Origin of the sequence: Neorhizobium sp. S3-V5DH, from assembly GCF_004343065.1 — a bacterium.
GTDB lineage: Bacteria > Pseudomonadota > Alphaproteobacteria > Rhizobiales > Rhizobiaceae > Neorhizobium > Neorhizobium huautlense.
On the sequence record NZ_SMCL01000031.1, the window covers coordinates 1 to 50299 of the forward strand.

49 protein-coding genes are annotated in these 50299 nt (G+C 58.6%); 17 read left to right on the forward strand and 32 right to left on the reverse strand.

Annotation, left to right across the window (positions count from 1 at the left end; genetic code table 11):
• Positions 1–235: 235 nt before the first annotated feature.
• Together EDE09_RS25940 and EDE09_RS25945 are read right to left on the reverse strand one after the other, a co-directional pair.
• Positions 236–499 carry a hypothetical protein gene (locus EDE09_RS25940; protein ID WP_105370927.1) on the reverse strand — a complete coding sequence of 88 codons (264 nt, stop codon included), beginning with the start codon at positions 497–499 and terminating at the stop codon, positions 236–238.
• 82 nt (positions 500–581) lie between these two features.
• Positions 582–818: a hypothetical protein gene (locus EDE09_RS25945; RefSeq protein ID WP_105370926.1), complete on the reverse strand. Its 237-nt coding sequence runs from the start codon at positions 816–818 to the stop codon at positions 582–584.
• Between the two features lie 816 nt (positions 819–1634).
• Here EDE09_RS25945 and EDE09_RS25950 point away from each other — a divergent pair.
• Positions 1635–1859 carry a hypothetical protein gene (locus EDE09_RS25950; RefSeq protein ID WP_105370925.1) on the forward strand — a complete coding sequence of 75 codons (225 nt, stop codon included), beginning with the start codon at positions 1635–1637 and terminating at the stop codon, positions 1857–1859.
• Between the two features lie 698 nt (positions 1860–2557).
• On the opposite strand, the gene EDE09_RS25955 is transcribed toward EDE09_RS25950, so the two are convergent.
• The 6 genes from EDE09_RS25955 to EDE09_RS25980 form a co-directional block, all read right to left on the reverse strand.
• Positions 2558–3274: a ThiF family adenylyltransferase gene (locus tag EDE09_RS25955; protein ID WP_157948993.1), complete on the reverse strand. Its 717-nt coding sequence runs from the start codon at positions 3272–3274 to the stop codon at positions 2558–2560.
• A gap of 64 nt (positions 3275–3338) precedes the next feature.
• Positions 3339–4784 (reverse strand): hypothetical protein, encoded by a 1446-nt coding sequence (locus EDE09_RS25960; RefSeq protein ID WP_132413312.1) that lies wholly within the window; start codon positions 4782–4784, stop codon positions 3339–3341.
• A 267-nt stretch (positions 4785–5051) separates the two neighbouring features.
• Entirely contained in the window at positions 5052–6746 is a 1695-nt protein-coding gene (locus EDE09_RS25965) for a S8 family serine peptidase (protein WP_105371050.1), read from the reverse strand.
• A gap of 34 nt (positions 6747–6780) precedes the next feature.
• Positions 6781–7806: a phosphatase PAP2 family protein gene (locus EDE09_RS25970; RefSeq protein ID WP_105370921.1), complete on the reverse strand. Its 1026-nt coding sequence runs from the start codon at positions 7804–7806 to the stop codon at positions 6781–6783.
• A gap of 43 nt (positions 7807–7849) precedes the next feature.
• A complete protein-coding gene (locus tag EDE09_RS25975; RefSeq protein WP_165924270.1) occupies positions 7850–9631 on the reverse strand; it encodes an SARP family transcriptional regulator in 1782 nt (593 codons plus the stop codon).
• 254 nt (positions 9632–9885) lie between these two features.
• Positions 9886–10536, reverse strand: a complete 651-nt coding sequence (locus EDE09_RS25980; protein ID WP_105370920.1) for a GntR family transcriptional regulator — start codon at positions 10534–10536, stop codon at positions 9886–9888.
• Between the two features lie 158 nt (positions 10537–10694).
• Here EDE09_RS25980 and EDE09_RS25985 point away from each other — a divergent pair, with 158 nt between their 5' ends.
• The 3 genes from EDE09_RS25985 (at position 10695) to EDE09_RS25995 (ending at position 15074) form a co-directional block, all read left to right on the forward strand.
• Complete coding sequence (locus EDE09_RS25985; RefSeq protein WP_105370919.1) at positions 10695–12119, forward strand: malonyl-CoA decarboxylase; 1425 nt, start codon at positions 10695–10697, stop codon at positions 12117–12119.
• Positions 12116–13630 (forward strand): malonyl-CoA synthase, encoded by a 1515-nt coding sequence (locus EDE09_RS25990; protein WP_132413314.1) that lies wholly within the window; start codon positions 12116–12118, stop codon positions 13628–13630. The genes EDE09_RS25985 and EDE09_RS25990 overlap by 4 nt, the downstream gene beginning before the upstream one ends.
• A 97-nt stretch (positions 13631–13727) precedes the next feature.
• Positions 13728–15074 carry an SLC13 family permease gene (locus EDE09_RS25995; RefSeq protein WP_105370917.1) on the forward strand — a complete coding sequence of 449 codons (1347 nt, stop codon included), beginning with the start codon at positions 13728–13730 and terminating at the stop codon, positions 15072–15074.
• A gap of 213 nt (positions 15075–15287) precedes the next feature.
• On the opposite strand, the gene EDE09_RS26000 is transcribed toward EDE09_RS25995, so the two are convergent.
• From EDE09_RS26000 to EDE09_RS26025, 6 genes are all read right to left on the reverse strand, one after another.
• Positions 15288–16118, reverse strand: a complete 831-nt coding sequence (locus EDE09_RS26000; RefSeq protein ID WP_105370916.1) for a carbohydrate ABC transporter permease — start codon at positions 16116–16118, stop codon at positions 15288–15290.
• Positions 16115–16993, reverse strand: coding sequence for a sugar ABC transporter permease (locus EDE09_RS26005; RefSeq protein WP_112797025.1), 879 nt, complete (start codon positions 16991–16993; stop codon positions 16115–16117). The genes EDE09_RS26000 and EDE09_RS26005 overlap by 4 nt, the downstream gene beginning before the upstream one ends.
• 67 nt (positions 16994–17060) lie before the next feature.
• Positions 17061–18329: an extracellular solute-binding protein gene (locus tag EDE09_RS26010; RefSeq protein ID WP_105370914.1), complete on the reverse strand. Its 1269-nt coding sequence runs from the start codon at positions 18327–18329 to the stop codon at positions 17061–17063.
• A 74-nt stretch (positions 18330–18403) separates the two neighbouring features.
• Complete coding sequence (locus EDE09_RS26015) at positions 18404–19474, reverse strand: ABC transporter ATP-binding protein (protein WP_105370913.1); 1071 nt, start codon at positions 19472–19474, stop codon at positions 18404–18406.
• 10 nt (positions 19475–19484) lie between these two features.
• A complete protein-coding gene (locus tag EDE09_RS26020) occupies positions 19485–20996 on the reverse strand; it encodes an alpha-N-arabinofuranosidase (protein WP_132413316.1) in 1512 nt (503 codons plus the stop codon).
• A gap of 129 nt (positions 20997–21125) precedes the next feature.
• Complete coding sequence (locus tag EDE09_RS26025; protein WP_132413318.1) at positions 21126–22055, reverse strand: winged helix-turn-helix transcriptional regulator; 930 nt, start codon at positions 22053–22055, stop codon at positions 21126–21128.
• A gap of 302 nt (positions 22056–22357) precedes the next feature.
• Here EDE09_RS26025 and EDE09_RS26030 point away from each other — a divergent pair, with 302 nt between their 5' ends.
• Together EDE09_RS26030 and EDE09_RS26035 are read left to right on the forward strand one after the other, a co-directional pair.
• Positions 22358–24628: a methyl-accepting chemotaxis protein gene (locus EDE09_RS26030; RefSeq protein WP_105370910.1), complete on the forward strand. Its 2271-nt coding sequence runs from the start codon at positions 22358–22360 to the stop codon at positions 24626–24628.
• 319 nt (positions 24629–24947) lie between these two features.
• The gene (locus tag EDE09_RS26035; RefSeq protein ID WP_132413342.1) at positions 24948–26033 is read left to right on the forward strand and encodes a PHB depolymerase family esterase; all 1086 of its coding nucleotides are present in this window, start codon (positions 24948–24950) and stop codon (positions 26031–26033) included.
• A gap of 63 nt (positions 26034–26096) precedes the next feature.
• Here the strand turns inward: EDE09_RS26035 and EDE09_RS26040 are convergent, their stop codons facing one another.
• From EDE09_RS26040 to EDE09_RS26095, 12 genes are all read right to left on the reverse strand, one after another.
• Positions 26097–26825, reverse strand: a complete 729-nt coding sequence (locus EDE09_RS26040) for an SDR family oxidoreductase (RefSeq protein WP_105370908.1) — start codon at positions 26823–26825, stop codon at positions 26097–26099.
• 49 nt (positions 26826–26874) lie between these two features.
• Complete coding sequence (locus tag EDE09_RS26045; protein ID WP_105370907.1) at positions 26875–27891, reverse strand: carbohydrate kinase family protein; 1017 nt, start codon at positions 27889–27891, stop codon at positions 26875–26877.
• 21 nt (positions 27892–27912) lie between these two features.
• Entirely contained in the window at positions 27913–28896 is a 984-nt protein-coding gene (locus tag EDE09_RS26050) for a hypothetical protein (protein WP_105371048.1), read from the reverse strand.
• A gap of 63 nt (positions 28897–28959) precedes the next feature.
• On the reverse strand, positions 28960–29685 hold the full coding sequence (locus EDE09_RS26055; protein WP_105370906.1) for an SDR family oxidoreductase: 726 nt from the start codon (positions 29683–29685) through the stop codon (positions 28960–28962).
• A gap of 14 nt (positions 29686–29699) precedes the next feature.
• Positions 29700–30470 carry an SDR family oxidoreductase gene (locus EDE09_RS26060; RefSeq protein WP_105370905.1) on the reverse strand — a complete coding sequence of 257 codons (771 nt, stop codon included), beginning with the start codon at positions 30468–30470 and terminating at the stop codon, positions 29700–29702.
• Positions 30471–30494: 24 nt separating this feature from the next.
• A complete protein-coding gene (gene ugpC / locus EDE09_RS26065) occupies positions 30495–31556 on the reverse strand; it encodes a sn-glycerol-3-phosphate ABC transporter ATP-binding protein UgpC (protein ID WP_105370904.1) in 1062 nt (353 codons plus the stop codon).
• A 10-nt stretch (positions 31557–31566) separates the two neighbouring features.
• On the reverse strand, positions 31567–32610 hold the full coding sequence (locus tag EDE09_RS26070) for an NAD(P)-dependent alcohol dehydrogenase (RefSeq protein WP_132413320.1): 1044 nt from the start codon (positions 32608–32610) through the stop codon (positions 31567–31569).
• Between the two features lie 27 nt (positions 32611–32637).
• On the reverse strand, positions 32638–32871 hold the full coding sequence (locus EDE09_RS26075; protein ID WP_105370902.1) for a DUF2160 family membrane protein: 234 nt from the start codon (positions 32869–32871) through the stop codon (positions 32638–32640).
• A 4-nt stretch (positions 32872–32875) separates the two neighbouring features.
• A complete protein-coding gene (locus EDE09_RS26080) occupies positions 32876–33712 on the reverse strand; it encodes a carbohydrate ABC transporter permease (RefSeq protein ID WP_105370901.1) in 837 nt (278 codons plus the stop codon).
• Entirely contained in the window at positions 33712–34593 is an 882-nt protein-coding gene (locus EDE09_RS26085; RefSeq protein WP_105370900.1) for a sugar ABC transporter permease, read from the reverse strand. Before EDE09_RS26085 ends, EDE09_RS26080 begins: the two co-directional genes overlap by 1 nt.
• Positions 34594–34703: 110 nt before the next feature.
• Positions 34704–36077, reverse strand: coding sequence for an extracellular solute-binding protein (locus EDE09_RS26090; protein ID WP_245505246.1), 1374 nt, complete (start codon positions 36075–36077; stop codon positions 34704–34706).
• Between the two features lie 296 nt (positions 36078–36373).
• Positions 36374–37327: an AraC family transcriptional regulator gene (locus tag EDE09_RS26095; RefSeq protein ID WP_112796991.1), complete on the reverse strand. Its 954-nt coding sequence runs from the start codon at positions 37325–37327 to the stop codon at positions 36374–36376.
• Positions 37328–37720: 393 nt separating this feature from the next.
• Between EDE09_RS26095 and EDE09_RS26100 the strand changes: the two genes are divergently transcribed.
• Genes EDE09_RS26100 through EDE09_RS26115 form a run of 4 tightly spaced genes read left to right on the forward strand, consistent with a single transcriptional unit; the run spans position 37721 to position 42078 of the window.
• The gene (locus EDE09_RS26100) at positions 37721–38605 is read left to right on the forward strand and encodes a sugar phosphate isomerase/epimerase (protein ID WP_132413324.1); all 885 of its coding nucleotides are present in this window, start codon (positions 37721–37723) and stop codon (positions 38603–38605) included.
• Between the two features lie 28 nt (positions 38606–38633).
• Positions 38634–39827: an ROK family transcriptional regulator gene (locus tag EDE09_RS26105; protein ID WP_245505244.1), complete on the forward strand. Its 1194-nt coding sequence runs from the start codon at positions 38634–38636 to the stop codon at positions 39825–39827.
• Positions 39824–40807, forward strand: a complete 984-nt coding sequence (locus EDE09_RS26110) for a sugar kinase (protein WP_132413326.1) — start codon at positions 39824–39826, stop codon at positions 40805–40807. Before EDE09_RS26105 ends, EDE09_RS26110 begins: the two co-directional genes overlap by 4 nt.
• Positions 40804–42078, forward strand: coding sequence for a D-tagatose-bisphosphate aldolase, class II, non-catalytic subunit (locus tag EDE09_RS26115; RefSeq protein ID WP_132413328.1), 1275 nt, complete (start codon positions 40804–40806; stop codon positions 42076–42078). Before EDE09_RS26110 ends, EDE09_RS26115 begins: the two co-directional genes overlap by 4 nt.
• Positions 42079–42333: 255 nt before the next feature.
• On the opposite strand, the gene EDE09_RS26120 is transcribed toward EDE09_RS26115, so the two are convergent.
• A complete protein-coding gene (locus tag EDE09_RS26120) occupies positions 42334–43932 on the reverse strand; it encodes a Fic family protein (protein WP_132413330.1) in 1599 nt (532 codons plus the stop codon).
• 318 nt (positions 43933–44250) lie between these two features.
• Between EDE09_RS26120 and EDE09_RS26125 the strand changes: the two genes are divergently transcribed.
• Positions 44251–44460 (forward strand): hypothetical protein, encoded by a 210-nt coding sequence (locus tag EDE09_RS26125; protein ID WP_132413332.1) that lies wholly within the window; start codon positions 44251–44253, stop codon positions 44458–44460.
• Between the two features lie 74 nt (positions 44461–44534).
• Here the strand turns inward: EDE09_RS26125 and EDE09_RS28980 are convergent, their stop codons facing one another.
• A complete protein-coding gene (locus tag EDE09_RS28980; protein WP_112803668.1) occupies positions 44535–44981 on the reverse strand; it encodes a BA14K family protein in 447 nt (148 codons plus the stop codon).
• A 178-nt stretch (positions 44982–45159) separates the two neighbouring features.
• Complete coding sequence (locus EDE09_RS28770; RefSeq protein ID WP_245505245.1) at positions 45160–45615, reverse strand: hypothetical protein; 456 nt, start codon at positions 45613–45615, stop codon at positions 45160–45162.
• Between the two features lie 104 nt (positions 45616–45719).
• Between EDE09_RS28770 and EDE09_RS26140 the strand changes: the two genes are divergently transcribed.
• Positions 45720–45959 (forward strand): DUF378 domain-containing protein, encoded by a 240-nt coding sequence (locus EDE09_RS26140; RefSeq protein WP_112803666.1) that lies wholly within the window; start codon positions 45720–45722, stop codon positions 45957–45959.
• A 62-nt stretch (positions 45960–46021) separates the two neighbouring features.
• Here EDE09_RS26140 and EDE09_RS26145 read toward each other — a convergent pair whose 3' ends face one another.
• Positions 46022–46333, reverse strand: a complete 312-nt coding sequence (locus tag EDE09_RS26145; RefSeq protein ID WP_112803664.1) for a hypothetical protein — start codon at positions 46331–46333, stop codon at positions 46022–46024.
• Positions 46334–46428: 95 nt separating this feature from the next.
• Here EDE09_RS26145 and EDE09_RS26150 point away from each other — a divergent pair, with 95 nt between their 5' ends.
• Together EDE09_RS26150 and EDE09_RS26155 are read left to right on the forward strand one after the other, a co-directional pair.
• Complete coding sequence (locus tag EDE09_RS26150) at positions 46429–46653, forward strand: DUF982 domain-containing protein (RefSeq protein WP_132413334.1); 225 nt, start codon at positions 46429–46431, stop codon at positions 46651–46653.
• A 424-nt stretch (positions 46654–47077) separates the two neighbouring features.
• Positions 47078–47344, forward strand: coding sequence for a DUF982 domain-containing protein (locus tag EDE09_RS26155; RefSeq protein ID WP_132413336.1), 267 nt, complete (start codon positions 47078–47080; stop codon positions 47342–47344).
• Positions 47345–47387: 43 nt separating this feature from the next.
• On the opposite strand, the gene EDE09_RS28385 is transcribed toward EDE09_RS26155, so the two are convergent.
• Both EDE09_RS28385 and EDE09_RS26160 read right to left on the reverse strand, forming a co-directional pair.
• Positions 47388–47537 (reverse strand): hypothetical protein, encoded by a 150-nt coding sequence (locus tag EDE09_RS28385; protein WP_165924271.1) that lies wholly within the window; start codon positions 47535–47537, stop codon positions 47388–47390.
• Complete coding sequence (locus tag EDE09_RS26160) at positions 47534–48592, reverse strand: DnaB-like helicase C-terminal domain-containing protein (protein ID WP_165924272.1); 1059 nt, start codon at positions 48590–48592, stop codon at positions 47534–47536. Before EDE09_RS26160 ends, EDE09_RS28385 begins: the two co-directional genes overlap by 4 nt.
• Before the next feature lie 299 nt (positions 48593–48891).
• Between EDE09_RS26160 and EDE09_RS26165 the strand changes: the two genes are divergently transcribed.
• The 3 genes from EDE09_RS26165 to EDE09_RS26175 all read left to right on the forward strand — a co-directional run bounded on the left by EDE09_RS26165 (position 48892) and on the right by EDE09_RS26175 (position 50152).
• Positions 48892–49137, forward strand: a complete 246-nt coding sequence (locus EDE09_RS26165) for a hypothetical protein (protein WP_207914889.1) — start codon at positions 48892–48894, stop codon at positions 49135–49137.
• 117 nt (positions 49138–49254) lie between these two features.
• A complete protein-coding gene (locus tag EDE09_RS26170) occupies positions 49255–49461 on the forward strand; it encodes a hypothetical protein (RefSeq protein ID WP_105370890.1) in 207 nt (68 codons plus the stop codon).
• Positions 49462–49660: 199 nt separating this feature from the next.
• The gene (locus tag EDE09_RS26175) at positions 49661–50152 is read left to right on the forward strand and encodes a cupin domain-containing protein (protein WP_132413340.1); all 492 of its coding nucleotides are present in this window, start codon (positions 49661–49663) and stop codon (positions 50150–50152) included.
• The last annotated feature ends 147 nt before the right edge of the window (positions 50153–50299 follow it).

A 50299-nucleotide genomic window follows, 5' to 3' on the forward strand; every position in this document is an offset into this window, starting at 1 on the left:
TTCGTTGCCCGCTCGCCCTGGTCGGCATCGCCTCATATCCGGTTCTTGTTCATCGACCCGCAGTTTCGATCCACGCTTCCTCCCCACGCTCGGTCGCCCTCACGCAGTTGCGCTTCTCTTCGCTTGCTGTGACCAGCTCACGGTGGGACTTGCACCCACAAGAATGCGCCCATGCTGGGCGCACAACGGAAAGAGCGCCGGGAGGTCCCGGCGCTCGATTTCAATCTCTTTGCGATTAATGGGGACGAGCTGCGCCGTCGTAATAGTCACCGCTGTCGATCATCGGAGATGCCGGCTGATCGAGACCCGGAGCCTTCTTCAACGGCGGATAGCCGTAACGGGTAACGGAGGGGATGCCCAGCGAATCCGTCGTGACAGTCAGATAGTCGCGGTCGCGAGAGGCGCCCTCATAATACTCGCCCTCCTGCGCAAAGGCACCGCCTGCAACGGTGGATGCCAAGAGAGTGGCGAAGATGGTGGAGATGACAGAGTTTTTCATGATAGTCGTTCCTTTTTCTGATCGGTTCCTGGTGCGACCCAACCGATCGATGTCTTGAATGAACTGTTTGAATTTTCGGGGTTTAGTTCTGTTCGTCGCCGGCAAACCGGTTGTCACGACGAGTCGGGGTGCGGACCCGCGTCACCTCCCGTGTGACATCCGCTTTTGTCTCGGCTCCGGCGACACTCACCTGGGCGGCGAACGAAACCTCGTCTGCAGTCGTCAACCGGTGGCCATCATAGGCAAGTACATGTCCGGCAAACGAGGCCATGCAGGCCGCGGCGACGAGGAAGGCGATCTTTTCTATAGGCACAGTCATTTTTCACTCCATTGTTTGGCGAAACCCGCTTCTGCGGACGTCGTGTTTGATTTTGAGTCGGGCGAACAACAGTCGCCGTCATCAATTTCCCGAATGACTGGAGGATCTCCTCTCGGCCCGTTGAACGGTCTTGCCGAAGCTCTCTGTGAGCTCTTCATCGTTCGGAGACGAAAGTAGGCATGAGGACCCGCCTCACCGGCATCAAGCTCTTACGGAGCACTGATACCCCCGCCGATGGAGCGGTTGCCACCGGGGCGGCCAAAGCCAGCCAACCGGACTATGTTCTCTCACCGTCTTTCGTGAGGGGAATTTCTCTCAAATCCGTCATCGCCCCGCCAAAACGGCGTTAAACTTCCGTAAAAAATGGAGGTAATAAGAAAAAACCCTGGAAAGAATGTGATAGAGTATAATTTTGAGCGTCACTGAACCAGAAGCGTCATTCCTGCAACCGATAACAACGCAACGGAATTTTGCCGCACGAATTGCTTTTCCACGAGATCCACAATACTAAGCAAAAGTATAAATGCTAATCATCTTTTCTTCAAATCGTTCAGCTGAGTTTTCGGTGCTTGAGGCCTGACGAATTCGAAACAAATCAGCCGCTTGATACCAAGTCGGACGACGCCTCAACGCCAACTGAAAGCTCAGCCCTGAGTCGAAAGGGGCTGCCGGACGCGGTTCCAAACGCTGACGGGTAGGCCGATGTCCCTGCGAACCGGTCAGATTCCTTCCCGGCAGGCATGCTTCACGAACCTGCCCCATCGACCTGAAGCAAGATCCTAGGCGGGATTGGCTTACAAGCGAGGCATTGATCCTATGGAATGGTTCATCTTCGATAGATCCGAGCCGAAAATTCCACAACCCGGCTTGCCGTTAAATGTCGTAGGGAACCGCACGATCGATGCGATGTTCTTCATCTGGAGGATGATGAACATGAACCGCCTACGGCACAATCGTCACGACTGGCTTTTATACATTGGCCTAAACGTCGCCCTCGCCTCGCTGATCGCGATGGCCATGTGGTATTCGCCAAGTTTCTAATAAGGTAGCCACAATGGCCAAGAACGCAATCATTGGCGTGCTCGTGGTGCTCATAGTGGCCTTGATTGCCGCCTTTCTTATGAGAGGACCAAGCACGCCCTCCGATGAGACGCCGCCGCCGGCGACCGCACCTAACACAGGGTAACACTCCCTAACCAGTCCCCGTGCTGGCGCGGATGTTTCGAGAAAGGAGCTTGACTTCCGCGTCCTGTGCAAAACGGAGACATGTTAACCCATCGTTAAACTTGAAATGGCGATTGTCCACGCGTCAATTAGTGTGGAGTTTGACATGCGCGGGCAAAACGCTGGATTGCTCTTCCTTATTCCGATTATCGCGTTGCTCTTCTTTGGCATCTCTGTGGCGCTGGACCGTCTTGAAACGGTTGATCCGACGATAACGGGGGCAATAAAACTGATTCCTTCACCGATCACACCCAGTCCGTAGATTGGATTTCATTACAATTGTCGGCTTACTCCGTTTCCGGCTGTCGAACGACGCTTTCGCCTGAACGCTGCGCCTGCTCCTTCGCATCGCTTCCCGATCTCATGCCGGCCATGAAATATGTGCATGGAGGGACGAGTGATATCTGCGCGAAACTGCGTTTGGCATACATCGTCTATAGAACCGGGTTGAGTAACGTCAGCGTCACTGGACTACGCAGAGCGCGATTTCGGGTAGTCCTAAGGAGAGAGGGGCTTCATGGGTGACACACCTTGCAATCAGGGCTCTTGGCAACGGCATGAAGCGAAGCGCTACCCACAGCGGGATTAAAGAGCCAGCGATGGCCGCGCAATGAACTGCGGTGGGTAAGACGCTCGATGGCGATCTGGGAAACCGCAAAACAGGCAATCAGAGCATTATCGGCCGGCGACGGCCGGCCTACGACGCCCGTGTCGATCGGTGCCTGCAGCGTCGCACAACAGAAAGGGCAGGCATCATCCGGCTGCGCCACCAGCGGGCCGGCGACACAAATAGAACCGTTCTGGCCGACATGCAGGTAAGGTGGAGGCACCGGGGCCGCCGCGTGATATTCGGCAAGAAATCGGGGGGCCAGAGAAACACTATCCTCTGCAAGTATCAGAAATGGTTTACGCGTACGGGCCAGAATGAGCCGGGCGGCCTCCGCCCCGTCGGCGAACCGGGTCATGATTGCAACTACCGCAGAAAAGCGGGAGGCGAGATAAGTCGCCAACCTGTCGCTCTTCAATTGACCGATATCTCGTGTCGTTGCCCAGCTCAGTCGTTGCAGATTGCTCTCTTCGATGCGGTCCCCGTCCACCAGGAAAAAATGGCGAGCCCCGAGCGCCGCAAGCTGGGAAGCGATCTGGGAACCGAGGCTTCCGCATCCGACAATGACGAAATCCGTGTCGTGAACGGCATCAAAGAGATCCGCATGATACTCAAAGGCTTTCATCATCATTCACCTTGCTTGATCCAGTCACAGATTGCTGAAAATTCACAGGAACCGCGCTTGCCCATCACGCGTGCTCCATCGGGATCGGACTTGGCGTCTCCGCCGGCGGGGCAACTCGAATGTCGTGCCAATCGGGAGGCCGACTGGCGGCCTTGCGGATCATGTGGAGGCGGCCATCGTACCAGAGACTGAGCCCTTCGCCGGTGCTCTGCAGCATTGGACGGCCCATTCTCGGATCGATGGGCTGCTCGCCCCGCAGAAGCGCCTGCCCAAGGTCCCAGGCCTGACGATCCACGACACACAGACGCTGGGCATAATAGGCCTGGCGCCGAGCCGCCGGCTCGCATTCGAGGAGCCGGTCGACAAGCGCCAAGACCCCGGCGCCCCAGGAAGGAATGACGGCGATGTCCCGGAGGTCGAGAAGGACATCGCCGCCCAGACGCTCGATCCCCTCACGGGCGATATCGATGAGCGGAATTAGACGGGCAGCATACGCAATAACAAATGCAGCTTCCCGTGCACGGTGCTCAGGCGGTGCTCTGAAAGGCAAGCATGCGATGCGAACGGCGCACTCCCAGGGAACGGCGTAGGCCATGTGCAGGATGCTTTCGAGCGTCTGTAGGCTGTGGGTGTATGGCGATACGTACCGGAGTTCGGCGGGCAGCGATGACACCGCCGCGCTCGTGTATAACTGCAGCAGGACATGGCCCACTTCGCGCAGAAGTTCTGCTGCAGTTGCCGGATAATCTTCGGCGTCCAACCTTTCCTGTGACAGAACTACGACGGCACTTGCCGGCAGATCCTCCGAGCTGGAGAACGAGTTGGTAGCGCCATGCCTGGTTCCGATGTAGAGCGTATGAAGACCCGCAGTCAGCCGTTGATAGCCTGCGGGATCGACGGCCGATATAAAGGCGATTGCCTTCTCGAGATGATCGGCGATCCGCTCCCGGTCACGGTCGCTCATCCGGGCATATTCGAGGTCGGGGCCGATTGGCAGACCAGCGATGCGCTTTTGCATCATTCGGCTTGCTGCCAGACTAGCGGCCGGAACAAGACCGATACCGCAGGTCAGCCGCCGAACCGGATGGCGTTCGAGCGCAAGGTCCTCGGCCAATAGATGAGGCTGCAGGTTATGATCCACGACCTCGGAACTGGCACCGTCGACATACCTTTCCAGCCCCCGCTGAAGCTCATCCATCCAGGCAGTCAGAGCGGGAGATCGGTAGGGGTCGCTTCGCACGGGCAGGAACGCTGAAAAGGGCAGGAACGTTTCGGCATCACGGTATCCGCCATCCGCCAGGCCAGGGAAATAACCGGCCAACGCCTCCACCCTCTCGCCGCAATCTGGCAGTTCGGATGCGGCAGCAAGAATTCGGGCATAACGAGGCAACAGCTTCAGCATATTGCCAGCTGCGGCGGCGTTCACGGAACTGGACTTTGCAAAGAGCGGATTGCGCCGGAGCAAGGCCCTGGCCTGATCCGCCAACTGCTCGATCTGATAAGCAGACATCTTAGTTCTCCTCATCCCTCAGGCTTCAAGTCTCATCATGAGACCCGTCATTTCGGGAAGAATGGTTGCTCCGGAACGGCCGTACCTGCGGCCAATCCGGTTCAAAAACCACCGATCTCGTCTTGTCTTTCGTTGAGAGGAGCTTCTTGTGGACCCGTCATCGGCACGCCAGTACCGCGTGAAACTTCCGTTAAAAGAGGGCCGCGACTAAAAAAAGACCCCCTTTTTTAGGGGGCCTCAACTTCGTGAAACTCATCGAGAACTACGTCACGGCGTCAACACGGCGGCGACAGCCGCCCGAACATCGGGCAGGCCGAACCCGAAGAAATAGCTCATATCGAGAGCATCTTCGCCGTCGGCATTCATGCAGTCGGCAGTCAACACGCGTACTCCCGGTGCTACTGCCGCATCCAGCCGGGACGTAGTTTGAAGGATGGACTTTACTGCTGGGCCAGAGAGCCGCGCCTCGCTGTCATTTTGGCTCTTATATGCCCTTTGGATCAATGCGCAGATGCCTCCCACCTCCGCAGAGGCTCCGGACGTGCCGCCGAACGTGGTATAGTAACCTCCACCGATGCCGGGATTGGCCCCGAACGGCACGATGGAGGACCATGGGTCAGCACCCCGGTTGTAACCGAATGCGCCGGGCAGATCGGTCGTCAGCAGGGAGAAATGGGAATAGTGATATTCCCGAAGCCCAAATGCTTCGTAATCATGTTGCGCAGCGAAAGGAGACAATCGATCGACGCGCAACTGGTGACGGTTGAAGACCTCGCCGTCGTCGGATGGCGAAACGACCGTAAGCCCCTCTCCGTAATTGCTGTATCCTGACCGATAACCCTCGACCGTAACGGCGCCGACCGCGATGATCCCGTTGTCATCGGCAGCCAGATTGGCCGGGTAGATTAGCTGGCTTTCGCCACTGTTTCCCGCCGCGCAAACGATCGGAATATGCTGGCTGATGGCAACAATGAGCTGCTTGAGGACATGCCACGCTCTATCAGGATTTGACCCCTTCTGCGGGGCTTTGGGTTCCAGCTCAAAGCTGCCCTGTTCCGCAAAGGAGATACGGGCAAACAAATCCGCGGCAATCTGGTTTTTCCAGCGTTCAAGATCGGCTTTCAACTCGTTCTTTGGAATGACTCGGCTGCGCTTCGGATCCGGCAAGCCCCGTGGCAGGACGATTACATCGACGTGCTGGTGATAGGCGTAGAGAAATGCAGCAATGAATTGCTGAACATCATCCTCAAAAGACGTCCTGATCGAGATCAGCCGCGAGAAGGGATCAACACCGAAATAGGGAATAACGTTGCGATTGGCACTCGGACATGGCGTACTGCCGTCACCATAGAATGCGCTCTCCGGAGGCTCCGGCGGCTCTCCCTCTCCCGCGACCACGGCCGGTTCGCCGACGATCAGGCCGGCACAGCAGGTGCCATGGGAGGCAAAAACGGACTCCGGATGGAACAGCCGGCGGACGACGCCCTGCGAGGCGGCATATTCCGCGACAATGTCGTCAAGATATTCCCGATCATCGTTGGACAAACCGAGATTTCCCAAAGGAGTGATGTCGAGCCCGGCGAAGAAGGCTTGCTTTTCCTCCCGATCGAAGGAGGTGGTCGCATCGAGGATTTCGGCAAAGCGTGAACCATAACGATGGCTCGTAAGGTCGATCGAGGCTTCGCGATCAAGCCGGGTCGCCAAATTCGGATGGTCTGGCGATACCCCTACATCGATCAGCGCAACCCGGGCCGGATGGATGGGGCCGGCAGCCGCGATTGTATCCCAGACATTTCCTCCGATCTCCGGATCATGGACCTCGAGTGCGGCAGTCTCGTCTTCGGCCGGCGGCGCGACCGGTGGCGAGCCGTAATCCGCATCGATGACGCCCAGGGCCGTCAGATGCCAGAGATAGTAATAGTTCATTGGTGCGGTTTGCGGCGCTTGCATGTCGGCTAGCATCATGACCTTCGTTCTCCCAAGAATTAAATCTGCCTTAAACCCACTCGTCATGGACGGCCTGGAAAAGCGGCCCAAACGCATCGTGGAGGTAGGGGGCGAAACGGCGGGCCAGATCCCGGCCAGCTTGCGTGTCGCTTGGATAATGGAGGCCTGCCCACTCGCGATTTTCAGCGACATTCTGGGCAATGCGGGCGAGTTCGTCCGTTGCAGGATGTTCGGGCAGTATCGTCGAGAAGGCGAATACGATCGAAAAACACTGGAAGGCATGGTTGCTGGGGTAGGACTCGTGCACCGGCACGGGCAGGAGCGGCCGCAACAGGGATTCGAACTGGTTCGGGCGAAGCCTGTTGAACTGGCTCTTGTAAAGTAGCCCAACATATTCGCAGGCGGTCAAGATCGCCTGAAACAATCCCTCGGTCTGTTCAAAACCGCCAACCTCTTCGATATACAGGGCGCGGGTGAATTCCGATACGGAAATGGTCGCCTCAGCCTGGATGTCGGGCAATCGCCTCGCCCGCTCACGGTCGCGCCGCTGCATGGAGAGCAGCACCGCTGCTTCCAACCGGGTGTAATCCGGGCCGGGTGGTGGTGCAATGTCGAGCATTTCCCAGGTAAAGCGTCGCGCGGCAGTGAAGGCGTTGCGCGACGGCTGCTGATGCAATCGACGCAATTCGAAGGCCGGAATAAGTTGCGACATGCCGAGACTTGCGCCGTCCATCGTCGACTTGTTTTTGTTTTTGTTCTTATTCTTGTTTTTATTCTTGTTCTTGTTCAGGCTGGCCTTGTTGAGGACCGACTTGTTCGCGACGCTACTGAGGACCGACGCCGCTGCCACCATTGCCTCCATCATCAACGGGGGCTCATCTATGGGATTATCGTCTTCAGGGGAAAATGCCGAGGCAGGAGAAACCGGGGGCGATGGCTGCTCCACCGGGTCAGGAACCACCTCAACAGCTCTCGGCTCACAAGGAAGAACCGCATCCGGTTCGACTTTAAATTTATAACAGTTCATAAATTCCACAATCTTAGATTGTGGATCAAAAGTTGCTTCTCCGACCATGCCCCCTACCTCCTGAAATGAGATCATCCTGAATGTGTTGGTCTCAACGAATTCGGGCGCCGGCCTTGATCAGGCCGTCGAGCAGCAGCTTTCCGCCGCCTGTATCGAGCAGAGGATAACCTGTGCCGCGAAACGACGTTATGGAAAACCCGTTCTCAACCTTATCGAGCCGTTCCACATATCGCCGAGCGACCTCCAAATTGCCGACGTGAGCGTGGCTGGAGGCGAGATAGCGCAACAGGCTATTGAAGTTCGGCCGGGAATGCAGCGCATCCTCGCCGGCCGCTATCGCCGCCATATGATCACCCGCCAGCCCGGCGCTGATGGATTTCGTCGTGTCGAAGTAATATTTATGAGGGCTGTAGACGCCGAGCTCCTGAACCCACCGCGCCATTGCGCTCGCCTTTTCCGGCTGCCCCGCATAGCAATGCAGCATGGCATAGAGGTCCCACCCCATCGGCAGGGCCGGGTTCAGGCGGATCGACTTCTCGAACAGTCCGGCTGCATAATCGTATTCCCGGAACAGGAAGGAATGGACATGCCCGACCAGTGCCAGGGAGACGGAATTGTTCGGATCGAGTTCCAGAGCCTTTCGAGCATAGGCCTGCGCCTCTTCGATCAGATGCGCGTCCAGCGCACTGAACCGCTGACCCACCTGGAAGGTGCGGATGAAGGACAACCAGGCAAAAGCAGACGCTCGCGGTTGATATTGAACCTGTTCCTGCAGCCGCATTTCCGCTTTTTCAAGATCGCCTCTGGAAAGCCGGAAGATCGCGTTGACCGCATCGATGAACAGGCCATCTCTGGTCATGCGACCGTCAATAGCGCTCATCTCCTGAAACAGTGACAGCTGGTCAACCGCCTGGCTGATCAATGCAGCAGCGATCCCGTATTCGGCCCGTTCCATCTGGGTGCGTCCGATCATACGGCTGCCTAGCCAAATGATCCTGTTGTCAAGCAGGTGCTTGATTGCCAGCTCCACGAACACCATACTGCCATCGAATGTCAGCCGTAGTTGAAGGCACAGCGGAAGGCCCATCTTTCGGTCCGGCTGACCAAGCTGCGGATCGAACGACAGATCGGTAATGCCAAGCCCCAATCCATCGAAGATCGCCTTGGCGAGCAGGTTCTGAAATTGCAATGCCGCGATCTGCCCGCCATCTCCGGCGCCGATGACGATGGGCGGCTGAAGCGCGACCGTCCACTGAAGGTTATCCGGCGAAGGCGGTATGTCCGGATCGTTGCTTGAAGCCGCCAGGGGAATATTCGGCGTGCGCTGGTCAGGCAGGCCCGTCATAGGCAATAGCGCTGACTGGGTGCTGACGTCGCGGCGAGGTTGCTGCCGTGGTTCGAAGACGTCGTCGACGCGACCTTCCTCAATTCGCCGATACCAGTTCTGTCTCTCGACCGTCAGCCAATCTTCGAATTCGGGATCACGGATATCCATGCCCTCAAGCAGTTCATCGGTGATCTGATCCGCCATGCGCTCGCTGCGAAGCATCTCGTCGGTGTCGAGCGCGATGCGGTCCATGTCCAGCCACACGGTATTCTTGTCCGCGATGATGAGATCACGCGCCGAACCCAACGCTTTATGAATATCCAGCAGGGCCTGCCTCAGGCTCGCAGCCGCCTGATCCTCCGACCGGTCGCTCCACAATTTGTCTCTCAACCAGACCCGCGAACGAGATCCCCGCGCAGACAGCGCAAGCATTGCCAGAATTGCCTGAGCTTTTTGAGACTTGGGCGTGGCGGATTTGCCTTTGCCGTCGACGAGACTAAAAGGGCCGAGCAGGTACATCCGGAACACTGCATGTTTTTCATCCATGCGATCCATCGGTCCAACTCGTGTTGTGCCCCTCTCGATGATCTCATCGAACGCAGGCTGCCCGTCCGACAGACAGTCTGACACAAAAGCGGCCCTTGACAAGAGCGCTACAGGCGTACTTACGATTCGGCAGCGCATGCCAGCGTTGTGGCCATCGACGAATTGAAGCATGGAAAGCATCCCCGGGAACGAGCAACTCTCCCCTAGCGCACCGCTGTCAAAGCAGCGTCAAACCAACGTCAAAAAATCCCCGCTCATCTTGTTGCCATGCTGGCGACGAGATCGCTGAACCTTTCGCCCTGGATGCCGACATGCGCCCTGAGCAAGCTCCGGGCCTGCTCCACGTCTCCGGCGAAGATCGCCGCAACAATTGCGCTATGCTCTGAAAACGAGGTTGGCAGTCGGTTGCGCACCCGCAGCTGAAGCCGCCGGTAAGGGCGCAGCCGACGGTGCAACTGCGTGCATTGCTCCTCCAGGAATTCGCTGCGGCTTGCCGCGTAGATCGCCTTGTGGAACTCCTCGTTGTCGTAATAATAGCCATCGCTGTCGCCGGCTCCGGCCGAAAGCTCGCAGCGCTTATGCGCAGCCGTGATTGCGGCACGGGACTCCTCGTTCAGCCGGCGGGCGGCCAGCGAGCCAGCCAGACCCTCCAGCTCCGCCATCACTTCGAACATTTCATAGATACGGTGAGGTCCTGGATCGATGACGACGGCGCCGCGTCTTGGACGGATATCCACGAGGCCAATTGCGTTGAGCTGCATCAGTGCCTCGCGCACTGGTGTCCGCGACACGCCAAACCGTTTGGCAAGCATCGTCTCGTCCAGCCGCTCTCCCGGCCCGAACTCATTGGAAAGGATAGCATTTTCGATTTCGTCCCGTAGCCAACGCCCAACATTTTCGGACATTCACTCCCCCTCCCATAATGCAAAATTCCATGTCTTGTATGCAAGATGCTTGACATTGCACACACATTACATCAATTTAAATACCACAACATCAATGAGACTGAAATTGGGAATGCTGACGGATGGACAGGCGTCCATTGCGGGCGGAGGAGCACAGCATGTCCGGGACCTCTCTCTTTAGTGATATGCTGCAGGGCATTACCGAGCGCGGCCGCAAACTTCTGTTTTCCGGACCGCGCGCGCCGGACGCGGTCGTCGAAGCCGATCTCGAGGCCCTTTGCGAGATGCTGCTGTCCAGTCGTGGCGAAGCATCAGGCATGGCCATCGCCGCGGAGATTCTCGACCGCTGGAGCCGCTTCGACAGTATGGAAACTGAGCAGTTCCTGCAGATGCTTTCCGACAAGTTCGGGGCTGACACCGCTCAGCTCGACAAAGCCGTCGAGAGATATCGGAGCGACAAGAGCCCTTCGGCGATCTTTGCTCTCCACAATGCGGCCGAGCCGCGGCGGCAGGAGCTTCTGCGCCGTCTGAATCTGGCGCCGAACGGTACAGAGAAACTTGTCCGGATGCGTGAACAGCTCCTGAGGCTCAAAGACCGGCGGGAAGACCTGCGCGCCATCGATACGGATTTCGCTCATCTGTTCGGATCCTGGTTCAATCGCGGCTTCCTCACGCTAAACCCCATCGACTGGTCGACGCCGGCGCACATCCTGGAAAAAATCATCAAATACGAGGCAGTGCACGAGATCGGCAGCTGGGAAGAACTGCGACGCCGCCTTGCGCCCCCCGATCGGCGCTGCTTCGCTTTCTTCCATCCCCGGCTGGCGGATGAGCCGCTCGTCTTTGTTGAAGTCGCCCTTACCCGGTCCGTGCCGAGCACGATCGCAGACGTCTTGGACGAAGGACGGGAGCACATCCTTCCCAATGAAGCGACGACGGCTGTCTTCTATTCGATTTCCAACTGCCAGGGCGGCCTTCGCGGAATATCGTTTGGCAACTTTCTCATCAAGCAGGTCGTCGAAGACCTGCGCAAAGACCTGCCCGGCCTCAAAAATTTCGTCACGCTGTCGCCCGTTCCCGGCCTCGCGTCGTGGATATCCAAAGCACGCAGCGACCAAGCCGATCCCTTGCTGACGGAAGAGGAGCGCAGGGTGCTGGCGCTGTTGGACGACCCGGCCTGGGCAAATGACGCCGGCACGGCAAGTGAGATCGAGCGCGTGCTGCTTCCGCTCGCCGCGCACTATTTTCTCGTCGAACGCACGCCGGAGGGCCGCCCGGTCGATCCGGTTGCCCGTTTCCACCTCGGCAACGGTGCTCGCCTTGAAAGGCTGAATTTCCTTGGCGATCGATCGGCGAAGGCGATGCGCCAGGCGCACGGACTGATGGTTAACTACCTCTACAAGCTCGAGGATATCGAGGCCAATCACGAAGCTCTTGCGCAACGCGGCGAAGTGACCGCATCACAAGCCGTCAAGAATATGCTCCGCCGGGAGCGGGAATACCGTCGCGGCGGCAGGAATGAGCAGACCCCGAGCGCCTTCGCACAAGGCGTGAATGCCAAGATCGGAGGAGGACGCATATGAGCAACCATCTATTCGACGCCATCCGGGCAGCCGCGCGGGGAGACTCGCCGTTTATCCTGACCAACGGTGGTCGGACCTGGACCTATGACGAGGCGCTCGCCCTTTCGGGCCGCATTGCCGGCGCAATCGATACGCTCGGCATTCGGCCGGGAGATCGGGTCGCCGTTCAGGTCGACAAAAGTACCGAAGCGCTGATCCTGTATCTCGCCTGCGTGCGCAGCGGCACGATCTATCTGCCGCTCAACACAGCCTATACGCTGGCCGAACTCGACTATTTCTTCGGCGACGCCGAACCCAGGCTGGTTGTCGTTTCTTCGGTCATGCGCGAGAGCGTCGAGAAGATCGCCAAGCCTCACGGCGCGATCGTTGAAACCCTCAATGCCGACGGCACCGGCTCGCTTCTCGATCTTGCAAAGGAGGAACGCGACGACTTCGTCGACGCCTCGCGCACGGCCGACGATCTGGCGGCGATCCTCTATACCTCGGGAACGACAGGGCGGTCCAAGGGAGCAATGCTGACCCACGACAACCTGCTCTCAAATGCCCTCACCTTGCGCGATTGCTGGCGCGTCACCGCCGAAGACCGGTTGATCCATGCCTTGCCTATCTTCCATACGCATGGGCTGTTCGTCGCGACCAACGTCACGCTGCTCGCCGGCGCCTCAATGTTCCTGTTGCCGAAATTCGACCCGGACGAGATCCTCTCGCTGATGCCGAAAGCAACGATGATGATGGGCGTGCCGACATTTTACGTGCGCCTCCTACAGAACTCGCACCTCGACCGGGAGGCAGTCGCGAATATGCGGCTGTTCATTTCCGGCTCGGCTCCGCTGCTCGCCGAAACGCATATTGAGTTCAAGAACCGTACTGGTCATGCAATCCTTGAGCGCTATGGCATGACCGAAACCAACATGAACACTTCCAATCCCTATGATGGAGAACGGATTGCCGGAACCGTCGGCTTTCCCCTTCCCGGCGTGACGGTGCGGGTCACCGATCCGGCGACCGGCACCGTGCTTGCCCGGGAAGAAACCGGCATGATCGAAATCAAGGGGCCAAACGTTTTCAAAGGCTACTGGCGGATGCCCGAGAAAACCGCCGCGGAATTCACGTCCGACGGTTTCTTCATCAGCGGCGACCTCGGCAAGATCGACGGCCAAGGCTACGTCCACATCGTCGGCCGCAGCAAGGATCTGGTGATCTCAGGCGGATACAATATCTATCCCAAAGAGGTTGAAGGTGAGATCGACCAGCTCGAAGGAGTCGCCGAGAGTGCCGTGATCGGCGTTCCTCACCCTGATTTTGGTGAAGGCGTCACCGCCATCGTCGTCTGCAAGCCCAATGCGGCGCTGGATGAAAAGGCGATCCTCGGCGCGCTCCAGGACCGCCTCGCCCGATACAAGCAGCCGAAACGCATCATCTTCGCCGATGACCTGCCGCGCAACACGATGGGTAAGGTCCAGAAGAACGTCCTACGGCAGAAATACGCCGACCTTTACGCAACGACGTAATCCAACCCATGCGCTCTCCGGGAGGGAAGCGCCGGGTTTTGCAATCCTGAAAAGAACGTTAGCTGCCGACGCTGGAGGCGTCGCAGGGAGGGGAACTATGAGCATCGAAATCCTATCAATATTGCTCCTTGTGGCCATGTTTGTCATCGCGACGATCCAGCCGATCAACATGGGAGCGCTTGCGTTCGCCTGCACTTTTGTGCTTGGCTCCCTGATTATCGGCATGAAGACCAGCGACATTTTCGCGGGCTTTCCGAGCGATCTCTTCCTGACGCTGGTCGCCGTCACCTATCTCTTCGCCATCGCGCAGATCAACGGCACCATCGACTGGCTCGTCGAATGCGCCGTTCGCATGGTGCGCGGTCACGTCGCCTGGATTCCATGGGTAATGTTCGTCGTTGCCGCCATCATCACCGGTTTCGGTGCGCTCGGGCCTGCGGCCGTGGCGATCCTCGCTCCCGTGGCGTTGAGCTTTGCCGTGCAGTACCGCATCCACCCGGTCATGATGGGGCTGATGGTCATCCATGGCGCCCAGGCCGGCGGCTTCTCGCCGATCAGTGTTTATGGCGGCATTACCAACCAGATCGTGGCCAAGGCCGGCCTGCCCTTTGCGCCGACGTCGCTGTTCCTCTCCAGCTTCTTTTTCAACCTTGCGATCGCGGTGCTCGTCTTCTTCGTCTTCGGCGGTGCGCGGATCATGAAACAGGCTGCGGGGCCTACCGGGCCTCTGCCTGAATTACACCCCGAAGGCGTATCGGCCGCCATCAGGGGTCATGGGGGCACGCCGGCAAAGCCGATCAGGGAGCATGCCTACGGGACGGCGGCCGACACCCTTCAGACATTGCGTCTAACTCCGGAAAAGGTCTTTACCCTGATCGGCCTGACGGCCCTCGGGATCGGTGCCCTGGTCTTCAAGTTCAATGTCGGACTGGTCGCAATCACGGTTGCCGTAGCGCTCGCTCTCATCTCGCCGAAAACCCAGAAGGCGGCGGTCGACAAGGTGAGCTGGTCGACCGTACTTCTGATCGCCGGCATCATCACTTACGTCGGCGTCCTGGAGAAAGCGGGAACCGTCAACTATGTCGCCAATGGCATATCCAGCCTCGGCATGCCGCTCCTGGTCGCGCTGCTGCTCTGCTTCACCGGAGCCATCGTCTCCGCCTTCGCCTCGTCGACTGCACTGCTCGGCGCCATCATCCCTCTTGCTGTTCCGTTCCTCCTGCAAGGCCATATCAGCGCCGTTGGCGTGGTCGCAGCGATCGCGATTTCGACGACTATCGTCGACACCAGTCCGTTTTCCACCAACGGCGCCCTTGTCGTTGCCAACGCACCGGACGAAACCCGCGAACAGGTATTGCGGCAATTGCTAATCTACAGCGCGCTGATCGCCATCATCGGGCCGGTGGTAGCGTGGCTGGTCTTCGTCGTGCCTGGCCTCGTCTGACGAAAGGACGGTTGCTCCACGCGGGACGGGTTTCTGCTTGGATTGTTTGCCAATTACCCGCAAGGGCCGCCGGAATTGCCGGCGGCTCGATCAATTGCATTCTTCCGTAACACGATGACCCGTCCGATGGGTCAAACAATCTTTTGGTGACCGGCGTTCCATGACGTGTCAGCCGTTGCAGATCGCATGGCCGTGCCGGATCGCCGCTTGCTTCTAGCCCTTAACGCCGGATGAGATCATGACCGCCTCGGTCACTCTTTTCTGGAATATCAGGTACGCGACTGCGACGGGCATGGCGCCCAGCAGCGCAACCGACATCAGGCGGGCATAGTACACACCGAATGCGTCGTTGACCTGCGTGATCCCGACAGGGATCGTCATCATGTTCTCCGTCGTTACCGCAAGGAACGGCCAGAGAAACTGGTTCCATGCCATGATGAAGGTGATGATTGCGAGCGCGGTCGTGATGCCCCAGTTGAGCGGCAGATAGATCTTGAAGAGGAGCGTGTAGTCTCCGCCTCCGTCGAGAACCACCGCCTCGCGCATTTCCTTCGGCACCGCATCGAAAAATTGCTTGTAGACGATGATCACCACCGGAACGATGAGTTGCGGCAGAATGATGCCGGCCCAGGTGTTGATAAGCCCCAGGTCGTTCATCAGGATAAATTGGGTCACCACCAGTGCTTGAGAAGGGACCATGAAACTCGCAAGCACAATACCGTAGAGGAGCCGGCGACCGGGGAAACGCAGTTGCGAGATCGCGTAGGCGCACATCATGCCCGTCACTATGACGGTCACGGTTATGATCATCGCCGTGGCGATGGAATTGAGGTACCAGTTGAGGATGTTCGAATTCCAGAGGATGTCGGCATAGGCGCCGAGATTGAACTCGTCCGGAATCACCCCGGCATCATTGGAAACCACCCGTTCCTCGGTGCGGATCGAGGTAATGAAGGCCCAGTAGAGCGGGAAGATCCAGAGGGCGGCGGCCAGGAAGGTACCCGTCGTCAGCACAGCGTTCTCGACCTTGCGAATGGTTTTCATCGGCGTCCTCCGGCCCGCAAAAGCTGAAACTGCAGCACGGAAAGAACTGCGATAACCACGAACAGAATAAGCGCGATAGCCGAGGCATAACCGCCATGATTGAGCTGGAAGGCCTCGCGATAGACCATCAGCAGCAGCACGTAAGAGGAATTGAACGGCCCGCCGCTGCTGAGAAGGTAGACCTGATCAAATATCTTGAGCTGCAGGATGAGTTGCAAAGTGAGGACCAGGGCGGTGACCGGCCAGAGCAGGGGCCATGTCACTCTGGCGAATAGCTGCCACCGCGTCGCGCCATCGAGTTGCGCCGCTTCATAATAATCCTTCGGGATATTTCGCAGGCCGGCAATGAACAGCAGGATGTTGAAGCCGTTCGTCCACCAGATCGTGACGAGCGCCACCATCGGCATGACCCAATAGGGATTTTTGAAGACGGGGACCGGCTTGCCGTAGAAGAACGATATCACAGGCTGCAGGACCCCGAACTGGAAATCCAGCATCCAGGTCCAGATCTGCGTCACGACAGAGACCGGAAGGATATAGGGCAGAAAGAAGACGGCCAGCGCGAGCGCCTGCAAGGGGCCGCGCAGGCGCGTGATCATGAGCGCGATGCTGAGCGCCAGTGCCGTCGTCGGAATGACTGTCAGCAGGATGAAGTAACCGTTGTTCCTCAGCGACGTGAAGAACAGCTTGTCGGTCAGCAGCCTTTTGAAATTGTCGAGCCCGATCCATGTCCCGGATCCGATCAGCGGCGAATTGGTCAAGCTGAGCTCGACGAGGCGGATAGCAGGATAAAGAAAGACCAGCACAAAGATAAACACAAAGGGTGCTACCAAAGAAGCTGCGACCGCCACCTCCCTGCGCCGGTTTGTGAGCATTGCCACGTCTGAACCCTCCTCAAAGAACAGAGGGCCGCGCCTCAAGGACGCAGCCGCTCTCATTCCCTCACTTCAGTGCATTTGCAAGGTCCGCTTTGACCTGCTCGGCGGCGGCCAGCGGTTCGGCATAACCGTGAATGGCGGGCGATATGACGTTAATCGCGGCGTCATAGGCTGGCGAAGCCACGCCCGCGATCGGTGAGCGCGGATCGTAAGATGCGGTATCCGCCAGCGCCGAGTAGGTGGCGTTCGGCTCCATCTTCTTGAACTGGTCGCTCTCTGCGACCGACTTGTAGGCCGGGATGTGACCTGCATCGGCCCAGGCGATGGCGTTCTTTTCCATCCAGCCGATGACAGTCATGACCGCCTTGCGCTTCTCAGGCGACATGCGGTTGTTCTTCGGAAGGGCAAAGGCGTGTGAGTCGGCCCAGGTCGTCTGGGTTCCCATCAGCTTCGGAACCTGCACCGCACCCCATTCGAAGCCGAGCGTTCCCTTCTTTTTCAGGTCCACCATTGTCGGCACTTCCCACACGCCGTTCAGCATGAAGGCCGATTTGCCCGAGGTGAAGAGAGCGACGGAGGCCTCATAGGCAGCCTGTTCCGGTTGCCATCCATTGCTACCCCATTTGGTCATCACTTCGATGGCTTTCGCCGCCTTTTGCAAGTTCTCGCCGGGCAAGACCTCGTTGCCAGCGATCAGCTCGCCTCCCTGCTGGCGGAGCAAAGTATAAAAGACGCGGTAGGTACCTCCGTCGTCACCGGTTGCGTAGGTGACCGGTGCCTCTGCCCCCTTTTCCTTGGCGGTGGCCAATGCTTCTTCGAAATCCTTGAGGCTCTCGATGCCGGTAAGCTTTCCGTTTGCATCGAGGAAGCGCGAACCTTCGAGATAGGTCTTATTGTAATAGAGAACGATCGAATGGATGTCGAAAGGCACCGCATAAAGCTTGCCGTCATCGCCGCTCGCTGCCTTTACCGACGCATCGAAAAAATCATCCTTGCTCAAACCTGCGTTTTTGAGATCCTCGTCGGTGATCTCGTCCAGCACGCTCTCCTCAAGACCCAATGGCATGCGCGACAGATGATATGTCATTATGTCGGGTCCTTGGTTTACGGCAACGGCGGTTCGGACCTTGGTGTAATAGGGAATGCCCCACTCCAGCGTGGTGCCGGTTATCTTGATATCAGGATGTTCCTGGTTGAAGCGGCTGATCAGCGCCTTCATCCGCACTCCGTCGCCGCCACTCAAGAAGTCCCACCAGGTGATGTTCTCCTGAGCGAAAGCCGGCATCGCCATCAACGCGATAGCACCCGCCGCAAACAGTCTTCTGTATCGCATACCAGTCTCCTCCACCGTTCATGCCGCCCGATCTCTTGATCGGCGGCGGTTGAAACCAACTCCACGTCGACCCGTCAGCGCAGCCGAACTCCGTCATCCCCGAAAACAAGCACCTCGCCGGCATCGGCCGTCAGCGAGATGGTCTTGCCGTCCAGGCTTGCTCGCCGACCGCGGGTTTCCACGATGACCTCCTTGCCGCCAAGCACCCGTGCATGAAGATAAGACACACCCCCAAGGTCCTCCTCCATCTCGACTGTCGCCTTGAAGCCGTCGCTCGAAATACGAAGATGCTCCGGCCTAAGCCCGATTTTCACCTGAACCCCCTCGCCCACGTTGGCGCGCACGTTTGCCAACAATTCCGTGTCCAGGCCGGTCAAACCGATCCTCAGCATCTCACCCTGGCGCCCGGACACCCGACCATCGAGGAAGTTCATCGCCGGAGAGCCGATAAAGCCGCCGACGAACTGGTTGTCGGGATCGTCATAGAGATCGAGAGGCCTCCCGGCCTGCTGGAGCCTGCCGCCTTTTAATACGAAGATCCGGTCGGCCAGCGTCATCGCTTCCACCTGATCGTGAGTCACGTAGATCATGGTGGCGCCAATCTGCTTGTGCAGCCTGGCAAGTTCGATGCGCATCTGCACGCGCAGCTCCGCATCGAGGTTGGACAGCGGTTCGTCGAACAGGAAGACCTTCGGCTGGCGCACGATGGCGCGGCCAATGGCAACGCGCTGGCGCTGTCCTCCCGAGAGCTCCGATGGGCGTTTCTTAAGATGCTCATCAAGATGCAGGATGCGAGCGGCTTCGTGCACCATCTCTGCCACGCGAGCCTTCGGAGTCTTCTTGAGCCGCAATGAGAATGCCATATTCTCAAAGACTGTCAGATGGGGGTAAAGCGCGTAGGACTGAAAGACCATCGCGACCTCACGTCTGGCAGGCTCGACGTCGGTTACATCGCGCCCCTCGATCGAAATCGAGCCTCCGGACGTATCCTCCAGGCCCGCGATCATCCGAAGCAGAGTCGATTTTCCGCAGCCGGACGGGCCAACGAAAACCGCAAAATCTCCCGTCGGAATCTCCATGTTGACATCATGGACGACCCCGACAGTCCCGAAACTCTTGCTGACATTCCGTAAGGTAACTCCCATGGCTTCCCCCTCAGCCGACCTTCAGGCGCAGCACATGGTAGGAAAGCGCCGCAAGCGAGCCCTTCACCTTCCCATCCTCGATACCGACGCCTGAACCTTTTTTCGGCACGACGTGATCCGGCTTGTCGGGACCGTTGGTGTCGTTGAGACCGTAACCCTCCATGACATGGTGTTCGACGAGCGTGAGGTTTCCAAATCCGGTGAGCCCGACATCGAGCTCGGCCTTCTCCGTGAGGTGACGGTTGACGATGAAAAGCGTAAGCAGGCCTTCGTCGCGATTATTTACGGCCGCGACGTCCAGATAGGCCACATCGTCCGCGACGCTGCAGTCGTAGGTCGGGCCATCGACCGCGACACGCAGTGCCTCGCCACGTCCGTAGATCGAAGCGAAGCGGTAGGGATGGTAGATCGTCTGGCGCCAGGCCGGCCCATTCTTTTCGGCACGGATGGGCGCGATAACATTGACGAGCTGGGCGATACAGGCAATGCGCACGCGGTCGGAGCGGCGGATGAACTCGTTCAACAGCCCGGCAACGAAGAGAGCGTCCTCGAAATTGTAGGTTTCTTCCAAGAGTGCCGGCGCTTCCGGCCAATCCCATGTCCGCCAACGATGGCTGTCCTCTTCGCGAATGTGATACCAGACGTTCCATTCGTCGAAGCAGATATGGACATCGTTCTTCGCGCGCTTCTTCGACTTCACATAATCGATCGTACCCGCGATCGTCTGGATGTAGCGGCCGGTCTCTTCGATCTTGCCGAAATAGTTGAGCGTGTCCTTGCTGTTGTTGCCGAAATATTTGTGGAGCGAGATGTAGTCCACGTTCTCGTAGCATTCTTCGAGAACCTCGCGCTCCCATTCCGGATAGGTGGGCATGCCATCGTTCGAGCTGCCACACACGATTGCTTCGATCGAGCTGTCGAAGCTCTTGAAGGCTTTCGCCGTTTCATTGGCAAGCCGTCCGTATTCGACCGCCACCTTGTGGCCAACCTGCCAGGGACCATCCATCTCGTTTCCGAGGCACCACATTTTAACGTTGTGGCTATCGTTCTTGCCATGCGAGCGACGCAGATCGCTCCAGGCCGTCCCGGAGGGGAAGTTGACGTATTCCAGGAAATTACGGGCATCGTCGAGGCCGCGGGAACCAAGATTGACCGCCAGCATCATCTCGATGCCGGCCATCTGCGCCCAGTCGGCGAACTCGTTGATGCCGATCTGGTTTGTCTCTTTCGAGCGCCAGGCGAGGTCGAGCCGGACCGGGCGTTGCTCTCGCGGCCCGATGCCATCCTCCCATCGATAGGCCGACACGAAATTACCGCCGGGATAGCGTATTGCCGGGATATTTAGATCCCGTACGAAGGCCAGTACGTCCTTGCGGAAGCCGCGCTCGTCCGCTTGGGGATGACCAGGCTCATAGATACCACCGTAGATCGCACGACCCATATGCTCGATGAAGGCGGAGTAAAGCCGCTCATCGATGTGGCTGATCTTGAAATCCCGATGAACCGCTACCCGTACCTTCATGCCGACTGCTCCGTATCTGCAACCACGATATAGATCGTATTTTCAGATATAGTTTCGAGCCGGCACGGGAATGTCAATGGCAAGAATGTGCTGCACCGCAAAACGCAGCCGAGGAAGGCACTGCCTGGGTTACCCCGCGGTCTTCAAACGAAGAATGATGTCTTGATCGTAGTTCCCAAAACCCCGGCCAAAGATGTTGATTCCGCCGGGATGTTTCCCTTCCGCCTTGACCTCGACGCGCAGGCGAATGGACCGATGGTCGTCGAGGTCGAGGTCTTTGGCCTGCACATCGGAAATCTTGTGACCATCCACGAAAGTCCCACCCGGCCCGACGGTCCACGTCTTCAGCATCCCGTACTGCGACCCTTTCAGCTTCCACCAAGCCGGCGTATAGGTCCCGCGCCGGTCGCCGAAATCGCCAGGGGAAGTCCACACGCCAATTTCTCTGCCATTGATGGACAAGACGATGTCCGACGGCCAGTTTGCCAGCGTTCCCGGCACTTCGGAGCTCACCTCCATCACAATCTCGAGCTGCTCGATTCTGTCGCCGCGCAGTTTGGCGTTGTTTGGAAACTGATATTCGACGAAGCCGCTGGTGAACCAGAGCAGGCTCGCCTTCATCCGCTCAGGATCCATAAAGGTTTCCGGCACGTCGAGAAGGCCCAGCACGCCTTCGACCGAGCAGATTCCGCATGGGCCGGTGACGTTGTTGTTGGTATAGAGACCGAGCGGCATCGACACCTCTATGACGTCTGAGGAGAGGGCCTGTGTGGTCGGGTGAAAGGTGACGACGAGCTCGTCATAGACAGCAAAACAGATCTTCTGGTTCCCTTTGCGGGCTTTCTGCATTTCGGTCCGGATAAGCCCGGCTTTCTCCAGGACCTGAAGATGAGCGGAAACGGACGATTGCGGCAGGTCGGACACCTGCGCGAGATCGTTGACATTGATCCCCGGCCGTTTTGACAATTCCTTTAGAAGCTTCACTCGCGCCAGTGAGGAAATGCCTTTGATCGCGGCAAGATCTTTTTCAGGATCGATAACCAGAAAGTTGGAGCTCATTCGTCCGTCTCATCGTATTTGTCGGACTGTATCGGATTTACCGATACTCTTCCAGAGCAAATACGGGTCTCGAACATGCGGAGCGGTAGGCTCCAATGATCGCGGTCAAGACCAAAGATCGTACGGCCGTCTAATTCAACCGCACGGTTGCGGCGCTGCCGCTAAGGTGAAGGCCGAGGCGACCCGGGCGGCACAATTTCTTAGACAAATTTGGCTGAGCCCTTGGATTCGTTAAACTTAACGAAATGATATCATGTCAGGTTCCCTTCTCATCATTGTATTGGTGGGGGAAAATAACTGTCATGTTGCAGTCATCCAAGCTGGAAGGCGCCGGCCGGCGTTTGTCGATTAAGGCAAAGTTTGTCGGGCTGGTCGTTGGGGCAACGTTTGTTTCGTGCCTCGCGGTGGGTCTTCTGAGTTACCAGATCGGAAAGAGCGGCCTGATCGAAGCAAGCAAGATGAGGCTGGAGTCGGCAGCCGGGAACCAGTCCAAGCAACTGGCGGCCTACCAGGAACGAGTTTCGCAGTCGCTTGCAGACCTCGCCCAGAACACCGCTATCGGCCAGGCGGTCGAAACGATGTCGAACATCATCCCAAGCGAAGCCGACAGCATCCGCGCGGAGTTTCAGAAGCCCGGGATGTCCGTCAGTGACCGCGCTGGTTTCGATGGCGCCGCGCTGAAGCTGCTCTATGCCGTGCATCACAGCGCAATCCACGGCACCCTCGCCAGCGCCTGGAAGAATTCCCGGGTCAGCGATATCTACGTCATCGACAACAACGGCCAGGTCGTCTACTCGGTCACCAAAGGGTCTGAACTGCTTCAGCCGGCTTCGAACCTGCCGCAGATCAACGAGCTTCTGAAACAGATTCAAGCGGCATCTCCAGATGCTGTGCATGTTTCCGAATTCGTCCCTTACGAGCCTGATGGCAACAAGCCCTCCGTTCTCATCGGCAAGCAACTTGCCGTGGCGTCCTGGGGTAAGACAGTCACGAAGGGAAGCGTGATCTTCCGCATCTCCGCCGAACAGCTTACGGGTATCGTGACTCCCGACGATTTCGGAAAATCGATCGACGAGGCCGTCCTGCTTGACGGAAAAGGCGCCTTCCGCAGCGGTTCCTTCGCAAACGGGATCTCCCACGATACACCGGCTGAACTGGCAAAGGCGGCGGCGGGCCAGACAAGTGGCTCGGAGTTCGTTACCGCTGGGGATCGCCCGCTCTTCTTCGCCTATCAACCGGTGACGCTGTTCGGCAAGCCTCATCTGCTGGCAATAGGACAGGGAGAAGGTCAGGTGCTCGCCGCTGCAAGATCGCTTGCCATCTGGGCCGTTCTGGCAACCGTTGCCGTCCTCGTGGGGATGGGTGGCGCCGGCACCTACATTGCCGCGCGCCTGACACGACCGCTGACCGACCTCGCAAAGCTGATGAACCGTTTGAACGAGGGCGACAAAGCCATCGTCATTGCCTCCGCTAGCCGTGGCGACGAAATTGGTGTCATGGCCAGAGCGCTGGAATCCTTCCGTCAGGGAGCTCTCGACAAGGAGCGCATGGAGGAAGAAGCTCGTCGAAAGAATGAGGAGCTGAACGAAGAACGCCAGTATCGTGAGGCGGAAAAAGCCGCAAGCGCGCGTGAGATAGAAGAGGCTGTTTCGGCATTGGCAACCGGCCTTGCCGCACTCTCTCGCGGCAGGCTCGACCAGCGCATCGTCAAGCCTTTCGGTCAATCCCTCGACCATTTGCGGCACGACTTCAACAATTCCCTTGCCGGACTGGAAGCCACAATTGCCGCGATCGGCAATAGCGTCGATACTATTCGCACGGGATCGAGCGAGCTGAAGACGGCATCCGACGATTTGTCTCGGCGTACCGAAAGACAGGCCGCGGCCCTTGAGGAGGCGGCAGCGGCGCTTGGCGAGATGACCGGGGCGGTCAACGCTGCCCTCACTCGCTGCGAAACTGCAGTGGATGTAGCGGCCCACACCTTGCAGGGCGCCCAGACCTCAACCACCGTCGTCCGCAACGCCATTCAAGCCATGGAGCGCATCGAAAGCTCTTCGTCCAAGATCCGCCAGATCATCGACGTGATCGACCAGATTGCCTTTCAGACAAACCTTCTTGCCCTCAATGCAGGGGTCGAGGCCGCCCGCGCCGGCGAGGCGGGCAAAGGGTTTGCCGTTGTGGCACAGGAAGTCCGGGAACTTGCGCAGAAGTCGGCAACGGCGGCGCGCGACATCGGCGCATTGATCACTTCATCTGCCGCCGACGTGGAGAATGGGGTTGCCCTGGTGCTCAAGACCGGTGAGAGCCTGGAACTGATCCAGGACAACGTTCAATCGATCAACGAGCACATCGGAGCGATCGTCGGCTCTTCGCGCGATCAGTCCGCTCGCCTCGGCGAGATCAGTTCCGCAGTCAACGGATTGGATCAGGTGACGCAGCAGAATGCCGCCATGGTCGAAGAAACCTCCGCCTCGGCTCATTCGCTGGCCGCAGAAGCTGAAGTGCTGAACGAGCAAATCAGCCATTTCAGTGTCAGTAGCGAAACCGCCGGGTCCAGCCGGTACGCCGCCTGACGCTTTTGCGGTATGGACCAGGGAACCCGCCTTTCGATATCTTCGATAGGCGGGGGTTCGACGCCGCTTTGCATTTCGGCCTTCCCGCAGATTAAACCCGGGCAGATTGTTTCGGGGCCGGCGGAGACGCAGGCGCGGCGGGGGCTTATTGTCCGTTGCGGAGCGCGGGAGGCACCATGAACCCGCCCCTCGGCTTCGCCAAGGATATACGCACAGAACAAGCTCACCATTAAATATTGTGCACCGCAGCAACCATTCCCATATGGAAGGCGTTGTTGATTGTCGCTGCCGTCCCGGCACGGATTGTCAGGAGGCATTTATGCGATCGTTATCGGATACATTGGAACGGCTTGCGCGTTTTCGAGCACACAAAACCGAACCCCCGGGTCAACCGGGCCGGCTTCAGGACCTGCGGGATTTCGGATCGAATCCCGGGAGGCTTACAGGTAAAGTTCATGTGCCCTCCAATCGCGCCGAGCACCCTGCCCTCGTCGTCGTCCTGCACGGATGCACGCAAACCGCATCTGGCTACGATCATAGCGCCGGATGGTCGGCGCTTGCTGATCAGCATGGCTTCATCGTGCTTCTTCCAGAACAGACCCGTGAGAACAACGGCAACCTCTGCTTCAACTGGTTTGTGCCAGGCGACATCCGCCGCGATCAGGGAGAGGCCCGCTCGATCCGTCAAATGATCGATGCCGTGGTGTCGAAATACACGGTCGATCCGTCGCGGATCTTCATCACCGGTTTGTCCGCAGGCGGTGCAATGGCCAACGTCATGTTGTCCACGTATCCGGAGGTGTTCGCCGCCGGCGCGGTCATCGCGGGTTTGCCCTACGGTGTCGCATCAACGGTGCCGGCGGCCTTCGACCGAATGCGAGGGCACGGCCTCCCCGAAATTAAGACCTTGCAATCGAAATTGAAGGCAGCATCTCCGCATAATGGTCCCTGGCCCGTAGTGTCTGTTTGGCACGGCAGCCAGGACAATACCGTTGCGGAGATCAACGCCCGCGCGATCGTCGACCAATGGCGCGGCGTCCACGGTGTCGGCCCCCGGCCGGACTTTCATGAACCGATCGGTGCCCATTCTAAGGCAGTCTGGAAAAACCCGGAGGGACGCGAGGTCATCGAATATTTCAGCATTACCGGAATGGGTCACGGAACGCCTATCGACGCCTCCTCGGAGCTCGAAAACGCTGCGCCCTACATGTTGGATATCGGCATTTCCTCCACTTTTTGCTCGGCAAAGCGATGGGGACTGCTTCGCGACGATTTCGAACCCGCGCGGCGCGCAAGCGGCCCCGCGCCCAACCGCGAGGCTCCCTTCGCACAAGAAACGAGGGCAGCGGACGGCATCCAGCAAGTCATTGAGGATGCGCTTCGCAAGGCCGGGCTGATGCGCTAGAGGACCATACGTCCGGCGCCAGATATCGGCGCGCGTCCGCGTTCCTGGGCACCAGCCGCGTCGTCAGATATCGAAGTTGGTCGGCAACACGACGACATCGCGGATTGTCACATTTCGTGGCCGCGTCAACATAAAGATGATGGCGTCGGCCACCTCGGTGGGCTCGATCAGACTGCCAGATTCCTTAGCCTTCCTGAGATTTTCCTCCGGCCAGTCGGCAAGCAGCGCGCTGATCACGGGTCCGGGCGAGACCGAGCCGACGCGGATGCCCTTCTTGTTAACCTGACGCCGCACTGTCTGAACAAAACAGGTCATGGCCCATTTCGAAGCCGAATAGACAGGCTCCCAAGGGACTGGGTAGTGACCGGCGACCGAACTCGTCACGATAATATCGCCCAAGCCGCGGGCGATCATGTGCGGCAGGACGTCATGGACATTCTTCATCACTGCATTGACGTTGAGGTTGAGCATACGGTCAATCGTCGCAGTGTCCGCCTCGATCAGATCGCCGCCGATATAGGTGCCGGCATTAGCATGGAAAATATCCAGTTGCCCGGTCAGCTTCTCGATGGAGGGCATAAGGGTCGCGCAACTGGCGGGATCGAGAAGGTCGATCTCCAGAGGTATCGCGGCGCTGCCGAGTTCAGCGCAGACTGCGTCCAAAGCCTTCCGGTCGCGATCAACGAGCACTACACGTGCCCCCTCCGCAATCATCGCCCGCGTGCTTGCTAGTCCTATGCCGGAAGCAGCGCCGGTAACCGCCGCGACCTTGCCGTCCAAATGCTCGCCCATATTCGTCTCCTCCTATCGATAAAAATCGAGATCTCGTGGCAACCTGGCCTCACCGCCGGCCCCATTGGTCCGCAACGTCCAGGCATTCCCGCCAGCCGACGACCCCGTCGGTTGTTCCAGCGCTTCTCAACGAACACGCGGCTGCGGCGTGACCGAGCCGCAGGCAGTCCTCGATCGTCCAATCCTCGTGTAGCCCGTACATAAAGCCCGCAGCAAAGGCATCCCCGGCCCCATTGGGACCGACAATTGCGTCTTGCGGCACCTTCACGGAGGGAACGAATACCCTCTCTCCCGACCGCAGGACCGTAATCGCGCCGTCGGGGAAATGGATTGTAACCAGCCGCATCGCACCTTGTTGCAGCATGGCCGCCGATGCGGCGGCGCAAGCATTCACATCCGTCCTGCCGTCTCTACTCGTTGCCATCTGCGCCAGCGCCCCAATTTCACTGTCGTTGACGATCAGCGTGTCGAGATGCGGCAGGCAGGGCAGGATCAGGCCGCGTAGCCGTTCCGGCGTGACCGTGCAGAGTTCGAGATTGGTTTCGAGGCCCGCGGTGCGGGCAGCTTTGAGCACGGTGACCCATCCGTTGGCGTCGTCCTGCCATATCGAATCCATCCGCGGGTGAATGCCGGGAAGACCGAGATGCATGTAACGGGCCGAGGTCGTCGAGAAGTCGAAATGCTCAGGACTCAGGAGCGTAGAAACGCCGAGGTCGGAAATATGCGTGCGCAAGCCGCTTGCCTGCGAAATGAAGGCCTCGGTTGTATGAGTGGGAGCTTGGTCGCTGACATGCATCTGTCGATGGTCGAGACCCGCTCGCTCGGCTTCCGCGATGAGCTTTCGCCCGGCTTCGTCGCTGCCCACCAGTCCGATGGTTTCGACCGGGATCGATGGGTCGAGCCTCTTGATGTCGATCGCAAGATTACAGGCCGGGCCGCCGCCGCGTTCCTCCAACCCCCAGGCGATACCAACGCTGTCCTCGCGGGGCCATGCGTCGATCCTGCGGTTTCGGTCCAGACACCAGGTACCGCCAGCGATGAAGCCACGCCTGCTCGTTCCGGCCATTGCTATCCTCCGGTGCCGGTGTCAATTCATAAGGACTTTTTCGGTGATGACCATGTCGTCGGAAAGCGTCCGCATCGGCGTCTGTCCGACGGCCTGCAAGGCCCCATGATAAGCCCTCACCGCCTCCTCTGGCCCAAGATCGCCATCAGCCACGGCGCGCATGAATTTCACCATGGCAAGTGGGTCTTCAGCGAGATTGATCTTGCGACCAAAGAGCGCCACGCGGGCACCATATTTCTCCGCCTGATGAATGAGTTCGAACGTGTCGCGCGCAGTTCCTGCGCCGCCGCCCAGCACGCCGACGATCAGGCTCGGGTCGTAGGACGCGAGTTCCTCCAGTGCCTTCGGCCCGTTGAACGGGATCTTCAGGAATTGCGGCCGCTGGGCCCGTGTCAGCCCGGCGAGCGCCCGGCAGATGCAGTCATTTACGAAATGGGGCTGGAGGTCAGGCGGAATACCGGTGTCGACATTCGGATTGAAGACTTCGAGGAAGTAATTGAAGCCGTTGTCGTCGGCGTCCTCCACGAAATCCAGGAAAGCAAGCAGGGAATTATAATCGGCATCGAGGTCGTTGTTGAAGGTGATCGAATAGAGGCCGAGATCGGTATGGCGCCGATTCACCGACAGCGACGCAGTGCGATAGGGCCGTGACGGCTGAGCGGCATAGCTCGCGCCGCGCCCCACCCAGATATCAGTCGCATCGTTGGCGCGGATGGCCGGCTTGACGCTGCTTCCGGCGAATGCGCCGCTTTCCGTCAACAGTTCGAGATTGGAAGCGGAGGTCAACATGATATCAACGATGTCCTGGGCGATCACGGCCTTGATTTGCCCGAGGAATTCCGCCCGCGTCCGGAAGCGCGTGTGGGAGCAATCCTTCTCGAGCTTGGGGCCGCACGAGGGGATGCTCGGCCCCATATCGCCATCCTTCGCATCCGCGATAATGAAATCCGTTCGCCTGTAGTTGCCGGCTCTTATTCTGGCAATTTTTGCATCAAACCGTGTCATGCGATGATCCTTGAGAAGATCCGAGGCCACCAGACTGGCGGCAGGAGAGTTTAAGAATAACCGTCACGCAATCATGTAACCGCCGTCCACCGGCATCGACAGGCCGTTGACCATTGCTGCCTCGTCGGAGAGCAGGAAAAGAATAACCTCAGCAATGTCGTCGGGATCTGCGAACCGGCCGACGGGAATGCGGTTGAGCATACCGGCTGCCTTTTCCGGATCGCTCCAGGCCTTCACGGCCATGGGCGTGAGGGTCACAGTCGGATGCACGCCGTTGACGCGAATGCCTTTTGGCGCAAGTTCCTTCGCCATCACCCTGGTTAGCCCGTCGAGGCCCGACTTCGAGGCGCAATATGCGGCGTGGTCGGGAATACCGACGAAGGCCGCGACACTGGATACGTTGACGATCGCGCCTTTTCGACCGTTTCTCACCATGTCACGAGCATATTCCTGCGAAACGATCATCGGAGCACGCGTGTTCACCGCATGGAGCAGGTCGAAGTTTTCGACCGTGACGTCCAGGAAAGGTTGCAGCTCGGTCGTGCCGGCACAGTTCACCAGGAGATCAGCCGGCAAAGCCTGAAGGGCTGCAGCGCGCGTTGCGTCAGGATCGGCGAGATCGACGGCGATCGGAATACATCCGATTTCACTCTTCAGTTCCTCAAGGTCGGCCGCCGAGCGCGACAAAGCCGTCACCTTGGCACCGCGCCGCGCCAGCATCACGGCGGTCGCCCTTCCGATGCCCTTGCCGGCCCCCGTCACCACCACGTGTTTGCCTGAAAAATCCATGGAAAGAACCCTCCCTACCAGCAGGTGAAGCCTGCATCCGCCTTGACGGTCGCGCCTGTGATAAGGCTCGATGCGTCGCAGGCGAGAAAATGCACGACCGATGCGATTTCATGCGGCTGACCCAACCGGCCCATTGGTGTGTCGCGGATCCAGACATCCGTCCATGAACTGTCCACAGCGGTTCTCGTCATTTCCGTCTCGATATAGGTCGGTGCCACTGCGTTGACCCGCACGCCGCGTGAGGCCCATTCGGCCGCTAGCGAGGCCGTCAGATGATGCACGGCGGCCTTCGACGCGTTGTAGTAGGTCTGAAGCTGAGGCCGATTGACGATATACCCAGACATCGAACCGATATTGACGATCGAGCCGCGCCCGGCCTTGAGCATGTAGCGCCCGAAGGCGCGGTTGCACCAGAAGACGCCGTTGTAGTTGACGTCGTTGACATTGAGCCAAAGCTCATCCGACGTCTCTTCTGCGGCGGTACCCGTGCGGGCAATTCCCGCATTGGCGACCAGCGCGTCGATGCGGCCATGCTTTGCGAAGATATCGGCCGCGGCTTTATCGACTGCTGCGGAATCGGTGACATCAAGGACTAAAGCGTCAACCTCGATACCCTTGCTGCTCAAGGCTTGCCTGCCCGATTCCGCAACCGCAGGGTCACGATCAATGATGGTGACGCGGCTGCCCGCCTCGGCAAGCGCTTCGGCGCAGGCAAGGCCGATGCCGCGTCCGCCGCCGGTCACCACAGCGATCTGGCCATCCATCCGGAATTTCTCGAGAAACATGTCTTGCTCCGTGGCCGTGCAGAACTAGAGGCGCCGACCGCTCTTGGCATCGAACAGATGGACGCGGCCCGGATCGATCCGAAGCGAGATCGCCTCGCCGGGCGCCACCGAGATCCGGTCGCGAACAGCCGCCATAATGGCGTCGCCACCCAGATGCGCGAAGATCTGTGTTTCCGAGCCTGTAGGTTCGAGAACCGAGATCGTTGCCGTCAACCCATCGGGCCGCACGTCGATATGTTCGGGACGGATGCCGTATATCACGGCGTCACCATGGTTCTGCGTACCGGCCGGTACGGGCAGCATGGTGCCCGTGTCGCTGACGAAATTCAGCTGGCCGGTTTCCATCGACAATCTGCCAGAGATGAAGTTCATCGACGGCGATCCGATAAATCCTGCCACGAAGACATTCGCAGGCCGATCGTAGAGATCGAGCGGCGCGCCGATCTGCTCCACCCGCCCGTCGCGCATCACGACGATCTTGTCGGCCATGGTCATGGCCTCGATCTGGTCATGCGTTACATAGATTGTGGTGGTCTTCAGCCGTTGGTGCAGTTCCTTGATTTCGACCCGCATGGTAACGCGCAACTTTGCGTCGAGATTGGAGAGCGGCTCGTCGAACAGGAAGACCTGCGGATCGCGGACGATCGCGCGGCCCATGGCGACCCGCTGACGCTGCCCGCCCGAAAGCTGCTTGGGATAGCGATCCAGCAGCTTGCCGAGATCGAGGATATCGGCCGCTTTGCGGACCTTCGCTTCAATCTCGCTCCTTGGCGCACCCTTGAGCTTGAGGGGGAAGCCCATATTGTCGGCAACCGTTTTATGCGGATAAAGCGCGTAGTTCTGAAATACCATGGCAATGTCGCGGTCCTTGGGCAGGACGTCGTTGACCACACGCCCGCCGATCGCAACCGTGCCGCCGGAGATGGTCTCGAGCCCGGCGATCATCCGCAGCAGGGTGGACTTGCCGCATCCGGACGGCCCTACCAACACGACGAACTCGCCGTCTGCGATGTCTATGCCGACGCCGTGGATGACCGGCAGCGCACCATATTTCTTTGTAACGTCCTTGACTGTGACGTGAGCCATTGGAATCCCCCTATTGCGGCAGCGCGATCTGCATCTTGACCTCACCCTTGGGGGCGGAAGCCGCGATCTCGAAAGCCCGGACGCTTTCGTCGAAATCGAACGTACGGGTGATGAGCGGCTTCACATCGATCGCACCGGAGGAGAGCATCGCGACACAGCGCGGAAAGACATGGGCGTAACGGAAGACGTGCTCCACGCGTGCCTCGCGCACCATGGCCTTGCCGATATCGTAGTTGACCGGATGGACCTGGGAACCGATGAAGACCACCCGTCCGCCGGGAGCAAGCGGGTCGAACACACCTTCGGCGGCCTTGGGATGGCCGGAGCATTCGAACACGATCTCGACGCCCCAGCCGTCGGTGGCGGCAAGTATTTCCTTGGTCAGGTCCTGCTTAGCGACGTTGATTGGCGTGATCGGCCCAAGCTTTGCCGCGAGTTCCAGCTTGGCATCGTCAATGTCGCTCACGAACACCCGAGCGCAACCTGCGGCAACAGCCGACAGGGCGGTTACCAGGCCGATCGGGCCGGCACCGATCACCAGCGCTATGTCGCCAGGCTTGACTTGCGCCTTGGTGGCAGCATGCACCCCCACTGCCAGCGGCTCGACCATTGCTGCTTCGGCAAATGACACATTGTCGGGCAGCTTGAAGGTGAAGTCGGCTGGATGGACGACAGTCGGTCTGAGCACGCCGTGGATCGGCGGCGTGGCCCAGAAACGGACGGCCGGATCGATATTGTAGAGCCCGATGCGGGTTGCGCGGCTGTTGGGATCTGGGATCCCGGGCTCCATGCAGACCCGGTCGCCCACCTTTAGCGAGGTTACATCGGCACCGGCCTCGATCACGGTACCCGACGCCTCGTGGCCAAGGATCATCGGCGCTTTCACCTGGAACACGCCGGTACCGCCATGCGTATAATAATGCACGTCCGATCCGCAGATGCCTACGGTGTGGAGCTTTATCCGCACGTCGCGCGGGCCCAGTGTCTCGTCGCGCTCGATCGGGAAATCGCGCAGCGACAGCTTCATCTTCTCTTCTAATACCAGCGCTTTCATTGTCTCTGTCCTATTTCCAAACAAGCCTCAGCCGCGCCATACGATCAGGACCGCGAGCGCGATGGCGAGAACATGGCAGACCATCAAGGGAATCGATTGTTCGAGGAACCGCATCCAGAAAAGTTCGAGTGCGACGAACAGGTAGATCCCGACGAAGACACGGTCGAACCAGTTGGTGGTGATCGGCAGGAAGCCGGTTCGCGTGGGGGGCGCCGCCTCCGGTTCGGCATCGATCTGTCCAGGATCGAATGGCTCTTGCATGGCGTTACTCCTTGACCGCGCCGAAGGTGAGACCAGCCACGATATGACGCTGGACCACAGCGAAGATGATCAATGCGGGGATGAGAGTGATCACCGCGATCGCCGCCATCGCCCCCCATTCCGTCCCCGTTGTCGTCACGTATTCCGAAAGCCCTGTCGTGATCGTTCGCGCGTTGAAACTGGTCAGCGTCGCGGCGAGCAGGAACTCGTTCCAGGCAAAGACCCAGGTAAGGATCAGCGTCACCGCAAGACCCGGCCGGGCAAGCGGAAAGATCACCTCGTAGATCACCTGCCAGGTGGAGGCACCGTCGACGGTCGCTGCCTCGTCGAGTTCCTTGGGAATTCCGTCGATGGTCGGCCGCAAGGTCCAGATCGCAAAAGGCAGGTTGAAAGTGCAATAAAGCAGGATCATGCCGATCTTGGTGTCATAAAGTTTCCAGTCGCCAAAGGTGAAGACCTGGGTGAACAGGAGATAGAACGGCAGCAGGAACACGGCGGCAGGAGCCATGCGGTTGGTGATGGTCCAGAAGAAGATATTTTCCTTGCCGGCAAGCTCGAAGCGGGACAGCGCATAGCAAGCCAGGAAAGCCAACGCAGTGACCAGGAGCGCATTCGTGGTGGAGATGATCAACGAGTTGATCATGTAGCCACGCAGCGTCTCATTGTTGATGACGTTGACGTAATTCTTCCAGTAGATCGCATCCAGGATCACGCTCGGTGTCGTGAAGAGATCCACGGCTGGCTTCACTGAAACGACGAAGAGCCAATAGATCGGGAAAAGCGTCAACAAGCTCAGGAAAAACCAGAGCGCCAGGTAGAGGAGCGGATTGCCGCTTCGCATCAGAATGTCCTCTTGCGTTCGCGTCGAGCCACAAGGGCGACATAGAGCAGCCAGCACATCACGAGGGTGAGGTAGAGTACGATTACCGAGATCGCGGCGCCATAGCCGTAGTCGGTCTTCGGGAAGACGATCTTCCAGATATGCAGCCCCACATAGCGGGTCGCAGCGCCTGGACCGCCCGAGGTCAGCATCCAGACTTCATCGACAGTGCGCAACGCATCCATCAGGCGAATGAAGACGGTTGCAAGAATTGCCGGACGGATCATCGGCAGCGTGACGTGCCAGAAGATCTGGCGGCGGTTGGCCCCGTCGATCTGCGCCTGTTCGAACGGCTCTTTTGGAAGGGCAAGAAGCGCTGCAAGCAAAGTCAGCGTCACCAGCGGCGTCCAGTGCCAGATGTCCATGATGACTGTCAGCGCGAAGGCGGCAGTGGCATCGCGGCCGATGTTGAGATCATAGCCAAACCAGCTTTTCAGAAGATAGGGAATGATACCGATACTGGGGGTCGTCATCAGCCGCCAGACCGAACCGACAACGATCGGCGCGACAATCAGCGGCAACGTGTGGATCGTTCGGAAAAAGCCGCGCCCGGGAAACTCTTTCATGAAGAGCTGCGCCAGCAGATAGCCCAGTGCGACTTCGCTGATCACCGCAAAGAAGGCGAACTTCATCGTGAAGGCGATGGAGGTCAGGAACTCGGCATCGAAGACGAGACGGCGGAAGTTATTGGCGCCGTTATAGATCATGTCAGGACTGGCGCCGAATGGGTTCCATTGATGGAACGACACGTAGAGCACATAGATGAACGGGATGATGCCGAAGATGCCGAGAATTGCGATCGTCGGGGCAAGCATCAGCCAGCCGACAGTATTTGAACGCATGAATTCGTGCTCCCGAAGATAGCCCTGCAGGTCAACGGCCTGCAATGTCAGACACTGCACCCGGATGGCGGTCTTGGGAGATGCCACCCGGGCGCAGGCTCTTATCCGTCTTATTTGCGATAGCCGAGGTTCTTCAGCTCTGCTTCGGCCGCCGCCGCCATCTGGTCGAGGCCTTCGTCAGGACCCACTTCCCCGAGCAGGATTTTATAAAAGATCGGCGCCGTGGCCTCACGCACCTGCGCATGGAAGGGGAAGGGCGGAGCACCGGCGAACAGCTTCCCCTGATCCTTGAGCATGGTGTAGTAGCCGTTCAGCTTCTTATCCATGGCAACGACCTTGGGGTCGTCATAGGTTGCCGTATTGGTGATCCGAGGTGCTGCGACTGCCCAGTCTGGCTGGACCGAATCCTCGCCGATAAACTGCAGGAAGAGTAGCGCCGCCTGCTTGTTCTTGGAGGTGACCGGCAAGCCGAAGGCGCCGCCGTCATAATAGCCGAGATAGCCTTTGCCAGCCTCGACCTCCTTAAGAACATCAGGCTCCGTGGGCGGCAGCGCAACACCGACTTTACCGACGACCTTGGACTTTTCGGCATCCGACGCGATCCAGGCGGCGTTCTCGCCATAAACGAGGCCCTGTGCGACGCGGCCAGCGGCAAATGTCGTACCGACCTCCGTCCAGGTCGAAGCGGCGGATTCAGGCGGAGCGATATCGCGCAGATGCAGCCAGTATTTCATGGCGGCCTTTGCCTTGTCGCTGTTCATCTGGCCGCCATTGGCAACTGACGCGGCGTAGTTGTTTTTAGCGTCGATACCCCAGTTGTAGAGGCCGTATGTGGGAGCGATCGACTCGAAGAATTCGTACCAGGATGCCGGATGACCGGTATGCGCCTGGGCAGTTGTCCCCCAGAGCTCCATCCCGTTGTCCTTGCCGTATTTCGTGAAGAAATCAGCAATCTGCGTATATTCCTGATGAGTCTTGGCCGGAGCCAGTTCCTTGCCGGTTTCCTTCTTGAAGGCTTCCTTGATCTTCGGATCGCTGAAGAGATCCGTACGGTAGAGATAGACCTTGATGAAGGCTTCCATCGGAATGCCGAAAAGATCGCCTGAGGCGTTCTTGAAGTAATTGGCGAAGGTCGTGAAATGCGTTTCGTCGAATTCCGGCGCCTTCAGCGAAGGGTCGTCCTTCAGCGATTTCGAGATGTCAACGAGGAAGTTGCGAGCCAGGTAGGCATAGATAATGTCCTGCTCGATATAGACCATGTCATAGATGCCGGTCTTGGCTTCCATGTCCTTGATAGCCTTGTCATACATCTGGTCCCATGAGGTCGTCTCGATCTGGACCTTGATGCCGGTCTTCTTCTCGAATTCCGGCGCCAGCACGTCCTTGATATAGTTGGACGGCGGCGTGCTTTCGGTCACGCCGCGCAGGACGACGCCTTTGTATTTCGCACCAGCATCCGACCAAAAATCGGCTCGTGCGGGCATTACGCCGGCAAGAAGACTGAGCGTAAGCGCGGCAATTCCAATTCCACTCTTGTTGATCATAGTTCCTCCTCCTTGTGCATTTGCACCGCTTGCGGCAGCTGACCGGCAAGCATGTTCCCACGCCCGACATGTGTCGGTTCCTCCCGAATTCCGGCAGCGCGGCTCCTCCCGGCTTCCGGATACGGTTCGCCTTTTAGGATTGCGACCCTTGGATTGCTTCCAGGCCTCGCTCCAATTGGCGTGAGGGGAGCTTAGTGCTGGTTTTTTTGCCCCGCCACGCGTGGTTTGGCGGCGACCTATACTTTTTCGCCGACCGCCATGCCGGCGGAATATGCGCGGATATCACGAAAGGGGTCGCTTCTCGCCTTCGTGCCGATCTTGTGGGCATTGCGCCGGTAATCGGTCGGCGTACGTCCACAGATCTTGAAAAACTGCCTGTTGAAATTCGCGATATTGTTGAAGCCCACCTCGAAGCAAATTTCGGTGATGGGACGATAGGTCTGGGTGAGCAGTGAGCAGGCGGCATAGATGCGCGCAAGGATCACGTACCGCGCGAAGGTATGACCGGTGTGGCGCTTGAAAAAGCGCGAGAAGGCCTGCGGTTCCAGACCACAGATCTTTGCGACCGAAGCCAAATTTATATCGTCACTGTAATGCTCCAGCACATAACGCATGGCGACATCCAGCTCCTGCGGCAGTTCCATCTCGGACGAAGTTGGCGCAAGCCGGGACAACCTGCGACGCTCGGCTGGATCGCGCGAAAGTGCGATCATCAGCTGCAGGAAAAGCAATACACGCTCGGCACCGTGAGCAGAGCCCATCTGCGCCAGCAGCCTCTGGCCTGCGAGTGCCGTCGCCCCGAAAAACTGCACGCCATAGACGGCGTCCTCATAAAGCGGCTTTATCGTTCCGAGCTCGGGGCAAAATGTGGCGACGCGATCGGCCCATTCGGGGGTGAATTGGATCAGCATGTCTCGGTTGCGGATCAGTTTGCCGGGTTCGATATCGCTGACCCAGTTGTGCGGCACATTCGGTCCAGTCAGCACCAGGCAGCCTGGCTCGAACTCACCGATATAATCACCCACCATCATCATGCCGGACGTTGTGCGCGTAAGATGCAATTCGTATTCGGGATGATAGTGCCATTTCGCCCGGAAGAAGGGATAATCATGCATATTCCAGCGAAAGGATTCTGCCGGCGGGCAGATGATCATTTCGAAATCGGGTACGATCCGCAAATCGGCTTTCATGGAAAATAACCTCCTCCCGACCGACAGGCCTCGGCCATTATGCCGGCATGCGCACCAAAAGAGCTGGTTCGTCGTTCGGCTCTCTTAGCCAATCGCAACTGAAGCAAGTGAGCACCGAGATCACCTTGAGCATCCGCCTTTTGGGCGCCGTTCTCCGCCTTATATGTTGCCCGAAGGAACAAATTAGTTCATTTGGTAAAGCTGTCAATGCTAATCTCGTTTTCCAATGTTTTCCGTGGCTGTTGACTGAATAGCGGTGAATTTGCCTATCGACAAAGGCATCTGCTCACTTCATCATCAAATACTCATCCTCAACACGACGGGAATCTGCTTGACAGGGTTAGAAGATGTTTTATTTGTTGCGTAGTGCAACATAATGTTTCAGGGGGAAAGATGGGCCGGCTAGGTATTCATTCTTTCGTGTGGACGGGGGGACAAACCCAGTCGATGCTTGAGGACGCGATGGAGAAATCCGCCTCCTGCGGCTACAATCTCATTGAATTTGCCTATCTGCGACCGGAGAAATTCGATCTCGACGCCCTCGCCAAGCGAGCGGCTGCGCTGAAACTTGATATCGCTGTCACCATGGGTCTTCCGTTCAGCCACGACGTGTCGAGCGATGATGCCCAGGTGGTGCGGGCTGGCGAAGACATGCTAGCGGACGCGGTTCGCGCCGTGCGCGACATAGGCGGGAGCAAGCTCGGCGGCATCCTTTACTCCGCCCACGCAAAATACGCCCGGCTGCCAACAAAAAAGGGATGGGACAGCAGCGTCTCGGCCATTGCCAAGACGGCTGACCTTGCCCAATCCGCAGGGATTGAGCTTGTTCTCGAAGTCGTGAACCGTTTCGAGACCAATCTGCTCAACACCACCGCCCAGGGCCTCGCCTTCATTGAGCAGGTAGGGTCCGAGCATGTGCGGCTACACCTCGACACGTTCCACATGAACATCGAAGAGGCCAACCCGGCAGCCGCTATTCGGCTCGCGGGCGACAAAATCGGCTATTTTCACATTGGCGAGAGCAATCGCGGTTATCTCGGCGACGGGGTCATCAATTTTGATCTGATCTTCGACGCGTTGCTCGACATCGACTACCAGCGCGACATCACGTTCGAATCCTTCTCAGGCGCTGTCGTCGATGAAGGTTTGTCGCTGGCCTGCGCGATTTGGCGCGACACCTGGACCGAAAACATGCCGCTCGCGCAGCATGCAAAACAATTCATCGACCTCAAGATGGACGAGGCGAGACGCAGGCGCGCCACCGTAGCGCGGCCGTGACGGCAAAGAGAGGCAAGGAGAACTGCCCGTGAATGAAGTGGGTCCAATCGCGCCTCCAAGCGGGATCCGCCAGCGCAATGAACTCGCGGCGATGCGTGCGCTCTATCGTCATGGCCGCCTGAGCCGGGCAGAACTTGCACGCATTTTGGGCCTCAATCGCTCCTCGTCCGGCCATATCGTCGCCGGGCTGACCGTTGAAGGCCTCGTTCGCGAAGTGGGAGCCGCTGAGCAGGCACCGACTTCTCACGCAGGCCGGCCAGGAATCATGCTCGAACTCACACCGGACGCTGCCTTTTTTCTCGGCATAGAGATAGGTGTTGAACACATCAGCGTAGTTGAAATCGATCTCGCCTGTCGCATCGTCAACAATCGCATGGAACTGTTCGACGGGCCCTCTGTGGATGTCGAAACTGCGGTATCGCGTGCGGTCTCGCTTGCCTTCGACACATTGCCGCCCAGCCACCGCAGCCGCTGCGAAGGGCTGGGGGTCGCCGTGCCGGCGCAAATGGATCGCAAAGGGCTGATCAACATAGCCCCCCTACTTGGATGGCGAAACATACAGCTCGCCGATCTCGCCCGGGCGGCCGTGCCGGCGCAAATGCCCGTCATGGTCGAGAATGACGCGAATGCCTTCGCAATCGGCGCTAGCTACGGTGCTCGGGAGGTCCATTCAGGGGTTACGCTCTATCTCGTCATGGAGAGCGGCGTGGGCGGCGGAATAGTCGTTGATGGGACCTTGTTTCGAGGCGCGCAGGGGCTTGCCGGCGAGATCGGGCATCTGCGCGTCAATGGTTCGGATGCCCCCGACCGCAGCCTTGAAAGCGTCCTCGGGCTGGAATGTATCCTTCGTGCCTATCGCGCTATCTCAACCCAACCGGACCAGAACCTTGCGACTTTTCTGGCGGATGTGCGCGACCGAGTTCCAGGCGCCGTCGCTATTGCAGAAGAGTGGGCCCGCGCTTTGGCCTACGGCCTGATCCAGGCCGGCAGGATCATCGATGCCGACAGGGTCGTGCTGGGCGGTTCGGTTGCCGCACTTTATCCGCTGATGGCCGCGCGTGTTCTGCATCACATTCGCTCCATGCAGGAGGAAAGCTTTCCGCTGCCCCTGATCCAGACAAACAAGGATGAGACGGTCGGGCCTGCTTTCGGCGCTGCATGCATGCTTCACCAGCGCTATCTGTCAGCCGATGGCGCGCGCCTTGCCGAGGACGCTGCATGACAGGGATCGCGCTCGCCCCCGACGCACTCGGGCCAACGATTACGATCGGCGAAATCCTTGTCGAGATCATGGCTGTAGACCGTGGCACCGGCTTCCTCGAACCGACTGCGCTCGTTGGCCCCTATCCTAGCGGAGCGCCTGCGATTTTCATCGATCAGTGCGCCAGGATCGGAGGTTCGGCCGGAATCATCGCCTGCGTGGGCGACGACGACTTCGGCCGGGTCAATGTCACTCGGCTGCGCGCGGACGGCGCAGACATCTCGGCGATCTCAATCAATCCGGACTTTCCCACCGGTAGCGCCTTCGTGCGATATCGGAATGACGGCTCGCGCGATTTCGTCTTCAACATCGCAAAATCCGCCGCCGCCAAGATCGATCTTACGTCTGCGGCGCGCGCACTCATTGACCGGTCGGGCCACCTGCATGTCATGGGGACCGCTCTCGCGATACCTGGCGCGGCTGAGATCATCGAGCATGCGGTCACGGTGATCAAGGGGCGCGGCGGCAGTATCTCCTTCGATCCCAATGTCCGCAAGGAGTTGCTGGGCGACACCGAAACGCGCACGCGCTTCGCGGGGCTGGTGGATATCGCCGACCTGATCCTCCCGTCCGGAGAAGAGCTGTTCGTCGCGGCTGGTGGCGAGGATGAAGGCGAGGCGATCCGCGCGCTCTTCGGCCGCAATGCCGGCGAGGTGGCACTCAAGCGTGGCGCAGACGGCTCCACTGTCTTCACGCGGGAAGGCCAACGCATCGATTGCCCCGGTTTTGTTGTCGAGGAAATCGACCCCACCGGCGCCGGAGACTGCTTTGGCGGCGCCTATGTGGCGTGCCGCCGGCTCGGCATGCCGATCGAACAGGCTCTCATCTATGCCAACGCTGCCGGCGCCCGCAATGTCACGGTCATGGGACCGATGGAAGGAGCCGGGACCCTTGCTGAGCTCGACGCCTTCATCGCCGTTACGCCGGGACGCAGATCATGATGTCCGTTCTTCACAACCTGGCGCGCAGCCGACGCGCTGGCGGGCCTGCGGGCATCACGTCCGTGTGCTCGGCCCATCCCTTCGTAATCCGCGCTGCCCTTCGACATGCCATTCGACGTGAAGCTCCGGTCCTGATCGAGGCGACCTGCAACCAGGTGAACCAGTTCGGAGGATATACGGGCTTGAAGCCCCGTGACTTTGTCGCACTGGTGGAACAGATCGCCAGCGACGAGGGGCTGCCACGAGAAAAGGTCATCCTCGGAGGCGATCATCTTGGTCCGAATCCCTGGCGCGGAGAACCTGCCGAAGTTGCGATGGCTAAGGCAGAAGACATGATCGCCGCCTATGTCGACGCCGGTTTCCGCAAGCTCCATCTCGACACGTCCATGGGTTGTGCGGGCGAACCGGCAGCGCTCGACGACGCCTTGACGGCCGAGCGTGCGGTAAGACTGGCGGCTGTGGCGGAACGGCGCGCGGTCTTTGCGGGCGGCACGGCGCCGGTCTATGTCATCGGCACCGAAGTGCCGCCACCGGGCGGAGCCCATCACCTGATCATGGCGCTCGAACCTACGGGCATCGACGCCGCGCGAAGGACGATTGCATTGCATCGGCTGCAGTTTGAGGAAGCGGGCCTGGGCGAGGCTTTCCGCCGCGTGCTGGCGCTCGTGGTTCAGCCCGGGGTCGAATTCGGCAATGAAAATATCATTGTCTACGACCGGACGAAGGCGCGGCCGCTTTCCGCGCTGCTCGCCGAGGAGCCTGCGCTTGTCTACGAGGCGCATTCGACTGACTACCAGGGCGCGGAGGCACTTCGCCAGCTCGTCGAGGACGGATTCGCCATCCTTAAAGTGGGGCCTGAATTGACCTTCGCACTGCGCGAGGCTCTCTACGGGCTCGACCTCATTGCCAGCGATTGCGTCCCCGGCTATCCGCACAGAAACCTCATGGCGGTCATTGAGGCCCTGATGAGGGAGGATCCCCGCCACTGGAGAGGTCATTATCACGGCTCGGAGGCCGAGCAGCACATCCTCCGTCACTACTCTTATTCCGATCGCATTCGCTACTACTGGAACCACGCTGCGGCGGAAGCAGCCGTCTCGCAGCTCACGGAAGCGCTGGACAAAAGGATCATCCCGGCACCTCTTTTCCGACAGCATCTGCCTCATTTGGTGAGGTATGCCGGAGGCCCCCTCGACCCGCGGCAATTGCTGATTGACGCCGTGCAGGCCGTGCTCGACCAATATCAAAGCGCCCACGAGCGCAATCGATAGCTGCGCACGGCCAATGCGTGACAACCACTCGTCGCTCAATGGTAACTTTCAGGCCGGGAAGCTTCGACCTTTCCCAGCGTGGCCTCACGAAGGTGTGCAAACGCCATCACATTCCTGTACCTGGTCGTGGATATTGGGCGAAGATTGAAGCGGGACAACCAGCGACGAAGACACCGTTTTGGAAGATCGATCATCCTTCGCTGGAATCCGTTCACATCGGAAGCAAACACATTTCCGCCCCCAACTGCAGGGGACCTATCGCCGCCGTCCGAAACTGTCGAACTTATTTTCTTCGGACCGATCGCCATTCTCATTCGATAGACCGATGTCGAAGGCGTCACGAACCACCGCCTCCACTGACTTTACCTCCTCGTCGGTCATCTTTTCGAACTCACGGCCGCGCCGCTTCTTGGAAAGCGTACCATCGTTCTGACGGATAAAGTTAACGAGGCTAGAGATCATCGCGTCCGGCATCTCAAGGAAATCCTGAATGCGTCCCTTCGCCTCGTCGAAGCGCACGAGGTGATCGATCTCATTTGGCAGGTCGTGCCGGATCGTCTGTACGACGCAAGCATAGAGAAATTCCGTCAACTCCGTGTAGTCCCCGAACCTATAGAGATCAGCGGTTTCGTTGACTACACGCACGTTTTTCTCCGCTGTCGGCACCCAATCGATAAAGGGTAGTAACCGTCCAGTGTAGCCGCGCAGGCGCGCACCGTACTCCTCCTGGCGCTCGAGAAGCACGCTAGAAACTGGAAAGATCATGCCGGCAGGCGTGTATCCGCGCTCGGACAGAACATGGTGTATGAGGTATCTGTGCAGGCGACCGTTTCCGTCTTCGAAGGGATGGACGAACACGAAGGCGAAGGCCATAACCGAGGCTTGAAGTACGGCGTCAACCCCACTCTCCGCCATCCTGCTTCCTCCGGCTATGATCCCTCCGAGAAGATCGTTAATGTCTTCGTGCCGAGCTGAAACGAATTCTGGGAGGGGGTCGTCGTTCCAGTCGCGGTCGCCAATAAAGCCGCCGGCGTCTCGCAGCCCGCGCTTTATGAATCGGTTCTCCTCGATGACGAGGTGCTGGAGGCGCACGAGTTCGTCCACGGTGATTGGCCGCTTTCCAGCTTGGGCGACGGCCCTCATCCACCGCTCAAGGCGGCTTCGCGGCGGGCGCTCGCCTTCGATCTGATAGGATGCCTGGCTGTCCGATAGAAGGAGGAATCTTGCCGCACGGGCGATGATCCCTTTTCCGATCTTTCCGATGAGTTCTCTGGCTTCCGCATCCCAGCGGTGGGTGACCGTTTCGACAAGGTATTCGGTGCGCCTTAAAACGGGGCAGAATTCAGGGGTTCCGAGAAGATTGTCCCGCACGCGGTGACGGGGCGAATTCACAGGGGTCGATGTAAAGTAGCTGGCGGTGTCAAGCGCTTCAACATAGTTTCCCCGTTCCGCGTCCGGAATATCAAGGCGTGTACCGGTCAGCCATTCATAGAAGAACCAGATTCGGCGAGTCGCGCTGCTTGTCGGCTCGGCTTCGATCAGCGCCGCGATCTCATTTGCCGGGACGATGTGAAACAGCTTTTTCAGGACCAACAGGTCGATCGTCTCGTGCCTCAGTGCGAAAGACAGATGTCCAAACAAGCTGTCCTTTGGAGTGAAGCGCTTGTCGAAGATCGTCCAATCCTCATGGGCTCTCCTGGAGCCATATATGAAGCCCTTCGCGACGCATGAGGGAAGACGAACAGGGGCTGCGATCCCGTATTTCTGGACGAGAGCGGCATACCCAACAGGCGCCGTATCCGATGGCACGATACGTTCCTGGAAAACCGCCGGATTTGCAGGATTGGCTGTCATGCCCTCTCCTTTGTTATCGAAAAGCGAACCGCGCCATCGAAAGATAGTTAACGTGAAGAAGCGCGATCGAAAAATGCTTACATCGAAAATTACCCAGCATCATCGAAAAACAATCAAATTTTGTCGAGAAGATCGAAAACTAATTATATCCGCTATATAATTACATCGAAAAACGACTAAAATGATGAGGATGTATAGGAAATACGATTAGCATCCTTCATTAAGCGGCGGCGCCCATTAAGGTTGTCGCTTGCATCCACTTATTTAGTGGACTGCACTCACGAGATCGGACCGCGTCAGGAGCCCTTTAACCGGCAGTTGCTTATCCTGAGGGCATGGTCAAACGTCTACAAGTTCCGGCAGGTAAAGTGGGGGAACCTGCGGGAAAAGCTGAAGGTGCTTGCCGAGGATATCCAGCGCACCTTCTGGCTGGACGGGCTGACTCCAATCCAGTTCGGCGTTCTCGTCGCTGTCGTCATTGTCTTTGTGTTCACTGCTATTGCCGCTGCCGCATTCTATCTTCACTAAGGGCTGCCCGATTCCGAAAATACAGAACCCGCCGCGGTGAGGCGACGGGCTGATGATCAGTTACTTCCCTGCGGTTAGTTGTAAGAGGAGTTGCACTGCGCCCTTACACCTGCACGGGGCACGTAAGTGTTGTCATATGCACGATACGAGCGGTACCGGTCTGCGCACCATTGCACGTGGTCAGACATGCCGCTTGTTCTCCGCTGATTAGCAACAACTCCACCGATGATGGCTCCAGCAGCGAGCCCGCCGATGATTGCCCCCGTATTGTCTCGGCGGCGGTTATCGTGGCGTCGCGTGTATCGATCGCGCCGCTCATAGCGATTACTGCGATCGTACCTGTTCCCATCGTAGCGGCGGGCATCGCGCGGAACGTATCTCGGGTCGCCTTCGCGATACTGAATCTGCTGGACAGCGGTTACCCCAGCGGGTGCTCCCGGCGCAGACGGGAAGGCTTGCGCTGAGGTGACGCTGCCGAAAGCCGTCATCAACGAAAGCACTACGAGAGCGAGCTTTTTCATTTTTTTATCTCCATTGCCATGCAACAGGAGATAGTGCTGAATTCTCGTTTTGGTAGTAGCAAGCAACACATAACACGGAAAAGTGTTGCCTTGTGGTTTCTGCAGAGCTTGTTTCGCGGCTAACACCAGAAGGTGGCTTGCTGATAACGAATTGGCCCGTGCTTACATCGTGACGCGTTCACGAGCACAAATTTCGATCGGCCGTCCGCCTGGAACCGGGCGGCACCTCTTCGAGGTTTGCAAGTACACCTTGCTTCAACAAGAACCGGCGAACGTTCTCCCGGATCGCGGGCAAGGGGAAAATTCCCTGGTCGGCCATCCGGCACGCCTTCGCCAATATCTCGTACGTTGCATCCCTTTTTTCTGCCGGCCAATCATCGAGCAGGTCGAAGACGTCTTCTAGGCTGCCGAGCTCTTGAACATAGCGAGCTCTTTTCACAAACAACGGACTGTCGAAAAGAGTGTTTGCCATCGCTGCCTCCTCCACGAACCGCGCGTGATGGTCTCCAAAGCGGTTTCTGATCCGGTCCAAGGTGGCGATCGCCCTCGTCTGCCCCACAGTTGGCATCACATGCGCAGGCACGACCTGAATGCCGTGCTCCGCAAAGATCGCTTCTGCTTCGGTATAGTTCATTCGACTCTTGCTCCGGTCGGTATCACGAATGATTGCTCCCCATCTATGGAACAAGCGGGCACCAACAATGTTGAGCGGCGATTACCCCGAACAAAGGAAATAAAATGCACCTGCTCAACCTCGTCACGCTTCTACTGATCATTGTCGGTGGCCTTAATTGGCTGCTCGTGGGTCTTTTCCAGTTCGACCTCGTCGCCGTACTCTTCGGGGGGCAAGATGCTGTTCTGTCCCGGATCGTCTACGTCCTGGTCGGGCTGTCGGCCCTGTATCAGATCATCCCGTTGTCGCGGGCTATCTCGATTGGAGAGCCGGCGGCAGAAGGATCTCTCGGCCATCGCCACTAAGTAGTAAGGCGTTTTCACTATGGCCGCCGGCGCTTCGACGCGGGCGGCTTTTTCATTGGCCTTCATGCGGTACCGACCCTCCTCCCGATCTCGATAGCTCTGCCCTGTTTGAATATCTTCTCCGCCGCCGCGAACTTGGCCTGCTTCACGCTGCCGCCATCCTCGAACTTTTCGCCGCGGATGGGCTTGCCATTCATGAACGCGACCACATGCTTCAGGCATTCCTCGGCCGCTTCACCCTTCGTCGGGAATAACTTCGGCTTATCGCCGGCATCCATGACCGGGGTCGGGTGGCTGTCCCGGCAGAACTGGATCATTGCCCAGAACCCGAACCCGCCGGGGATTCGATGAGGATATGCGCTGTATTTGTTCATATTCGGTCTCCCGCAGATATGACATCCCCGGGAACTATGACGCCGCCACGTGGATTAGTAGAAGGGATCAGTGAACGCTCATGAGGACGTTGAATATGTTGGTGACACGCTGGAAGACACCCGTTGTGATCAATGACCGCGGTATCCGGATAACCCTTACGTCGCCCGAAGAGGCCATTAATTGGCTTGCTCATGAGCGCGACCAGAGGAGCTCCAAATGGCGACATGCGTGGCAGACTTGCAGAGCCGTCCACGAGGGGCGACTTCCCGCGGATGAAGCCAGGTCCGCTGTTCAACTGGTCGCCCACGGCAGGCACTGATTGCAGCCACCAGCCGCCGCGGATTGGATGGGCGTAACCGGCGAATTGGTTCATGCTGCTGTCCTCCAGTGATAGGCAAGCTCCGCCCTGTTTGATCGGCGGAGACAGCTGGGAGATGTTCGAAATGTCGTGGGGACTCGAGCGAGGGCGCATCTATAACCGGCGAGCTGACATCCATGCGCGATTCAATGGACAGCAGCTGACAAAGATGACAAACCGGATCGGAGCTTTGGTGCCGTGGGAACGGAGAAGGGCTAACTGCTGTATCAAAGGCCAAGCCCCCAGTGCTGGCACTTCAACCGCGGTCTAGATCGTCCGACGTACCTGGCTACATCTATTTGGTTAGCCCGAGCTAATTGGCTTCGGCGGGCTGATAGGCCAATCTGTCCATAGATCTTGGCGGATGGCCTAGGGAGAACGGGCTATGTCGGATGTGATTCCGGTATCGTTCGGTGCTCGCTGGGGAGCGCCGGTCTGCCTTGTGCAGAAGCGGGCAGTAAAGCGTATCAAGGGGCCGGCGGAGGCTATCCGGTTCATGAAAACCGACTTCAGAGAGCGTTCCGGCACGGCTTATTCCCGTGCGGTTGCCGTCTGTTTCGCGGCGCTTCGTCGAGAAACCGAGCCGGATGTCGCGAGGCACTTTTTCCTTGCTGCCTATGAGAGTGAACTGAGGGCTCGGAGTGAACATTAAAACATCTCCTCCTGCTGGCGCTTCGACTTCTGGGAGACGAAGGTCATAGCAGCGTCCTTTCGTTCATCGCCTGCCGGAAGGCCGGGCCGTAGCTGGTGGACTTGCCGTCCCACTCGATCTCCTTGCGGCGCGGGAACTCGCTCTCGCGTGACAGGGAAAGGATAATGTCGGCCTTGCCGGCGACGCGGTTCATGGCGTCTTCCCAGACTGGGTAGTCGTCGGAGTTTCGGCCGGTTCCATGCCGGCGACGATCGGGCGGGCTTGGAAGACGATCAGGACCTGGTCAGCGTCCTTGTCCATGTTGCCAACAAGGTCGCGGTAGGTCGGCCGGCGGTTCATGGCTGCGCTGAGACGTTCTTTGAACCTGCGCCCCTGGTAGTCCTGGAACGTCGATTTCTTCTGGTGGGTGAGCGCGATGATTGGGATATCGTGCTTCTGCGCGAAGTCCTTGAGGATCGAGGTGGCGCGCTGGCCCTGCTTGAACTCATCCTCGTATTCCATCTTACCTGTCCACTGGATCTTGCCGATGTGGTCTAGGAAGAAGGCTTCGATGCCATGCTCTCCGATGAGACGCGCAATCTTCTGGTCGATCTGGTCGAGGGTCAGACGACGGCAATCTATGTCGATGTGTTTGAGGCGCTTCATGTCCTCGCCGGCGCGGAATAGATCCTCAACCTCGTTATCGCTTACGGATCCGCGCTGCTGGCGGGTGGAGCTTATTCCAGTGCGCCGGGCCTTCTCGCGCATGATGATCTGCATTCGGCTCATTTCGCCGCTGTTGAGCCCTACAGGAGCCTTTTCAGCGATATTGAACATGCACTGCATCGCGAGCGCGCTTTTGCCCTGCTTCACACCGCCACCGATGATGATAAGTTGCTTCTTCTGCCAAGGGCCCGTGAGCGTGGTGATCTCCGGAATGCCCGGATCAATTCCGACCGGGGTCGCGCCGCGCACGGCATCATTGGTCCGGTCGAGCATTTCGTCGACCATGTCGGCAAAGCTGTCTTGCGGATCGTTACGGCTTTCTATCGCTGAAACGATCGCAGTAAGCTTGTCCCGGCATTCCTTGATCCGATCAATGAATTCGAGCTCGTCTTCCGCCTTGACGCCGGCAAGATGGGCATCATCCCCAATGCTCATTGCCTCACGACGGTGGAAATATCCGGTGATCGCGTCTGCGAAGTCGGGAACGCCCTGGATGCTGACCGCGTCGGAAACCAACCTCGCCAAATATTGGGAAACGGTCATGTCCCCCGCTTTCTCGGCGGCTATTTCTGGAACCATGAATGACCGGACGGTGACCGGGGTTCATGCTCTTCCCAACTGCGCGCCCCCGGAGGACAGCATCATATATGTGTCGATGAAGCCGCTCGAAGAAGTGATCGGTCTCGAAGGTCGGAGGACCGACCGACAGCGTGGCCTTATGCTGTCCGGCGAGCAGGCCGACGCGCTGGTGCATGTCACGGACGGACGTGCGCTTGTCATCAAGAGGCCGGCATGGTCGGCATCCGGGCATCGCGGAAACCTACCGGCGCAGGATCGAGCGTTTGACCGAGACGCTGTATCATCCCGACCAGGCAGTCGATGCAGCTGACGCCATCCGCGGGGTCATCGATCGCAGCGTCGTGACTCCCGGAAAGAAGCGCGGCAGCTACACCATCCCCCTGCAAGGCGAGCTTGGCGCCATCCTCGTTTGGATCGACCGCAGTGGAAAACTCGGCTACAAGCAACGGTCGGACACCTCCCAATCCTATTTGTCGGCCTCGGTAAATACTCGGGGCTGTAGCACGTGACGACCGTCCGAACTGCTCCGCCGGTGTCTTATCCGGGACGCATTCTCAGAACGTCTCCGAGGCTGCATTTTCCTTCAAATTCCTATAAGACGTCTCTGGAGCAAACCAGGAGAGAGAATGGAAACCGTGGAGATTAGCAGTCGCAGTGATTTTGCCCTCTGGGCGATCCAGCGCGCACAGGAAATTGTGACAGCCGAAGGTGCCGCCTTTGCGATGTCCGCCCGTGACATGAACGAAGAAGTATTGGCGGAGACTGCGGCCGCACTCGGTAAGGCCATCAGCGATGCGATGCTTGAAGTTTTCGACGGCCTGATAGGCGAATGATTTCGAAAGTGCAGTTCCACGAATGCGGACTGCAGGTGATCATTGTCGTTTATCAGCGGGGCATTAGCTTTACCCATGTCAGCAGGACTGGCTGATCCAACCGAATCCGCCTACGTCATCAGCGCGGCTCGAAGACTTTATGCACGCGCAGTGCCTGATTCGAGAAAACCCGACCAAGCAGGCTAGAATCGAGACCAGAGTGACCCACAACCATCACGACCACGACGACCATCATCATGCGGATGACCACTGGCGCGAGAATGGCGTCAAGGTCATTCCCGGCAATTCGCTCGATCCAAATACGGCCCAGACGCCCGGCATGAACCGCGCCACCGCCATCAGCAAGGCGCGCGCCGGAGCGGAGAAGATCTGGGCCGGCACGGTGACGATCCACCCCAATGCCAAGACAGGCGCCCATCACCATGGCGATCTGGAAAGCATCATCTACGTGGTCAAGGGCAAAGCCCGCATGCGCTGGGGCGAGCATCTCGAATATACTGCCGAAGCCGGTCCCGGCGACTTCATTTATGTACCGCCCTATGTGCCGCATCAGGAGATCAATGCCAGCCGCGACGAAACCCTGGAATGCGTTCTCGTCCGCTCCGGCCAGGAGCCGATCGTCGTCAACCTCGATATTGAGCCGGTCGAGAAGCCGGAAGACGTGCCCTGGATCGATCCCATCCATCGATGACCGTTGCGAGCGATGCGCAGCAACGGGGTAATGCTCCCCTCAGTTGATAACCGGTTCCGGCGTCTTGCCGCCAAATTCGGTCTTCAGGAAATCGAAGTCGCAACCTTTGTCTGCCTGTTCGATATGGCTTGAGAACATGAAGCCATA

What these genes read in the sequence shown, in the direction of transcription:
- EDE09_RS25940 (WP_105370927.1), bottom strand. Translation starts at nt 499, where the DNA reads ATGAAAAACTCTGTCATCTCCACCATCTTCGCCACTCTCTTGGCATCC.
- EDE09_RS25945 (WP_105370926.1), bottom strand. Translation starts at nt 818, where the DNA reads ATGACTGTGCCTATAGAAAAGATCGCCTTCCTCGTCGCCGCGGCCTGC.
- EDE09_RS25950 (WP_105370925.1), top strand. Translation starts at nt 1,635, where the DNA reads ATGGAATGGTTCATCTTCGATAGATCCGAGCCGAAAATTCCACAACCC.
- EDE09_RS25955 (WP_157948993.1), bottom strand. Translation starts at nt 3,274, where the DNA reads ATGAAAGCCTTTGAGTATCATGCGGATCTCTTTGATGCCGTTCACGAC.
- EDE09_RS25960 (WP_132413312.1), bottom strand. Translation starts at nt 4,784, where the DNA reads ATGTCTGCTTATCAGATCGAGCAGTTGGCGGATCAGGCCAGGGCCTTG.
- EDE09_RS25965 (WP_105371050.1), bottom strand. Translation starts at nt 6,746, where the DNA reads ATGCTAGCCGACATGCAAGCGCCGCAAACCGCACCAATGAACTATTAC.
- EDE09_RS25970 (WP_105370921.1), bottom strand. Translation starts at nt 7,806, where the DNA reads ATGGTCGGAGAAGCAACTTTTGATCCACAATCTAAGATTGTGGAATTT.
- EDE09_RS25975 (WP_165924270.1), bottom strand. Translation starts at nt 9,631, where the DNA reads ATGGATGAAAAACATGCAGTGTTCCGGATGTACCTGCTCGGCCCTTTT.
- EDE09_RS25980 (WP_105370920.1), bottom strand. Translation starts at nt 10,536, where the DNA reads ATGTCCGAAAATGTTGGGCGTTGGCTACGGGACGAAATCGAAAATGCT.
- EDE09_RS25985 (WP_105370919.1), top strand. Translation starts at nt 10,695, where the DNA reads ATGTCCGGGACCTCTCTCTTTAGTGATATGCTGCAGGGCATTACCGAG.
- EDE09_RS25990 (WP_132413314.1), top strand. Translation starts at nt 12,116, where the DNA reads ATGAGCAACCATCTATTCGACGCCATCCGGGCAGCCGCGCGGGGAGAC.
- EDE09_RS25995 (WP_105370917.1), top strand. Translation starts at nt 13,728, where the DNA reads ATGAGCATCGAAATCCTATCAATATTGCTCCTTGTGGCCATGTTTGTC.
- EDE09_RS26000 (WP_105370916.1), bottom strand. Translation starts at nt 16,118, where the DNA reads ATGAAAACCATTCGCAAGGTCGAGAACGCTGTGCTGACGACGGGTACC.
- EDE09_RS26005 (WP_112797025.1), bottom strand. Translation starts at nt 16,993, where the DNA reads ATGCTCACAAACCGGCGCAGGGAGGTGGCGGTCGCAGCTTCTTTGGTA.
- EDE09_RS26010 (WP_105370914.1), bottom strand. Translation starts at nt 18,329, where the DNA reads ATGCGATACAGAAGACTGTTTGCGGCGGGTGCTATCGCGTTGATGGCG.
- EDE09_RS26015 (WP_105370913.1), bottom strand. Translation starts at nt 19,474, where the DNA reads ATGGGAGTTACCTTACGGAATGTCAGCAAGAGTTTCGGGACTGTCGGG.
- EDE09_RS26020 (WP_132413316.1), bottom strand. Translation starts at nt 20,996, where the DNA reads ATGAAGGTACGGGTAGCGGTTCATCGGGATTTCAAGATCAGCCACATC.
- EDE09_RS26025 (WP_132413318.1), bottom strand. Translation starts at nt 22,055, where the DNA reads ATGAGCTCCAACTTTCTGGTTATCGATCCTGAAAAAGATCTTGCCGCG.
- EDE09_RS26030 (WP_105370910.1), top strand. Translation starts at nt 22,358, where the DNA reads ATGTTGCAGTCATCCAAGCTGGAAGGCGCCGGCCGGCGTTTGTCGATT.
- EDE09_RS26035 (WP_132413342.1), top strand. Translation starts at nt 24,948, where the DNA reads ATGCGATCGTTATCGGATACATTGGAACGGCTTGCGCGTTTTCGAGCA.
- EDE09_RS26040 (WP_105370908.1), bottom strand. Translation starts at nt 26,825, where the DNA reads ATGGGCGAGCATTTGGACGGCAAGGTCGCGGCGGTTACCGGCGCTGCT.
- EDE09_RS26045 (WP_105370907.1), bottom strand. Translation starts at nt 27,891, where the DNA reads ATGGCCGGAACGAGCAGGCGTGGCTTCATCGCTGGCGGTACCTGGTGT.
- EDE09_RS26050 (WP_105371048.1), bottom strand. Translation starts at nt 28,896, where the DNA reads ATGACACGGTTTGATGCAAAAATTGCCAGAATAAGAGCCGGCAACTAC.
- EDE09_RS26055 (WP_105370906.1), bottom strand. Translation starts at nt 29,685, where the DNA reads ATGGATTTTTCAGGCAAACACGTGGTGGTGACGGGGGCCGGCAAGGGC.
- EDE09_RS26060 (WP_105370905.1), bottom strand. Translation starts at nt 30,470, where the DNA reads ATGTTTCTCGAGAAATTCCGGATGGATGGCCAGATCGCTGTGGTGACC.
- ugpC (WP_105370904.1), bottom strand. Translation starts at nt 31,556, where the DNA reads ATGGCTCACGTCACAGTCAAGGACGTTACAAAGAAATATGGTGCGCTG.
- EDE09_RS26070 (WP_132413320.1), bottom strand. Translation starts at nt 32,610, where the DNA reads ATGAAAGCGCTGGTATTAGAAGAGAAGATGAAGCTGTCGCTGCGCGAT.
- EDE09_RS26075 (WP_105370902.1), bottom strand. Translation starts at nt 32,871, where the DNA reads ATGCAAGAGCCATTCGATCCTGGACAGATCGATGCCGAACCGGAGGCG.
- EDE09_RS26080 (WP_105370901.1), bottom strand. Translation starts at nt 33,712, where the DNA reads ATGCGAAGCGGCAATCCGCTCCTCTACCTGGCGCTCTGGTTTTTCCTG.
- EDE09_RS26085 (WP_105370900.1), bottom strand. Translation starts at nt 34,593, where the DNA reads ATGCGTTCAAATACTGTCGGCTGGCTGATGCTTGCCCCGACGATCGCA.
- EDE09_RS26090 (WP_245505246.1), bottom strand. Translation starts at nt 36,077, where the DNA reads ATGCCCGCACGAGCCGATTTTTGGTCGGATGCTGGTGCGAAATACAAA.
- EDE09_RS26095 (WP_112796991.1), bottom strand. Translation starts at nt 37,327, where the DNA reads ATGAAAGCCGATTTGCGGATCGTACCCGATTTCGAAATGATCATCTGC.
- EDE09_RS26100 (WP_132413324.1), top strand. Translation starts at nt 37,721, where the DNA reads ATGGGCCGGCTAGGTATTCATTCTTTCGTGTGGACGGGGGGACAAACC.
- EDE09_RS26110 (WP_132413326.1), top strand. Translation starts at nt 39,824, where the DNA reads ATGACAGGGATCGCGCTCGCCCCCGACGCACTCGGGCCAACGATTACG.
- EDE09_RS26115 (WP_132413328.1), top strand. Translation starts at nt 40,804, where the DNA reads ATGATGTCCGTTCTTCACAACCTGGCGCGCAGCCGACGCGCTGGCGGG.
- EDE09_RS26120 (WP_132413330.1), bottom strand. Translation starts at nt 43,932, where the DNA reads ATGACAGCCAATCCTGCAAATCCGGCGGTTTTCCAGGAACGTATCGTG.
- EDE09_RS28980 (WP_112803668.1), bottom strand. Translation starts at nt 44,981, where the DNA reads ATGAAAAAGCTCGCTCTCGTAGTGCTTTCGTTGATGACGGCTTTCGGC.
- EDE09_RS28770 (WP_245505245.1), bottom strand. Translation starts at nt 45,615, where the DNA reads ATGAACTATACCGAAGCAGAAGCGATCTTTGCGGAGCACGGCATTCAG.
- EDE09_RS26140 (WP_112803666.1), top strand. Translation starts at nt 45,720, where the DNA reads ATGCACCTGCTCAACCTCGTCACGCTTCTACTGATCATTGTCGGTGGC.
- EDE09_RS26145 (WP_112803664.1), bottom strand. Translation starts at nt 46,333, where the DNA reads ATGAACAAATACAGCGCATATCCTCATCGAATCCCCGGCGGGTTCGGG.
- EDE09_RS26150 (WP_132413334.1), top strand. Translation starts at nt 46,429, where the DNA reads ATGTTGGTGACACGCTGGAAGACACCCGTTGTGATCAATGACCGCGGT.
- EDE09_RS26155 (WP_132413336.1), top strand. Translation starts at nt 47,078, where the DNA reads ATGTCGGATGTGATTCCGGTATCGTTCGGTGCTCGCTGGGGAGCGCCG.
- EDE09_RS28385 (WP_165924271.1), bottom strand. Translation starts at nt 47,537, where the DNA reads ATGAACCGCGTCGCCGGCAAGGCCGACATTATCCTTTCCCTGTCACGC.
- EDE09_RS26160 (WP_165924272.1), bottom strand. Translation starts at nt 48,592, where the DNA reads ATGACCGTTTCCCAATATTTGGCGAGGTTGGTTTCCGACGCGGTCAGC.
- EDE09_RS26170 (WP_105370890.1), top strand. Translation starts at nt 49,255, where the DNA reads ATGGAAACCGTGGAGATTAGCAGTCGCAGTGATTTTGCCCTCTGGGCG.